Annotated in this window: 50 protein-coding genes (2 of these 50 cut by a window edge); 20 read left to right on the forward strand and 30 right to left on the reverse strand. The window is 60.2% G+C overall.

From position 1 onward, the window contains the following. Together PAQ31011_RS00890 and PAQ31011_RS00895 are read right to left on the reverse strand one after the other, a co-directional pair. A protein-coding gene (locus PAQ31011_RS00890) for an amino acid ABC transporter permease (protein ID WP_150574055.1) crosses the window boundary here: on the reverse strand, positions 1–637 show its 5' portion. It extends 29 nt beyond the left edge of the window; the window shows 637 of its 666 coding nt (coding positions 1–637); the start codon lies at positions 635–637; its stop codon lies off the left edge, out of view. Positions 638–650: 13 nt separating this feature from the next. Then, positions 651–1,514: a transporter substrate-binding domain-containing protein gene (locus PAQ31011_RS00895; RefSeq protein ID WP_150574056.1), complete on the reverse strand. Its 864-nt coding sequence runs from the start codon at positions 1,512–1,514 to the stop codon at positions 651–653. Between the two features lie 233 nt (positions 1,515–1,747). Here PAQ31011_RS00895 and PAQ31011_RS00900 point away from each other — a divergent pair, with 233 nt between their 5' ends. Further along, a complete protein-coding gene (locus PAQ31011_RS00900) occupies positions 1,748–2,647 on the forward strand; it encodes a LysR substrate-binding domain-containing protein (protein ID WP_150574057.1) in 900 nt (299 codons plus the stop codon). 237 nt (positions 2,648–2,884) lie between these two features. Beyond that, complete coding sequence (locus PAQ31011_RS00905) at positions 2,885–3,607, forward strand: SGNH/GDSL hydrolase family protein (protein WP_150574058.1); 723 nt, start codon at positions 2,885–2,887, stop codon at positions 3,605–3,607. A 61-nt stretch (positions 3,608–3,668) separates the two neighbouring features. Here PAQ31011_RS00905 and PAQ31011_RS00910 read toward each other — a convergent pair whose 3' ends face one another. Then, positions 3,669–4,739 (reverse strand): XdhC family protein, encoded by a 1,071-nt coding sequence (locus PAQ31011_RS00910; RefSeq protein WP_150574059.1) that lies wholly within the window; start codon positions 4,737–4,739, stop codon positions 3,669–3,671. 21 nt (positions 4,740–4,760) lie between these two features. Further along, the gene (locus PAQ31011_RS00915) at positions 4,761–6,083 is read right to left on the reverse strand and encodes an MFS transporter (RefSeq protein WP_246179264.1); all 1,323 of its coding nucleotides are present in this window, start codon (positions 6,081–6,083) and stop codon (positions 4,761–4,763) included. Positions 6,084–6,412: 329 nt separating this feature from the next. Here PAQ31011_RS00915 and PAQ31011_RS00920 point away from each other — a divergent pair, with 329 nt between their 5' ends. Continuing rightward, positions 6,413–6,916: a MarR family winged helix-turn-helix transcriptional regulator gene (locus PAQ31011_RS00920; protein WP_150574060.1), complete on the forward strand. Its 504-nt coding sequence runs from the start codon at positions 6,413–6,415 to the stop codon at positions 6,914–6,916. Between the two features lie 73 nt (positions 6,917–6,989). Here the strand turns inward: PAQ31011_RS00920 and PAQ31011_RS00925 are convergent, their stop codons facing one another. The 15 genes from PAQ31011_RS00925 to PAQ31011_RS00995 all read right to left on the reverse strand — a co-directional run bounded on the left by PAQ31011_RS00925 (position 6,990) and on the right by PAQ31011_RS00995 (position 26,043). Further along, positions 6,990–8,576: an MFS transporter gene (locus tag PAQ31011_RS00925; protein ID WP_425495071.1), complete on the reverse strand. Its 1,587-nt coding sequence runs from the start codon at positions 8,574–8,576 to the stop codon at positions 6,990–6,992. A 94-nt stretch (positions 8,577–8,670) separates the two neighbouring features. Next, the gene (locus PAQ31011_RS00930; RefSeq protein ID WP_150574062.1) at positions 8,671–9,303 is read right to left on the reverse strand and encodes an N-carbamoylsarcosine amidohydrolase; all 633 of its coding nucleotides are present in this window, start codon (positions 9,301–9,303) and stop codon (positions 8,671–8,673) included. 1 nt (position 9,304) lies between these two features. After that, positions 9,305–10,345, reverse strand: a complete 1,041-nt coding sequence (locus PAQ31011_RS00935; protein WP_150574063.1) for a 2,5-dihydroxypyridine 5,6-dioxygenase NicX family protein — start codon at positions 10,343–10,345, stop codon at positions 9,305–9,307. A 34-nt stretch (positions 10,346–10,379) separates the two neighbouring features. Then, positions 10,380–11,240 carry an alpha/beta fold hydrolase gene (locus PAQ31011_RS00940; RefSeq protein WP_281349960.1) on the reverse strand — a complete coding sequence of 287 codons (861 nt, stop codon included), beginning with the start codon at positions 11,238–11,240 and terminating at the stop codon, positions 10,380–10,382. A 42-nt stretch (positions 11,241–11,282) separates the two neighbouring features. Continuing rightward, positions 11,283–12,032, reverse strand: a complete 750-nt coding sequence (locus PAQ31011_RS00945; protein WP_150574064.1) for a maleate cis-trans isomerase family protein — start codon at positions 12,030–12,032, stop codon at positions 11,283–11,285. Positions 12,033–12,077: 45 nt separating this feature from the next. Then, positions 12,078–13,043: an amidohydrolase family protein gene (locus PAQ31011_RS00950; RefSeq protein WP_150574065.1), complete on the reverse strand. Its 966-nt coding sequence runs from the start codon at positions 13,041–13,043 to the stop codon at positions 12,078–12,080. Positions 13,044–13,115: 72 nt separating this feature from the next. Continuing rightward, complete coding sequence (locus PAQ31011_RS00955) at positions 13,116–14,321, reverse strand: xanthine dehydrogenase family Fe-S subunit (RefSeq protein ID WP_150574066.1); 1,206 nt, start codon at positions 14,319–14,321, stop codon at positions 13,116–13,118. Between the two features lie 26 nt (positions 14,322–14,347). Next, positions 14,348–15,175 carry an FAD binding domain-containing protein gene (locus PAQ31011_RS00960; protein WP_150574067.1) on the reverse strand — a complete coding sequence of 276 codons (828 nt, stop codon included), beginning with the start codon at positions 15,173–15,175 and terminating at the stop codon, positions 14,348–14,350. Continuing rightward, positions 15,172–17,580: a xanthine dehydrogenase family protein molybdopterin-binding subunit gene (locus PAQ31011_RS00965; protein WP_150574068.1), complete on the reverse strand. Its 2,409-nt coding sequence runs from the start codon at positions 17,578–17,580 to the stop codon at positions 15,172–15,174. The genes PAQ31011_RS00960 and PAQ31011_RS00965 overlap by 4 nt, the downstream gene beginning before the upstream one ends. Before the next feature lie 43 nt (positions 17,581–17,623). Then, a complete protein-coding gene (locus tag PAQ31011_RS00970) occupies positions 17,624–18,136 on the reverse strand; it encodes an aromatic-ring-hydroxylating dioxygenase subunit beta (RefSeq protein WP_150574069.1) in 513 nt (170 codons plus the stop codon). Next, positions 18,137–19,429, reverse strand: coding sequence for an aromatic ring-hydroxylating dioxygenase subunit alpha (locus PAQ31011_RS00975; protein WP_150574070.1), 1,293 nt, complete (start codon positions 19,427–19,429; stop codon positions 18,137–18,139). Between the two features lie 17 nt (positions 19,430–19,446). Further along, complete coding sequence (locus tag PAQ31011_RS00980; protein WP_150574071.1) at positions 19,447–20,670, reverse strand: NAD(P)/FAD-dependent oxidoreductase; 1,224 nt, start codon at positions 20,668–20,670, stop codon at positions 19,447–19,449. Positions 20,671–20,685: 15 nt separating this feature from the next. Beyond that, positions 20,686–20,991 carry a non-heme iron oxygenase ferredoxin subunit gene (locus tag PAQ31011_RS00985; protein WP_150574072.1) on the reverse strand — a complete coding sequence of 102 codons (306 nt, stop codon included), beginning with the start codon at positions 20,989–20,991 and terminating at the stop codon, positions 20,686–20,688. A gap of 123 nt (positions 20,992–21,114) precedes the next feature. Then, positions 21,115–22,560, reverse strand: a complete 1,446-nt coding sequence (locus tag PAQ31011_RS00990; RefSeq protein WP_150574073.1) for a short-chain fatty acid transporter — start codon at positions 22,558–22,560, stop codon at positions 21,115–21,117. A 42-nt stretch (positions 22,561–22,602) separates the two neighbouring features. Further along, entirely contained in the window at positions 22,603–26,043 is a 3,441-nt protein-coding gene (locus tag PAQ31011_RS00995; RefSeq protein WP_150574074.1) for a molybdopterin-dependent oxidoreductase, read from the reverse strand. A 183-nt stretch (positions 26,044–26,226) separates the two neighbouring features. Between PAQ31011_RS00995 and PAQ31011_RS01000 the strand changes: the two genes are divergently transcribed. The 6 genes from PAQ31011_RS01000 to PAQ31011_RS01025 all read left to right on the forward strand — a co-directional run bounded on the left by PAQ31011_RS01000 (position 26,227) and on the right by PAQ31011_RS01025 (position 30,732). Continuing rightward, complete coding sequence (locus PAQ31011_RS01000) at positions 26,227–27,144, forward strand: LysR family transcriptional regulator (protein WP_150574075.1); 918 nt, start codon at positions 26,227–26,229, stop codon at positions 27,142–27,144. Positions 27,145–27,188: 44 nt separating this feature from the next. Further along, positions 27,189–27,848: a TetR/AcrR family transcriptional regulator gene (locus tag PAQ31011_RS01005; protein ID WP_246179266.1), complete on the forward strand. Its 660-nt coding sequence runs from the start codon at positions 27,189–27,191 to the stop codon at positions 27,846–27,848. A 61-nt stretch (positions 27,849–27,909) separates the two neighbouring features. Beyond that, the gene (locus tag PAQ31011_RS01010) at positions 27,910–28,791 is read left to right on the forward strand and encodes a DMT family transporter (protein WP_150574077.1); all 882 of its coding nucleotides are present in this window, start codon (positions 27,910–27,912) and stop codon (positions 28,789–28,791) included. A gap of 45 nt (positions 28,792–28,836) precedes the next feature. Further along, a complete protein-coding gene (locus PAQ31011_RS01015) occupies positions 28,837–29,565 on the forward strand; it encodes an alpha/beta fold hydrolase (protein WP_150574078.1) in 729 nt (242 codons plus the stop codon). Positions 29,566–29,650: 85 nt separating this feature from the next. Then, on the forward strand, positions 29,651–30,229 hold the full coding sequence (locus PAQ31011_RS01020) for a TetR/AcrR family transcriptional regulator (protein ID WP_150574079.1): 579 nt from the start codon (positions 29,651–29,653) through the stop codon (positions 30,227–30,229). 23 nt (positions 30,230–30,252) lie between these two features. Continuing rightward, positions 30,253–30,732 (forward strand): nuclear transport factor 2 family protein, encoded by a 480-nt coding sequence (locus PAQ31011_RS01025; protein WP_150574080.1) that lies wholly within the window; start codon positions 30,253–30,255, stop codon positions 30,730–30,732. A gap of 133 nt (positions 30,733–30,865) precedes the next feature. On the opposite strand, the gene PAQ31011_RS01030 is transcribed toward PAQ31011_RS01025, so the two are convergent. Further along, positions 30,866–31,390, reverse strand: a complete 525-nt coding sequence (locus PAQ31011_RS01030; RefSeq protein WP_150574081.1) for a hypothetical protein — start codon at positions 31,388–31,390, stop codon at positions 30,866–30,868. Positions 31,391–31,464: 74 nt separating this feature from the next. On the opposite strand from PAQ31011_RS01030, the gene PAQ31011_RS01035 reads away from it, so the two are divergent. The 3 genes from PAQ31011_RS01035 (at position 31,465) to PAQ31011_RS01045 (ending at position 34,107) form a co-directional block, all read left to right on the forward strand. Beyond that, a complete protein-coding gene (locus tag PAQ31011_RS01035) occupies positions 31,465–32,274 on the forward strand; it encodes an MBL fold metallo-hydrolase (protein WP_150574082.1) in 810 nt (269 codons plus the stop codon). A 250-nt stretch (positions 32,275–32,524) separates the two neighbouring features. Next, positions 32,525–33,157: a response regulator transcription factor gene (locus tag PAQ31011_RS01040; protein ID WP_150574083.1), complete on the forward strand. Its 633-nt coding sequence runs from the start codon at positions 32,525–32,527 to the stop codon at positions 33,155–33,157. Positions 33,158–33,186: 29 nt separating this feature from the next. After that, positions 33,187–34,107 carry a sensor histidine kinase gene (locus tag PAQ31011_RS01045; protein ID WP_150574084.1) on the forward strand — a complete coding sequence of 307 codons (921 nt, stop codon included), beginning with the start codon at positions 33,187–33,189 and terminating at the stop codon, positions 34,105–34,107. Here the strand turns inward: PAQ31011_RS01045 and PAQ31011_RS01050 are convergent. Together PAQ31011_RS01050 and PAQ31011_RS01055 are read right to left on the reverse strand one after the other, a co-directional pair. Further along, entirely contained in the window at positions 34,091–34,624 is a 534-nt protein-coding gene (locus PAQ31011_RS01050; protein WP_150574085.1) for a hypothetical protein, read from the reverse strand. The two genes, PAQ31011_RS01045 and PAQ31011_RS01050, sit on opposite strands and share 17 nt — an antisense overlap. Positions 34,625–34,628: 4 nt before the next feature. Next, positions 34,629–35,390, reverse strand: coding sequence for a DUF2092 domain-containing protein (locus PAQ31011_RS01055; protein WP_246179268.1), 762 nt, complete (start codon positions 35,388–35,390; stop codon positions 34,629–34,631). Positions 35,391–35,645: 255 nt separating this feature from the next. Here PAQ31011_RS01055 and PAQ31011_RS01060 point away from each other — a divergent pair, with 255 nt between their 5' ends. Then, positions 35,646–36,017, forward strand: coding sequence for a response regulator (locus PAQ31011_RS01060; protein ID WP_174989845.1), 372 nt, complete (start codon positions 35,646–35,648; stop codon positions 36,015–36,017). Between the two features lie 65 nt (positions 36,018–36,082). Here PAQ31011_RS01060 and PAQ31011_RS01065 read toward each other — a convergent pair whose 3' ends face one another. Both PAQ31011_RS01065 and PAQ31011_RS01070 read right to left on the reverse strand, forming a co-directional pair. Continuing rightward, positions 36,083–37,495, reverse strand: coding sequence for a DUF2252 domain-containing protein (locus tag PAQ31011_RS01065; RefSeq protein WP_150574087.1), 1,413 nt, complete (start codon positions 37,493–37,495; stop codon positions 36,083–36,085). Continuing rightward, the gene (locus PAQ31011_RS01070) at positions 37,480–38,994 is read right to left on the reverse strand and encodes a sensor domain-containing diguanylate cyclase (protein WP_150574088.1); all 1,515 of its coding nucleotides are present in this window, start codon (positions 38,992–38,994) and stop codon (positions 37,480–37,482) included. Before PAQ31011_RS01070 ends, PAQ31011_RS01065 begins: the two co-directional genes overlap by 16 nt. Positions 38,995–39,189: 195 nt before the next feature. Between PAQ31011_RS01070 and PAQ31011_RS01075 the strand changes: the two genes are divergently transcribed. Beyond that, entirely contained in the window at positions 39,190–40,206 is a 1,017-nt protein-coding gene (locus PAQ31011_RS01075) for a hypothetical protein (RefSeq protein WP_246179270.1), read from the forward strand. A 26-nt stretch (positions 40,207–40,232) separates the two neighbouring features. Here the strand turns inward: PAQ31011_RS01075 and PAQ31011_RS01080 are convergent, their stop codons facing one another. Continuing rightward, complete coding sequence (locus PAQ31011_RS01080) at positions 40,233–41,447, reverse strand: hypothetical protein (protein ID WP_150574089.1); 1,215 nt, start codon at positions 41,445–41,447, stop codon at positions 40,233–40,235. Positions 41,448–41,574: 127 nt separating this feature from the next. On the opposite strand from PAQ31011_RS01080, the gene PAQ31011_RS01085 reads away from it, so the two are divergent. Together PAQ31011_RS01085 and PAQ31011_RS01090 are read left to right on the forward strand one after the other, a co-directional pair. Beyond that, on the forward strand, positions 41,575–43,254 hold the full coding sequence (locus PAQ31011_RS01085) for a mechanosensitive ion channel family protein (protein ID WP_174989847.1): 1,680 nt from the start codon (positions 41,575–41,577) through the stop codon (positions 43,252–43,254). A gap of 185 nt (positions 43,255–43,439) precedes the next feature. Continuing rightward, positions 43,440–44,027 (forward strand): BPSL1445 family SYLF domain-containing lipoprotein, encoded by a 588-nt coding sequence (locus PAQ31011_RS01090; protein ID WP_150574091.1) that lies wholly within the window; start codon positions 43,440–43,442, stop codon positions 44,025–44,027. 108 nt (positions 44,028–44,135) lie between these two features. Here PAQ31011_RS01090 and PAQ31011_RS01095 read toward each other — a convergent pair whose 3' ends face one another. After that, entirely contained in the window at positions 44,136–45,656 is a 1,521-nt protein-coding gene (locus tag PAQ31011_RS01095) for a DUF1254 domain-containing protein (protein ID WP_150574092.1), read from the reverse strand. A 241-nt stretch (positions 45,657–45,897) separates the two neighbouring features. Here PAQ31011_RS01095 and PAQ31011_RS01100 point away from each other — a divergent pair, with 241 nt between their 5' ends. Beyond that, positions 45,898–47,445 (forward strand): DUF1254 domain-containing protein, encoded by a 1,548-nt coding sequence (locus PAQ31011_RS01100; protein ID WP_150574093.1) that lies wholly within the window; start codon positions 45,898–45,900, stop codon positions 47,443–47,445. Between the two features lie 15 nt (positions 47,446–47,460). On the opposite strand, the gene PAQ31011_RS01105 is transcribed toward PAQ31011_RS01100, so the two are convergent. After that, the gene (locus PAQ31011_RS01105; RefSeq protein ID WP_150574094.1) at positions 47,461–47,718 is read right to left on the reverse strand and encodes a hypothetical protein; all 258 of its coding nucleotides are present in this window, start codon (positions 47,716–47,718) and stop codon (positions 47,461–47,463) included. Between the two features lie 78 nt (positions 47,719–47,796). Further along, the gene (locus tag PAQ31011_RS01110; protein WP_150574095.1) at positions 47,797–48,798 is read right to left on the reverse strand and encodes a GlxA family transcriptional regulator; all 1,002 of its coding nucleotides are present in this window, start codon (positions 48,796–48,798) and stop codon (positions 47,797–47,799) included. A gap of 50 nt (positions 48,799–48,848) precedes the next feature. On the opposite strand from PAQ31011_RS01110, the gene PAQ31011_RS01115 reads away from it, so the two are divergent. Continuing rightward, positions 48,849–49,544, forward strand: a complete 696-nt coding sequence (locus PAQ31011_RS01115) for a DJ-1/PfpI family protein (RefSeq protein ID WP_150574096.1) — start codon at positions 48,849–48,851, stop codon at positions 49,542–49,544. A gap of 76 nt (positions 49,545–49,620) precedes the next feature. Continuing rightward, a complete protein-coding gene (locus PAQ31011_RS01120; RefSeq protein WP_150574097.1) occupies positions 49,621–50,943 on the forward strand; it encodes an MFS transporter in 1,323 nt (440 codons plus the stop codon). Here the strand turns inward: PAQ31011_RS01120 and PAQ31011_RS01125 are convergent. Together PAQ31011_RS01125 and PAQ31011_RS01130 are read right to left on the reverse strand one after the other, a co-directional pair. Beyond that, positions 50,937–55,262: a dual specificity protein phosphatase family protein gene (locus PAQ31011_RS01125; protein ID WP_150574098.1), complete on the reverse strand. Its 4,326-nt coding sequence runs from the start codon at positions 55,260–55,262 to the stop codon at positions 50,937–50,939. The genes PAQ31011_RS01120 and PAQ31011_RS01125 overlap by 7 nt on opposite strands. A gap of 152 nt (positions 55,263–55,414) precedes the next feature. Next, positions 55,415–56,341, reverse strand: a complete 927-nt coding sequence (locus tag PAQ31011_RS01130; RefSeq protein ID WP_150574833.1) for a LysR family transcriptional regulator — start codon at positions 56,339–56,341, stop codon at positions 55,415–55,417. A 129-nt stretch (positions 56,342–56,470) separates the two neighbouring features. Between PAQ31011_RS01130 and PAQ31011_RS01135 the strand changes: the two genes are divergently transcribed. Further along, on the forward strand, positions 56,471–57,183 hold the 5' portion of the coding sequence (locus PAQ31011_RS01135; protein WP_150574099.1) for an SDR family NAD(P)-dependent oxidoreductase. Its footprint extends 4 nt past the window's final position; 713 of the gene's 717 nt are visible here — the first part of the coding sequence; its start codon is at positions 56,471–56,473; its stop codon lies beyond the right edge, outside the window.

A 57,183-nucleotide genomic window follows, 5' to 3' on the forward strand; every position in this document is an offset into this window, starting at 1 on the left:
AGGCGGACAGCCGGTGCGCGAGCAGAGCAAGCACGGCGACCATGCACAGGTACAGCACGAGGATTGCGCCGAACATCTCAAGTGGGCGGAAATCTGTCGCGATGCGGTCGACGGCGACGAACGTCAGTTCCATGAGTCCGATGGCCTGCAAGTACGAGGAGTTCTTGAGCAGCGAGATCGCAGTGTTGAGCATGCCGGGCAGCGCATGACGCAAGGCGATCGGCAATGCGATGAGCGTGAAGTAATGCCACGGACGCAGCGACAGGGCGTGACACGACTCGTACATTCGACGTCCAACGCTTGCCATGCCACCGCGCAGATTCTCGATCTGGTACGCGCCTGCCCACAAGGAGAGGCAAACTACGCCTGAAGTGAACAGCGACAGGCCGAGGCCGATGGCCGGGAGTCCATAAAAGATGAAAAACAGCTGCACCAGAATCGGTGTGTTGCGCATCAATTCCACGTACCCGGTGACGATCTGCGAGAGCACCGGCACGCGAAAGAGGCGAACGGCGCAGCCGGCGATGCCGATCAACGCGGAGCAGACAATGGCAATGACCGACACTTCCAGCGTCATCAGCGCTCCGCGCCAGAGCGCGGGCCATTGCGCAAGCAAGTAGGCGACGTCGAAATCCATGGTCGGCGCCCGCTTACAGCGTTTCCTTCGGACGTCCCTGCTGGAACACCGACAGGTAATAGCTGCGAATCGATTCCGGTACGTTGAGCTTGACCCATTGCACGAATCGGCCTTCGTAGCGCATGCGGGCAATGGTTGCCGACAGGTAGTCGCGCCAGGCGGCTTCGTTCTTGCGCACCCCGATGGCGGCGTCCGAAATCTGGAAGTACTGACCCAGCAGCTTGGCCTGTGGATCCTGCGCGGCGGCGACGACGAGCGTGGCGGCGTCGTGCGTGTAGGCATCCGCGCGCCCCTGACGGAAGGTTTGCATGGCGTCGGCGGCGGTGTTCAGGCGCAGCATTTTCACGTCCGGCATGTGGTCCTCGAACCACTTGGCCTGCACCGAGCCTTTGAGGGCGACGAGGGTCTTTCCCTTGAGGTCTGCGATGGAGTTGATGCCGCTGTCGCGACGAACCACGACGTCGCTCGCGCCCCAGCGATAGGGCTGTGTGAAGTCGATCACGCGGGCACGCTCGGGCGAAACGCCCAGCGTGGCAATCAGCAAATCGACCTTTCGGCCGAGGAGTTGAGGCACGCGATTCTCTGCGGTCACGCAGGTGAAGACGGCCTTGTCCTTGCTGCCGAGCGCCCATTCGGCGATCTGACGCCCCATTTCAACTTCTACACCGGCGAATGCCCCGCTGCCGTCCTGATAGCCATAAGGCGGTTGATCGCAACGCACGCCGATACGCAATTGGTTCTGTGCCTTGATTTCAGCCGGGACCGGAGGCAGGTCGCCCGGCGCGGCACTCGCCTGACGGATGGTCAGGGTTGTCAGGGCGAGCACGGCGGAGGCGGCCGCTAGGGCGGTAACGAACAAACGTGGCAGGCGTGACATCGATGGCTCCTGAAGTTAAGACGGGCGGTTGGAACACCTGAGCGGCCGCACGCCGGGACACGGGAAATGTTTGCCCTACGGCGCACGGACGGGATACGAATGACTGTAGTCGGGTGTGGGCATTCTTAAAAATCACAATAAAATACGGTGCTATACATTTTTGATATGGCCTGTGTCGACGATGAGGATGTCGATAGGGGGCTGACAGGCGATCATGCCGGGGGAGGGGGTCGATGAAATTCAAGCAGGTAGAGGCGTTTCGGGCGGTGATTCAGACCGGGTCCATGACGGCCGCTGCGGAGGCGCTGCATACGTCGCAACCGAACATCAGCCGATTGATCGGGCAGTTGGAGCAGAGCGCCGGTTTTCGTCTGTTCGAGCGGATCAGCGGACGCTTGCAACTGACCGACGAGGGCGCAGAACTGTTTCGCGACGTCGAGCGCGCGTTTGTGAGCTTGAAAAGTCTGGAGGACTCGGCGCAACAGATTCGCCGTTCCGGCACGGGCCGTTTGCGCGTGGGGGCCGTGCCGTCCATTGCGTTGACGCAGATGCCTGAAGCGATCCGGCGGTTCAGGCAAGCGCATCCGGGGGTGGCGGTCTCGCTACTGACAAACGATTCGCCGCGTGTGGCTTATTGGGTCGCATCGCAGTTTTGCGATTTGGGGGTGACGTCGTACGTTAGCCGGGATGTCTCCGGCATCGAAGCGACGAAGATTAGCGAGGTTGCGGGCGTATGCGCGTTCCCTGTGGGGCATCGGTTGAGGGGGGTGGATGTAGTGACGCCTGCCGATCTCGAGTACGAGCCGTTCATCGCACTGTCGTTGGTGGACGGCACTCGCATGAAAATCGACCAGCGCTTTCGTGAGGCCGGTGTGGAGCTAAGGCACAAAGAACTTGAAACGCCATATGAAGCGACGGTGTGTGCCATGGTGGCCAGCGGACTGGGCGTGAGCATCGTAAGCCGTTCGGTCGCCCAGGCATACGTCGGCCGTGGACTTGAGTATCGACCGTTCGCTCCCGATGTGCTGTTCGCCACGCATCTGTTGCGCGCGGAACATGTGCCGCACAGTTTGCTGGCCCAACGCTTTGCTGCCACGCTGCTCGAAGTCGTCGAAGGGACGGCGTTGGGGTGATGGAAACGCCACGCCAACTCAAACTTGAGCTGAAGTTAAAGGTATCCCCCCAGCCTTGCCGATATTTAATATTCGCATAATGTACATTATGTTAAATGATGTGTGCATGGATGTTTGCCTAATCTTCCCTATGTGCCTGAATCGACAGCAGAAAGCCACGGCAACGACATAGTGTGCACCGTGAAAGCATGGGAGATCGGTTAAGATCGGCGTCCCGGTTTCTCACCACACTGTTTGATGCTGAACCTGTACAAGATCACGCTTGGTCCGATTCTCCTGGCGCAGGCCCGATGGCTGAGGCGCACTGCTCTGCGCCTGCCCGAGGCTGCGGGGCCGCGCGAAGGTGTCGAGGGAGACCCGCTTCATTCGGGGGAACCGTTGCGTATCCTCGTGGTGGGCGATTCGTCCGCTGCCGGGGTTGGTGTCGATGCGCAAGCCGACGCGCTCGCCCAGCCGGTCGCCAAGCTGTTAGCCGCCCGTACGGGGCGACGTGTGGCGTGGCAATTGGTGGCGAAATCCGGAATGAACACGAGTGAAGCCCTGGTGATGCTGGCCAACCGCGAATTGCCGCGCGCCGATTATCTGGTGACGGCGCTGGGGACGAACGATGTAACGTCGCAACGCAAACCGTCACAATTCCTCGCTGATTACACTGCGCTGGTGGACACGCTGCGCAAGCGCACCGGGGCTGCCGGACTGGTGGTGACCGGGCTGCCGCCGCTGCACATTCTGCCTGCGGCTCCCCATCCACTGCGCTGGTACCTCGGCCGTTACGCGAAGCGTCTTGACGGGCTCCTGATCGATTGGATCGAACGAGATCCCGCAGCCCGTTACGTATCGCTGGCGTGGGCGGCGAAACCGCAAGACATGGCGCGGGACAAGTATCATCCCGGCCCCGGACAGTACCGCGAATGGGTTGAGTACGTCGTCGGCAAGATTCAATCGCTGATGCCGTCGTAACAAGGACTAAGTCCTGGGCAGACGACGAGTACCTCCCCGGCGCGAACGATCCGGGCGGTAATCAGCATTCGATGGCACTTCCCGGAACCACTGATGGGGGAGCCTGAAGATCACACGAAGACGAAAGAAAATCGGCATCGCGGTGCTCCCCTGCATTCTTGGCATCTTCAACGGACATCGCAGCGGAAAAGCAGACGCCGTTCTTTGCTGCCGTGATTTCCGCAAGAATCGACACTGCAATTTCGGCGGGCGATTTGCTTCCGATGTACAAGCCTGCCGGGCCGCGTAGACGTGCGACTTCATGCGTTGTCAGGTCGAACTGCAACAGTCGCTGCCGTCGCGCTGCGTTGTTTCTTCGTGATCCGAGCGCGCCGATATAAAACGCCGGTGTGCGTAGCGCTTCCATCAGCGCGAGATCGTCCAGCTTCGGATCATGTGTCAACGCAATCACGGCCGCCCGGCTATCCAGGCGCATCGACACCACGACGTCGTCGGGCATTTCACGCGTGAGCGTCACGCCCTCGACGTGCCAATTGTCGGCATATTCTTCGCGCGGATCGCACACGATCACCTGATAATCGAGACCGGTTGCGATCTGGCAAAAGAAGCGCGAAAGCTGCCCTGCCCCAATGACGAGCAAGCGATAACGCGGGCCGTGCACGGTTGTTAAGGTGTCGCCGTCGAAATGGACGCCCTCCTTCACTGGCGCTGCGCAGATCTCCGTGTTGCCGGTGTGCATATCCAGCGTGCGTGCGACGAGCTTTTGTTGTAGCACGGCGCACAGCAACTCCCGAATTCGGCTGCGCTTCGAGACTGGTTCGAGGGCGAGCCGTATCGTCCCGCCGCAGGGCAGCCCGAAGCGGTGAGCTTCGTCTGCGCTGATGCCGTACTCCACAATCTCGGGCGATTCGAGATGAATGCCGTTACGCCGGACGCGGTCAATAAGGTCGTCTTCGATGCATCCCCCGGAGACCGAACCGACTACGCGTCCATCGTCACGAATGCACAACATGGCGCCCTCCGGGCGCGGCGACGACCCCCACGTCTTGATGACCGTGACGAGCAAGGTGCGTCGACTATCGTCGATCCAATCCGCGCATTGCGTCAGCACTTCAATATCTTCGCTATTCATGGTCGTCTCCGCGCCTGACGTTCAATGCTGCACGCCTAACCGTTCGTGATCAGGCGCACGCCAGACCAGCCCGATCAGCAAACCGAGCACACAAAGCGCAGCGATATACCAGGCGGGTGCCATGGTCAGCCCCTGCTTTCCGACGAGAAATGCCGCAATCGCCGGTGCCGTGCCACCGAATACGGCATACGCGGTGTTGTACGACAGTGCAAATCCCGTAAAGCGAACCTCAGCCGGGAAACTCTTGACGATGATGTAGGGCCCGAGGGTAATCGTGCCGATCAGGAATCCGCCGGCGATATAGAGCGGCCACACGAGCTGGCTCGTCGAACCCAGCGACATGTAGAACGCGGCCGTCACCACGAGCATCGCAAGACTGCCCAGCGCATAAGCCCGTCCCCCGCCAATCTTGTCAGCCGCCCATCCCGCGAACGTGCTACCGATAATCAGGCCGAAGATCGACCACGAGTTGTTGGCGAACACCTCCTTCGGTGCCAGATGGAACTGTGTTTGCAGATACGTCGGGGTGTACAGAAAATAGACGACGAAGATGCCCGAGAACACCCACGTCGCAAGCAGGCCAAACACCAGCGCCTTGCGGTGCTGTTTCAACACGATAGCCAGCGGCAGACGGGCGTCGGCCTCACGTTTGGCGCGCATCGCTTCGAACACCGGCGTTTCCTGGAGATAACGACGCAGGTAGACCGAAATCAGACCGAAAACACCGCCGGCGATGAACGGAAGACGCCAGCCCCACGTCTTCAGGCTTTCCGGGTCCATGTTGCCGATGAGAAACTTGGCGCTCAGAGCCCCCAGCAAGATGCCCGTACAAAGTCCCGACATCAGCAGCCCGCAGGCGAGGCCCACGCGATCGCGGCGCACGTGTTCGGCGCAGAAAATCCACGCGCCGGGCACTTCGCCGCCGACCGACAGGCCTTGAAGCACGCGACACAGAAGGAACAGCAGCGGTGCCACGAGTCCGATCATCGCGTAACTCGGCAGCAAACCGATCAACAGCGTCGGGGCGGCCATCAGAAACAGGCTGAGTGCAAACATCTTCTTTCGCCCGATCCGGTCGCCGAAGTGCGCGAAGAAGATGCCGCCAATCGGCCGGACGAGATAACCGGCGGCGAAAATACAGAACACCTCCAGTTGCGCAAGCCACTCAGGTGTTTGCGGTGGGAAGAATACGGTCGCAAGTAACTTCGTGAAGAAGACGGCAACAATGAAGTCGTAATACTCCAGAGCGCCACCAAGCGACGCCAGCATCAGCGTCTTGATATCGCCCATCGACATTGCACGTCCACTTGAGACAGCCTTGATCGGGACTGGGGTAGAGGTCATTCGTTTGCTCCAAACTCTGCGGGTTTACCGGTTTTTGAAAATTCCGCGTGACCTCCTCATCTAATCAGTGCACTGATAGAATGGGGGTCATTCTGGTTTGCATATGGCGGCAGTCGTACCTGCTACGCCACCAAAAAGGGTTACTGAATTATTTGTCAGTATGCTGACAGAATGCTTTTTATCGTGACAAAATCAGGAACGCAATAGGTGTCTTGTCCGGATCAGTAAAAGTCCCTAGCTCGCGCTGCATCATGCAGATTTCGTGCCATATGTGACACCGTTCGGCAAGATGGTTAGACTCTATCAACCCCCTAATTCACTATTTCACAATGAGCACGGCCGCCAAAGAAACCACGAGTACTGAGGGCGTTATCGAAACGGGACATCTCTGGCAACGTCCAGGATTCCTGATCCGCCGACTCAACCAGATTCACATCGCCCTCTTCTTCGAAAGCTGCAAGGACTTTTCCATCACGCCCGTTCAATACGGGTTGCTCACTACGCTTAGCGAACACCCCAATCTCGATCAGACGTCGCTATGCGCGGAGGTCGGTGTCGATCGCACGACGATGGCCGATGTCCTGCGCCGTCTCGAAGAGCGAGGTTTGGTCAAGCGAACACCGAGCGCAAGCGACGGACGCGTCAAGATCGCCAACATCACCGCACGGGGCCGCGCGATCATGCGAGACATGTACGCGAGCATGCGTGAGGCTCAAGTTCAGTTTCTCGCGCCGCTGGAGGAAAAGGATCAGGCCACATTCATCCGGTTAATGATGCAACTGGTGGAAGGCAATAACCAGTACGGTCGCACCTCGCTCAATCACTTCGACTGACACTACGGCAGCAGGCGAGCCGCAGTCTCCCACGGCTCCCCTGCACACCTTATCGATGGTGCTATTCGTCAGGTCACACCGTAATGTCGCGCCGGAACGTCTCGGGAACAAAGAGCACGCCGACGACGAACGATAGCGCGGCAATGGCGATCGGATACCACAGCCCGAAATAGACATTACCGGCCGCCACCGACATGGCGGATACCACGAAGGGCAACATTCCGCCGAACCAGCCCGACCCGAGATGGAACGGGAGCGACAACGACGTATAGCGAATGCGCGCAGGGAACAGTTCGACCATAAACGCCGCCATCGGTCCATAGACCATCGCCAGAAAGAGCAGAAGCACCCACATCAACAACACGACCATCGGGGCGTTGATGGATGCCGGATCGGCGTGCTTCGTCCACCCCATTGCCGTCAGCGCGCTTTCCAGCGCGTGTCGCTCACTCCCCTGCACTTCTACGCGGCCAATGACGGTTCTCACCGGTTCACCGGCTTTCTGGTGGGCCTGGACGTACGACACACCCGACGCCGACAGGAACTCCCTCACGCGATCGCACTCGGTGCGCGCAGAGGAAAACAACGAGAATTGACAATCGCTGGCGTAGATCGTGACGGTCGTATTTTTCTGGAATGCTTCGAGTTGTGGATTCGCGTAGTGGGTCAAGGCCCGGAAAATCGGCTGGGTGGTCAACGCGAGCAAGAGGCACGCGCTCATCATGATCCATTTGCGCCCGATGCGATCCGATAACCAACCGAACAGAACGTAGAACGGGAACACGCAGACGAGTGCAATCGCCAGATACAGATTGACGGCGTTGGGGGCGACCTTCAGCGTGTTCTGCAAGAAGTACATGGCGTAAAAGTGCCCCGTGCCGAAAATCACGCCGACACCCGACGCCGTACTGAACAGCATGATCAGCACGTACTTCAGGTTTCCCCAATTGCCGAAACTCTCGCTGACCGGCGATCTCGACAGGTTGCCTGCGTGCTTCATCTGTTCAAACGTGGGCGACTCCGCCAGCCGGGTGCGCAGATAGACCGACACGATCAACAGCACGGTCGACACCAGGAACGGTATCCGCCATCCCCACGACTGAAAGGCAACCTCGTCTACGAGCGCGCGCGATACGCCCACCACTGCGATCGACGAAAGCAGTCCAAGGGTTGCCGTCGTTTGAAGCGAGCTCGTGTAGAAGCCCCGTTTGGACGGCGGTGAATGCTCGGCGAGATAGGTCGCTGCGCCCCCTGTCTCTCCCCCCAGCGCGAAGCCTTGCAACAACCGCAGACTGACGAGCAGTACCGGCGCAAGCATGCCGATCTGCTCATAGGACGGCAATAGGCCAACGCCAATTGTCGCCACCCCCATCAACACGATGGTGGCCATGAACGTGTACTTCCGCCCGATCCGGTCGCCGAGTCGGCCGAAGAACAGCGCGCCGAGCGGTCTGACGAGAAATCCTGCGCCAAAGGTGGCAAGACTGGCGAGGAAGGCCGTAGTTTCGTTTCCGCTCGGGAAGAACAGCGCACCGAAGACCCCGGCCAGCGCCGCGTAGACATAAAAGTCGTACCACTCCAGCAATGCGCCGAATGACGACGCGAAGATCAACACAAACTGATGGCGCGTCACAATCGCGCGCGATGCGGGGGATGTCATCGTATTCATTGTTGGCCCCAAGGCTACGCCCGTCTGTCAGCCACGCCGAATGCGAACGTCACGTGCCCGGGCATCGGCGCGACCCATGACAACGTTAGCGAGCGGACAGGTCTCCGAGAAGGTTCATTGCGGCATCTCGCGGCAATACGACGGCATATTTCTGCGCCATGTCGAACAGATTCGCCTCGTGTGGTGCAATGGCACGGTCGCCAACGCAGTCACTCAGGACAAAAGGGCGAAATCCGTACTGCATTGCATCCACGACCGATGCCCGCACGCACCCGCTGGTCACCGCACCGGCGACCACCAGTGTTTGTACGCCGCGTTGCGCCAGCCAGGCGGCAAGCGACGTGCCAAAGAACGCAGACGGAACGGTCTTCCTCACGATCAGTTCGCCATCGGCAGGTGCAAGCTCCGGCACGATCGCGCTGTCATGCCCGCGTTCGACCAGCTTGAGCATGCCCGGCACCTTTTCCGTAAAGATGTTGTGATCCGCCCCGTCGTCGGCAAACACAATGCGCGTGTGGGCTACGGGCCATTTTCGTTCCCGCGCGAACGCCAGCAGCGGCACCGTGTTGTCGATGGCCTGCCGAATATTCCCCCCGCCGAATACTTCAGGGTTCGCGAAGCCGTTGACGAAGTCCACGATCAGCAGGCCCACAGGCGCTTTGGGTTGCAACGGGCTTCCGAAGCTCTGGCGTTGATAGGTTTCCAGGTCGTTACTCATTTCAATGGCTTCCTTTGACGACGCAGCCGTTGCGAACCACGGCCTCACCGTCCAGATAGACGTCACAATGGCGCAGTGGGATATCGATATGACAGGTGGTTGTGCGGCTTCCGCCGGCTTCGTTATTCGGGCCGAGGGAGAAAAGGAAGTTGCCCTCGAACGCCCGCGCGTCCATGCCGATGGTTTGCTCTCGATCGTATAGACCGAGTGTCGACCAGTGCGCGCGAGGTTGCAGCCCCCAGCCGATGTGCGAGATGGCATACGCCTGGTCGTCCCTGAACGTCGCCATGTACTCGGACAGCAGTTGCGCATCCACACCCCCTTCGATTCGGGTGGCGAAACCGTTCTCCACCGTCAGCTCGATAGGGTCGTTCACGTAGCTCTTTTGCGGCAGCAGAATGTCGCCGCGGTCGATGACGATGCGACCGTACGCCTGACCGTCGTTCGGGAACGTGAGCGCAAAGCCGCTCGGCCAGTGATCCCACCGTCCCGGCTCGTCCACGAAGCCATACTCGGCGATCGGGTGAAACTCCCCAAGCGGACAATGAAAATCGGTTCCGGCGGCCGACACGATATGCATCTCACGTGCCCTGCCGATTCGGGCCTGTGCAGCCAGCACGCGTTCGCGATCTTCCAGCGTCGGCACGAGCCGTGTCAGGACTTCGGGCGGCTCCACGGCCAGCAGAATCTTGGTGCCCCCTTTCAGAATGTCCAGTTGCTCCGGCGAGAACAGCAACGTCATCAGGTCCAGCACCAGATCGCTTTCCTTCAACGCGGCAATCGCCGCTCGATTGCCGGTGAGCGGGGTCGTGCCCAGGTAAGCCAACGGGTCGCGACTCAGTGCCTTCTCGCCGTTGACAGGCGGGAGGTCGAGCCGGTTGACGACGGCACCGAGCGCTTGCGTCGCGATGAGTGCCGTCGACAAGGTCTGCGCATGGGTATTGGCGCTCGTCAGAATCGTGACGGTTTGGCCTGCCTCAAGGCGAGACAGCTTCAGGACACGCGTCCAGGCGTCCACCATTTGAAAATCACTTACGGGCATGATGCCCTCCCTCGAATTTCGTTCAGACCGTTGTTCAGATCGTTGGCAGCGGCGCACCGAGAAAACTGCCGAATGCCTGATAAAAGCCCGGCTCGTTGTCCCACGGGATCATGTGCCCGGCGTCGGCCACCCTGACATGCACGACCTGAGGCGCTAGTCCCTGGATCTCCTCGACATCGGCATCCAGGACGACGTCGCCTCGCGCGGCGGTCATCAACATCAGGGGAATCGCCAGAGACGGCAGGTTCACGTGAATGTCGTCGGTATGAAAGCCGTCAAAGCTCTCGCGAATGGCGCGTTCGTCGCACGTGTGGAGCCATTCCGCCCGCAACTGCAATTGGGCCTCGGTCCAGGTCGGGCAGAATTCGCGCATCGCTTGCGCGTCCATACCGTGCCTTGCCAACGCCATGGAATCGACGTACCAGGGCAGCTTTGACGGATAGGCGCGACGCCCAGGGCCCGAGACCGGCGGATCGACGGCGACCAGACGGGCAAGCCCCTCGGGTCTATCGGCGGCGGCGCGAACGCCGATGCGTGCCCCCATGGAATGCCCCACCACGCTGTACCGCTTGAGACCAAGGCCGGCGGCGAAGGCGACGAGGTCGGCAGCCTGAGCGTCGAGACTGTAGTCGAGCGTTTCGGATGCCGACGACAGGCCGCGCCCGCGAACATCGAGGACGTAGGTATCGAACGCCTTGCCGAACGTTTCGCCGACGAAGCCCCAGGTGATGGCGGGACTCGTGATCCCCGGCACGATAATCACCGGATCGCGAGTCGCGCGCGCACCATCGTTACCACCGTAGCGAAGGTAGTGCTGGCGTATGCCGTTTGCGTGGACGTTGCCGCCGTAGAGAAATGTGGATCGTTGACTCATCTGTTGCTCCAGTGCTTCCATCCTTCAATCAGCCCGCTCAGTAGGAACAGTCAATGAGCCCGCTCAATAAGCCCCGGACAGCAGCGCGCCGGCACCGGGGACGACAGGCTCCAGATCCAGCGTCTTCAGCATCGCGTAAGTCGTGGCGATTGCTGCCGTGATCACGGGCTTGCCGGTCATCGCTTCGACCTTGGCGACCGCGGGCAGCGACGGCATCTGAACGCACGCGGACAGCACGATGGCATCTGCCTCCTGGTAGCGCAGCGTCTTGACGATGTCAGGCAGACGGCTGGGATCGTGGCGACCGACGTCGAGGTTGTCGGGGATCTCGAGGGCGCGATAGTCGATGACCTCGTAGCCTTCGTTGCGGATGTAATCCACGACCAGTTCCGTCAGCGGCTTCATGTAAGGCGCCACGACGACGATACGTTTCGCGCCGATCACCTTGAGGGCATCGACCAGTGCACCGGCGCTGGTGATCACCGGGGCTGCGCCGCCGTTCTCGGCGGTGTGCTCGGCAAGGCGCTTCTGAGACACACGGTGGTAGCCGTGCCCCATGGCCATGATGGCGACGAGGCACGCGTAGCCCAGCACATCCACGCGCGCGTCGGATAGCTCCACGGCGCAGCGGTCGGACTCGGCGTCCATGGCGGCCAGTTCTTCTTTGACGACCTTCTTCATGCGCATGCGACTGGAGTGAAACGTGAAACGCTCAGGTCGGATGTTCTGCCGGGCAAGCAACATTGCCGGGATCTCTGTCTCCATCGTGGTGTTGGAACTCGGCACAATCTGGCCAATGCGGAAATTTTTCATGGGGCGGCTCCGGGAGCGAAAGTAGATGACGAGGCAGGTGTTGGATTACAGGCGAAAGAGACGCTCGGCGTTACCGTGGCAAACGAGCTTGCGCACGTCTTCGTCGAGCGGCGCTTCTTCGATGAACCGGGCGGCGATTTCGGTGGATTCGTAGGGGTAGTCCACCGAAAACAGCACGGCTTGCGGCCCCATCTCGCCAATGGCACCCGCCAGCGCAGCTGAAGAACACACGCCGGAAGTGGTAATGACGATGTTCGTGCCGATGTAGGCGGACGGCGCCTGCTTCAGTTCGACGCCATGCGAGTAGACGGCGAACCGGCTGTCGAATCGCCACCGCAGGAACGGAATGCCCTCGCCCATATGGCCCAGAATCAGCTTGACGCCCGGGAAACGGTCGAAGACACCACCGAACAGCAACCGCAGCGCGTGACTCGCCGTCTCCACACCCCACCCCCACGTTGCGCCGAGAAGTTCGGGATGGCCTTCCAGTACGCGCGGGTGGGCAAAGGCATCCGTCGGATGCAAGTACAGCGGGACGTCCAGGTCCTGCAGCGTGGCCCAGAAGTCGTCGTAGGCACGGTCGTCGTAATACCTGCCGTGCGTGTGACCGTTGACCAGCGCGCCTTTGAACCCCAGCGTATTCACGGTGCGTGTCAGCTCGCGTGCAGCGACTTTGGCGTCGTGCATCGGCAGCGTGGCGAAGCCGCCGAACCGCGTCGGATGACGTCCGATCTGCTCCGCCAGAAAATCGTTACTCATCTGTGCGAGCGATGTGGCCTGCCCGGCGTCGGTCTCACCCTGCACGCTCGGTCCGGTTTGCGACAGGATCGTGTAGTCGATGCCGGCGCGATCCATTTCCTGGAGGCGCAACCCATCGAAATCGGCGAGCCGCGCGCCAAGATCGCGCAGGACTTCGGGCGCAATATGCTGCGTGAATGCCTTCGAATAGTTCGGGAATCCCGGCGTTGTGAAATGCTCTTCGAGCGCGATCTTGCGAATTCGGTCGTTCATGTACAGCTCCATTTAATCAGTGTACTGATAATGTGTCGGCGATAGCCGTATCGCTATCGCCCTATCCGCTAATCAGTCAGCCTTGCCGAACAGACGGCGGATACGTCCCCAGATCACACTCCACACGAGACTTCCCACGTTGAACTTCGTCTGGTCCGTGGCGGCTTCGGGGGCTGCATTGCCGCCGAGCTGCGCGGTAATACGTGCACCGAAGTCGGCGATCATCCGGCGGACGAAATCCTTGACCAGTCCCGAGCGCGAGAACTGTGCCAAGGGGCCCTGAAGCATGTACTCCAGCGTGACGGCGACGCGCGTCTGGGTGCCGCCGCCTTCCGGTGTGAGCGTGTAGGTGACGTCGCCATTGGCGCGCGAACGGCTGATGTTGTCCTGCCCGGCACCGCGCATGACGGCCCGATGGGCGGTATCGTCGCGATCCAGTCGAGCAGCGCCGGCGAAGTTGGCGGACATCGGCCCGAATTTGATGGCGATCTTGCCCTTGACCGATTCGCCGTCGTGATCGATGAGCTCCGCACCCGGCAAACAAGCCGTCACTGATGGCAGGTCGCCCATGAATGCCCACACCTTCTCGAGCGGGAACGGCACGACGAAGCTGTCGTCGATGGCCGTCCAGCCCTTGCGTTGGGTTTCCGTGGCCGGTTCGTTGCGCGCCGCCGCGACGGCGACCGTTGCGGCAGGCGTCACTGCATCGCCCGCGTTGGCCGCATTGGCAGTGAACGTCTGGAAAGCCGCCGGCGTCGACACGACCTGTTCTCGCCGGGTCTCGGGCGCCACATCACGCGCCGCAATCGGGTTGTCTCGCAGGTCCTGCAGGACGGCCTGGATCGACGCCACAATGCCCATGTATCCAGTGCAGCGGCAAAGATTGCCAGAGAGTTCCAGACGAATGCGCGCCTCGTCCGCATCGGGAAAGCGAAGAATGATGTCCCGTGCGGTGATCAGCATGCCGGGCGTGCAATAACCACATTGAAGGCCGTGATGAATCGAGAACGAGTGGCGGATGCGGCGCATCAGCTCGTCGTTGTCGAAACCTTCGATCGTGCGTACTTGCTGTTGCTCGCAAGCCAGCGCAAACGTGATGCACGACCGAACGGGCATATCGTCGACGAGCACGGTGCATGCACCGCACACGCCGTGCTCGCAGCCCAGGTGCGTGCCGGTCAGGTGCTGGGTCTCGCGCAGAAAATCGCCCAGATGCACGCGAGGCTCGACCTCTGTGCGTACGGCACGATCGTTGATGGTGAGTTCGATGACTGACATGGGGGTTCGCTATTCTATGGATCTTGCTAATTGCCGAGGGCTTGCGCCAGGCAGCGATTGAGCGCTGCGGTATGCATCTTTCTGTCGATACCATCGGCATTGGGCATGGCACCGGCAACGGCAGATTCGAGCGCCTGTTGCGTCGCAGCGCTGGGGCCTTTTTGCGCGATGCTGGCGGCTAACTCGTTCAATGCGACGGGGGGACCGTCCAACGCCCCCAGAACGACGCGCGCCAGACCGCTTGGCGCGTCGAACACGGCCGCGGCACTCGCGTGCGCAAACTCGCCGGTTTTCCGACAGAGCTTGTGATATCCCCAATGCATCGAGGCCGACAGCTTAGGCAACAGCACGGCGGTCACGATCTCCCCGTCATCCAGCAGCGTAGTGAAAGCCCCCTGCATGAAATCGGCAGCCCGGACGATACGGGTTGCGCCGGCACGGGACAATTCCAGCCGGGCATCGAGCGCGGACAATGCGAGTGGCCAGTCGGCAGCGGGATCGGCATGCGCGAGACTTCCCCCAATCGTTCCACGGTTGCGGATCGCCCGGTAAGCGATTCCGCCCGCGACATACTGAAGATACGCGTGCCTGAGCAGCGGAAACTTGCCGTCTTCGATTTCGGCATGCGTGACGGCAGCCCCGACGCGAATCGCATCGTTCGTCTCCACCACACCGCGCAGTTCGTCCAGACGAGACAGGTCGATGATTCTTGCGGGTCTCGCAAGACGCAGATTGAGCATGGGCCCCATCGACTGACTGCCCGAAATCGGCTTGGTACCGCCGTCTGCCTGCAGCTCGGCCAGTGCCTCCGACAGATTTGCTTTCCTCACATAGTCAAAGCGGGCCGCTTTCATTCGACCTCCTCGTGTTGCAAGGCCTGTTTGGCCGGCACGCCCTTTTGGGCTTTCGCGGCTTCGATGGCGGACAGCAGACGTCTCGGCGTCAATGGCGTTTCCGACACGGTGGCACCCAACGGACGCAATGCATCGTTGACCGCATTGAATAGTGCCGCAGGTGGCGCAATGGCACCGCCCTCCCCCACGCCTTTCGCGCCGAACTCCGTGTACGGCGACGGCGTTTCCATGTGAATAATTTTCAGACGAGGCAACTCGGTCGGGCCGGGCAGCATGTAGTCGGCCAGCGTGGACGTCAGCGGCTGCGCGTTCTCGTCGTACAGCGTCTCCTCGAACAGCGCGGTACCAATCCCTTGTGCCGTGCCACCGATGGTTTGACCTTCCACGACCATCGGATTGATCATCCGGCCGCAGTCTTCCACGATGACGTAGTCGAGAATCTCCACATGACCGGTTTCGGTATCGACGGCGACGGCCGCCGCGTGGGTGGCGTAGCTGAACGCTCCGGTATCCACCTTCGGTTTGAATCCCTGAGTCGCTTCCAGTCCCGCAAGATCGACGCCTTTGGGCAGACGCTCCGGGCGCAGGTACCAGGCCATCGCAACGTCCGTCAGCGGGATTCGTCCCTTTGCACCGACCACTTCTCCGTGCTCGAAGCGTACGGCGCTTTCATCTTCCTGCAAGAGATGAGCGCCGATTTTGACGATGCGCGGCACCAGTTCCCGGCACGTTGCGGCGACTGCACCACCGGCCATCACGATGCTGCGCGATGCATAGGTGCCGGTCGAGAACGGCGTGAGCGCCGTATCGCCGTGAACGACCTTGATCTTGGCGACGGGCACGCCGAGGATCTCATTGGCAATTTGCGCCAGCGTCGTCTCCATGCCTTGACCGTGCGAGTGGATACCGGCACGCACTTCGAGCCCGCCGTCGGCCGTCACGCGCACCGTGGCCAGATCGTATCCGGGCACGATGGGCAAACCCCACGACGCGAACACGGCCGTGCCGTGCGCCGATTGCTCGGTGAAGGTTGCAAAGCCAATGCCGACCAGCCGGCCGTCCTTTTCCCCCTGCTTCTGGCGCTCGCGCCATTGCGCCACATCCAGTTGATCGACGGCGCGCTTCAGGCTCTCCTGGAAATCGCCGCTGTCGTAGTGCTTCTTCACGACGTTGGTATAGGGCATGTCCTGCCCGCGCACGAGGTTGTCGTAGCGAACTTCCCACGCCTCGCGGCCGACGGCACGGGCAATCGCGTCCATCGTCAGCTCGATAGCGAAGCACACGCCCGTGCGCGCCACGCCACGATACGGCAGGAACCCCGGTTTGTTGGTCGCGGCACACTGCGTTTGGCAGCGATACCCTCGGAAGTCATACGGCCCCGGAAGATTGCCGAGTGCCTGTCCGGTTTCGAGGCCAATCGTGAACGGCCAGGCGGAATAGGCACCGCCGTCGATCAGGAGCTGCGCGTCGAGCGCCAATAGCCGACCTGTCGTGTCGGCGTACGCCGTCAGTTCGTAGTGATGCTGGCGGGTATTGGCACCCGCAATCAGGTGTTCGCGACGGTCTTCGATGAAGCGAAAGGGTTTCTTGTACGTTAACGCAAGCCATGCGATGCACAGCTCTTCCTGCTGCAAGACACACTTGTAGCCGAACGCACCGCCCACGTCGGGGGAGATCACACGCACCTGCGCGTGGTCGATGCCCAGACACTGCGCGAGCACCGTGCGAATCATGTGCGGCACTTGCGTCGACGTAATCACGACAAGCTGCGAATGAGGGTGGTCCCAATAGGCGAGAACAGCCTTACCTTCCATCGGCACCATGCATTGACGCGCCAGATCGACCTTCTGCTTGACGACGACCGGCGCGCCTTCGGCATGGGCGGCAAAGTCGACGTCGGCCGTCAGATCCAGAAACAGATTGTTGTCCCAGTGGTCGTGGACCCGGACGTCGGTTCGATCACGCGCTGTGAACGCGTTGGCGAATGCCGGGAGTTCCTCCAGATCGAGCGCCACTTCCTCCGCGATATCCTCCGCCTCGGCGCGCGTCGGGGCGAAGCACATCGCGACCGGCTCGCCGACGAAGCGGACCTTTTCCGAAGCCAGCGGCGGATGCGACGACGACTTGTAGGTAGGCAGACTGGAATCCGCCACGATATCGGTGGCGCTCGTCATATCGCCACGCACGATCACCTGGCGCTCATACTGCTGCGGCTTGCCGATATGCGAAATGCGCGCATGGGCAACGGGGCTGCGCAGAAACGCCACTTCCTGAAGGTCGGGGAAAACGTAGTCCGCGACAAAACGCCCTTTCCCATGAAGATGCCGCTCATCCTCACGCCGACGGACACGCGCGCCAACGCCGCCGTTCTCGACTGGCGATTCGTAGTGGTCTGTGTGGCTCATTGCGTCTTCTCTCTCATGAACTTCCTGTGCATCGCGCTCCGGGTCATACCGGGTATGCGAGATCGTTGGCGATCATCGCGGTGTCGTAGACGGCCTGGCGCTCCTTGAGCAGCAAGATATTGCCATTACGCGCGAAGCGATCAAAAAGGCGACCCGCCTGATGCAGCGTCGTCGCACCCTCGACGAGGGTCTGAAGCAACATATAGTTGCTTTGCGCGACGATCTCCTCGTCATCCGCGCTCAGAATGCGAACGTTCGAGACGAAGTGCAGCATGCTGCGTGGTGCGAACATTTGCGTGCGGGAAATCGCCACCGCCCGGTCGTGCAGCATGTCTCTGCCTTCCGCATACACGAGGCCCACGGGCAAACCACAGGTGGCGTTCTCCAGTTCCGTCACGCGGTAAATGCAATTCTCCGTAAAGAACTCCGGCCAACGCTCGATGTCTCCGCCGTCGACGACAGCGCAGTATTCCGCGTGAAAATCCTCAACGGCAGCGCGAGCGATCAGGGCTGCGTCGTGCGCGACGTGCTTCTTTTCGAAACCTGGCAGTAGCATTCAGAACCCCATGACTTCGCGATAGTGTTTGTACATTGACCGGATGGCCGCTTCGGAAATGAGGTTGTCCGCTGTGCCGATCTTGTCCGCGTCGAGCTTGATGACGCTACGGTCCGTCACCGACCGGCGCACGCCCTCCTGGACGAACTTCATCGCTTCGTTGTCCTCCAGCCCGAGGAAACCCGACGGTCCCATCAGGTTGCCCTGACGCAGGCGGTGACGCACCATGTCCTCGGAATCGTCTTCGTAGCCGAACATGGTCCACAGCATGATCATGCTGTTCGGGCCGTTAGGCACGATGTGCCGGATGCCCAGCGTATTCATTTCGCGTTGCACGATCAGATTCGGCCAGATCGTCTGCATCGTGACCGACCACTCCGAATCGAACTCCTTGACGAATTCCAGGAAGCGCTCGTCGCGCAGCATCATCCCTTCATGGAACGAGCGCATCTCCTTTTTCTTGTCTTCATCGACGCTCGCGTAAAGCGAATCGCTCTTCGCCGACGCCATCGTGCCGTGAATGCCGTATTTGCTGTCGGCGATCATCGCCGAGCGGTTGCCTGCCACGAGCAAGCCGAAAACGACCAGGAACGAGTGCAGAAGGGTCGCGTGGTACGGGTCCTTGAGATTCTCGTGGTACATCTTCCAGTTGCACGGCAACTCGTTCTTGTAGAAGCCGAGAATGCGCAGCTTTTTGCCGTTGAATACGGCATCGAAATCCCGAAGAATCTCCGGCGTAAGGTACTCCGCCAGCGGCTCCATGTCGTGGACGAACGACGCGAAGACCACGCCGTTACGCGTGGCGACCGCGAGCTTGCGCAGGCCGTGATCTTCGGCACGGAAGTCTTTCGGCATCCCGCCGAGCTTGTTTACACCCCGACGAAAGGGCACGCCTTGCAGATTGCCCTTCAGATCGTATGACCACTGGTGATAGGGGCAAACGAATTCCGTGTTGTTGCCGCGACTATGTCGGCAGAATTCGGCACCGCGATGCGCGCATCGATTCTCGAAGACATGGATCGAGCCGTCCTCTGCGCGCGATACGACCACCGGCGTCGGGCCTACGTACGAGCGCTTGTAATCGCCGGTGTTCGGAACTTCGGCCTCAAGCGCCACGAAGTTCCACGTGCGGCCATGGAAGATTCGGTCGACTTCGCGGGCATACACCGATTCGCTCGTGTAGACCCAGTCAGGAATGGCGTGCAGCCCCTCTTCCGGCCAGGTCAGGTTTTCGATAGGTTGATTCTTGATCGGCGGCGTCGGGCCGCTGATCACGGTTTCGCAGGCGTACACAGATATCTCCGGATAAATCAGACCATTGACCGTTCGAGCTGGCGAAGCTTCAGGCTCATATCGGCGAGCCGGTCGGGGTCGATGGGAATGGATTGTTCGATGAGGCGTTGCAGTGCACGAATTTCGCCGCCCTGATTCACGGCAAGCGCGTACACGATCACGCCATTTCTTAGCCCGATGAGGACCAGCTTGTCGGCATGGGTTTCACGCATCACCCATTGATCCACGGTCTCGTCGTGCAACCCGATCATCTGGACGTTCCAGTCGTACTGGTCGGTCCAGAACCGTGGGGTGGGCCGGTATGCCGATGTGTCGCCGAGCATGCTCCTGGCGGCGGCAATCGCTTGATCCTGTGCGTTCTGCCACGATTCGAGACGAATTCGTCCGTCGCCTGGTCCAAAGGGAAAATTCGCGCAATCGCCGGCGGCAAACACGTTCGGCGCGGACGTCCGGCAGCACTCGTCGACGACGATGCCGTTGTTCACCTCGATTCCCGAGGCACGCGCAACATCGTCGTTGGGTGTCTGGCCCACGGCAAGCACACAGAAGTCGAACGTTTCCGTATGGGTACCCGCGTTCACCGTGATGCCGTCGTCGCGCTGTACTACCGAAATCGGGCCGGTCTCGAGCTTCAACTTCACACCGAACGCCAGATGCTTGGCCGCAAGGCGTTGCGAGAACGCGGCCGGCATGGCCTTGCCGAGCAACCTCGGTGCCATCTCGAACACGGTGACATCAAGACCTCGTGCGCGGGCGCTTGCGGCAAATTCAAGCCCCAGAAAGCCCCCGCCGATGACTGCAACGGAGCGCGAGCGTTTGAGCATCTTGCGCAAACGCAGAGCATCCGACAGTGTTCGGAGCGACAACACCCGTTCGCCTTGTGCAATGTCGGACAGCGCACGTGCACGGCCGCCGGTGGCGATGAGGCACTTGTCGTAATGAATCTGCGCACCGCTGGCCAGATAGGCAATCTGCAGGACCGTGTCCAGACGCGTGACCCGATCCTCCAGTTGTTCAATAGCGGCGTGCTGATAAAACACCGCTTCGTGCAGCCAGCCGTTGAAACAAGTCTCGTCGCTCGGTGCAGTCAGCACCTCCTTGGACAGCGGCGGACGTTCGTAGGGCGGGCACGATTCGTCGCCGACGATCACGACCCGGCCGGTCACGCCTTGATTACGAAGCGTCTCGGCCGCGCGACCGCCGGCCTGACCGCCTCCAATGATTAGATAGGTGTGTTCCATCGCGTCTTCCGCCCGTCAGATGTCGACCAGGATGGCGTTGCCATCCACCTGAACCGGAAACACACGAATCGGCTGGGTCACGGGCGAGCACATGGCCGCCCCGGTCCGAATATCGAACCGCCCCTGATGCAACGGACACTCGATGCAGCCGTCTTCCATATAGCCGTCGCTGAGCAACGCATATTGATGGGTGCAAACGTTTTGCGTCGCGTACACGCTTCCATCGAGCAAGTACAAGGCGATCTTCTCTTCGCCTAACGTCACTGGGAGCGGTTCATCCTCGACCAGATCAGTGAGATTCGCTACAAACTGCAGCGGCATGGCCTTTCTCCTAAAACTCATCAGTATGCTGATGGAATGACTTTACGGATGACGCTGAGTGCCGTCAACTGTTTCAGAATCGACGTTTACCCGTATCTCGGGATGCGCTCGGACGGAGGTGAATCACGGCATCACCGGAGGGTGGTAGTCGAGCGTAGACGCCAACGCCCACAGCATGAAGATCACCACTGGGAAGTGGACGATCAACTGGGTGAAGGTGAAGCCCACGATATCCCGGGCGCGTAACCCGAGCACACCCAGCAGGGGCAGCATCCAGAACGGGTTAATCAAGTTCGGCAAGGCTTCCGCGGCGTTGTAGACGGTGACCGCCCAACCCAGGTGGACATGGAGGGTTTTGGCGGCTTCGATGACGTACGGTGCCTCAATGATCCATTTGCCCCCGCCCGAGGGAACGAAGAAACCCAATACGGCCGAATGGATTCCCATGACTGCCGGAAATGACGAGTGCGACGAGATCGCCACGAAAAACTGTGCGATATGCTCCGACAGCGCGACACCCGTCGGTGCAGCGGCTTTCGTCAGGATGAAAGCGATGCCCCCATAAAGCGGGAATTGGATCAGCACCCCGGCCGTCGATGGAACCGACTTGGCCACGGCATTCAGGAACCGGCGGGGACGCCAGTTGAGCAGCATCCCGAGCATCAGAAACACGAAATTGTAGGTATTGAGATTGGAGATGGCGAGGACGGGGTTCTTTGTCGAGAACTCGTACCAGATCCAGATTGCGCCGAGCATCACCACGAGGACAGTGATCAACGGACTGTATTCCAGCCAATCTCCCGGACGCGTCGGTGCCTTCAGGTCAAGGTCGTCGTCAGCAACGTCAACGCCCAGATCCGCCGCAGTTCGGGCGCGCTCGCCCGTCGGTGCTGAGAAGAACGCGATCGCCACGGAAACAACGGTCAGTACCACAACAACTAACAGTGACTGCGGCAGAAAAATAGTTTCGGCGAAAGGGATCACACCCGTGATGGCCAGCAAAGCTTTCGGAAGGCTCTCGGGATTAGCCTGCAATTGCGCTGCGGACGAGCTGAGTCCCAGCGCCCACGTTGCGCCCAACCCCAGGTAGGCCGCGGCCCCTGCCGCCCGGTAGTCCATGCGAATGTCTGTCCGACGCGCGAGGACACGAACCAGCAACCCGCTGAAAATTAGGCTGATCGCCCAGTTGAATAGCGACGTCGATATGCTGATGAAAGCGACAAAGGCGACTGCGGAACGAGGGCCTGACGGTAGTCGAGCGATCCGAGTCATGATTTTTGCTGCCGGCGGAGATACCGCCACGACATATCCTGAAATCGCACCGATAGCCATTTGCAGCGTGAACGGGATCAGTGTCCAGAAGCCGTCTCCGAACGCTCTTCCGACGCTTTGAACCGGTGCCCCAATGGATAGGGCTCCGGCTGCGACAACAATGACGGCAATCGCCGCAAAGATATAAGCATCCGGAAACCACTTTTCCGACCATCGCGTCATGCCTGCCGCAATGTTTTCCAACATGCCGCCTGCGGCCTGCTCGTTTGCAAGTCCGGTTTGAGATAGTTGTTTCATTGTCCCCTCTCCTCACCCATTTAAAAAAAATGAAGTCTCAATTCACGCTTCAATTTCAATTTCGCTAGCCGGGATCGCCTGGCACGCGAAACACATGTTTGGCTCGTCGGGCCCGTGCCCCGACATGTGGGCGACTTTGCCCGCGACCACTCGAACGGCACAGCTTTCGCATTGACCGACGCGACAGCCACTCGGCATCGGAATACCCAGGCCTTCTGCAAAAGAAAGCAGACTGCCTTTATCCGCTGTCCACTCGGCCTTTAAATTCGAGGAAGTGAACTTGACAAGAAACCGCTGGGACGCGTCCATTCGAGGTGTGGACGGCGATCGGAACACTTCTTTGAAAATATCGAACGGAGGCACCCCGCGCTCGATCAAGCCCGCTGAAATGGCGTCCATCATTGGCTCCGGGCCGCAGAAGTAGAATCTCGCGCGTCGATTTATCAGTTCGTCGTCGACGACATTCGCGGTCAAATACCCGTTCATCTCGTAGTCGAGACCGAACCGCTCGTTTTCTGGACGGTTGTAGCAATTCACCACACGCAATGTGGGGAGCTCTCGTGAAAGCTCAGAAATTCGATCTCGGAAAGCGTGTGTTGCGCTGTTCAGATTCGCGTAGAAGAGCACCATCTCCGGTGCGTTGGGCAGGCCCCTGACCGATTCGAGATATGACATGAAGGGTGTGATCCCGATGCCGCCGGCGAACATCACCACGGGTTGCCTGGACGACTTCGGCAACGTAAAAGTCCCGCTCGGTGCACCTAGCGCGACGGTGTGCCCGACATCGAGCGATCGATGAATGTAGCTAGACATCAGCCCCTCGAACGTCGCGCCATTTGACGTCGTGCCACGCTGGTGGCGCACCGAAATGCTGTATGTGCGGCGATCGTTCACGATGGACGGGCCGACCAGCGAGTAAGCGCGGGTCGCCCCGCTATCGCCCAGCGACGGTACGCGAACACTCAGGTGTTGTCCGGGTAAAAAGTCCGGCAATGGCCCGCGATTGGCGGCCGCGAACGTCACCGTCCGCACGCCCGCGGCTTCTTCGACGACGGAGACAACCACAAAGTCGCGAACGCCTTGCCAGACTCGCCGCGCAGGGTCGATGGATTTGTCGAGCGTGATGTCGCAGGGAATACAACGAAGTGGCGAGGAACCACTGATCGGATCGAGCGCACGGCCGGAAACGAGATTGCTGAAATTGCTGTTGCGCGTCCCGCTCACCGGCAGCGCATCCCGGCCGATCTCGTCGCAGGATTGCCACCAGCCGTATTCGGCAATGATGACGTCCTTGGCCTGGTCGGCGACAACACGAGCACGGAAGCGGGAGACGCCGGCGGTCGTGCGCAGCACCACCCAGTCGTCTTCCTTTATTCCCTTTTCTCGCGCGAGTTCTGCACTCACTTCGACCATCGGATACGGTGCCCGTTTGCGCAGGCTGGCGAGGCTCCGATGCTGGCTGTGGCAGTAGTATCCGTTCTTCATCGACGTCAGAATGTGCGGATACTCGCCATGATCGTCCGCGCAGTCATTCCCGTGCTGTGGCGGCACGTATTCAGGAAGCGCGGGATAGCCGTTGCGTAGTAGTTTCTCCGAGTAAAGCTCGACGCGTGCCGTTTCGGTTTGAAAGCCCTTAAACCCCTCTGGGGTTTGCGATGTGTAATTCCGTTCTTTCTGGACGATGGGCTTATAGATGCCCTCGGGGTGCTTTCGCAGGGTGGCGACATCGAGTCCCAGCGGCGACAGCATGTGATTCCAGCCCGCCTCAATGCTGCCGCCGAAGAACTGTTCACCCATGCCCAGACGTACAGCCAGATCAAAAACGATGTCGTAGTCAGCACGACTTTCCCCTCGCGGGGACACCATGCGCTGACGCAGCTGCACCAGCTCCACGGCCTTTTCATTGATTTCAAAGCCAATACGAAGTCCTTCACGCTCCCATGGTGTGTTGACCGGTAGCAATATGTCGGCATAGCGCGAACTCGGCGTCTCAAAGAGGTCGCAATGCACATGGAAATCCAGCGAACAGAGGGCTTCGTGGGCGTCACCGGCATCGGCCTGTGACGTCACCATATTCGTGCCGAACGCGATAAGCGCGCTCACCTTGTACGGTCGTGCCTGCGTAATCGCCTGATAGACATCCCGTGCAGTCACCCAGCCTTGTGCCGCGGGGCCTATCGGTCGATCGGCAAGACCCAGCGCCTTGGCACGTTGGTCGGGAGCGAGCAACGCATACGAACTCACCGGATTGATCGGTTGTTGCGCGAATTGCCGATTTGACCCTGAGGTGTCGAACGCGCCCGTCAATGCGTACAGCGTCGCTATCGCTCGCTCGGTCTGTGTCGCATTGGTGTGCTGGGCGACACCTGACCATGCGTGGTAAGCGATGCGCAAGCCAGGTGCCAGCATTTTCGCTACTGCAACGACATCTTCGGCCCGCACGCCGGTAATGGATTCAACATGCGCTGCGCAATACGGGTCGACGGCATTCGTGTATAGCTCGAAGGACGGGACGCAATCGATGGTCGTGGGCTGACCTTTAGCGTCCTGAACGCGAATCGAATAGGTCCCAGCGACGGCGTAGTCGTCGGTACCAAAATCAACCACTGCGCCAACGAGTTCTACACGTTCGCGCCTGGTATTCCAGATCGCGTGTCGGTTTTGACGTGCATCGGCATCGAAGTCGCGCTCGCGAAGGAACTTGCCGGAGTCTTTCCGCACCAGCAGTGGGCCGTTTGTCCATTGCCGGATGAACGCTTCGTCGACATTCCCCGAACGGATCATTTCGTGCGCGATGCCCATCGCCAGTGCACCGTCGGTGCCGGGGCGGACGCGCATCCAGACGTCCGCCTCTTTCGCGAGCGCGGTTGGGCGGGGATCGACGACAATGAGCTTCGCGCCGCGCTTACGCCCCTTCCCTATCGCGTCCGCCTGAGCAAGCCACGTATTGGACGGGTTCGTTCCCCACAAGACGATGATGTCGGCGTTCGCGTAGTCCGCCGTCGGCATTGCGCAGCCAAACGTGAACATGTGCGCGAAGTCTTTATGCCAATTGCAGATCTCGGTGGCATAGCAAATGTTGGGGCTGCCGTAGGTCCAGACAAAGCGCTCGACCCAATCGATGCTGTCGCTCATCGGCGTACCACTGGGTGTCGTGACTCCGAAGACAACAGATTCGGCCCCTCCTTCGCTTTTAAACTTCGCGAGTTTCGTTGCGATTTCGCTCAGCGCCTCATCCCAGCTAATTCGCTTCCAGCCGGGATCGGCGGCCCCTTTGGGATGGGTGCGACGAACCGGATGCAGGAGCCGATGCGGGCTATGTACTAACTCGGGGGCGGCTTTCCCCTTCATGCACATCGCATTGCCAGTGGGATGCGTATTGTCGGGGCGCACCTTGACGAGCATGTCCCCCTTTACGGTATTGACGGTTCCACAGCGAGAACGGCAAAGCGTGCAGTACCCCTTTTTCTCCTGGCATTCCATCTCGTGCTTGTCTCCATTTATTGGAGATGATCCTAGGGGCACAAAAATCCGATGCCAAATTCATATTTGAGATGGGGAGATATATAATTTTTCAATGGATCGGCAGTCAGACACAGGTGGTTTAAAGCGCTTCGACCGGTGATATGATCGCGACTCTTTTCCATTGCACGATGGAGCGACACCGTGAGCATGCACATCACGCTTCGGCAGATCGAGTACTTCATCTCGGTCGCTGACACAGGGCAGATATCGCGCTCGTCCAACCTATGCGGCGTCTCTCAGTCGTCGATGACGATTGCACTGCAAAATCTCGAACAGGCTATCGGCGTCTCCCTGCTCATACGCCATCCCAAGGGCGTTCGATTGACCGACGCAGGCGAGCGCTTTCTGCGTCACGTGCAACAAGCCACAGTGTCGATCGAAGAGGCGTTCGCTGCGGCGCAAGAGGAACCCACACAGGTATCCGGTCACGTACGAATCGGCATGACCGACACCATTTCGGCGTACCTGCTTCCTTCGCTGCGCTCGACCATGAACCAGCGGTTCGCGAACCTCGACATCGAAATCATCGAAGGGGATCGCGAAAACGTTGAGCATGGCCTGATGAACGGCGAGCTCGATATCGCACTCCTTCTTGTCTCCAATATCGCACCGGCAGACGAACTCAAGTTCGAGGTAATCATTCGGTCTACGAGACGTCTATGGACGCCGCCAGGGCACCCGTTGCAGGACGCGCAGAGCGTCACGCTTGAAGACGTGGCGAAAGAAAACTATCTGCTACTGGACATGGACGGACATGTGCAGACGGTGGAGAAGTATTGGCGCAAATACGGCGTGAAACCCCGCATCAAAATGCAGAGCAAATCGATCGAGGCGGTCCGCAGTCTGGTTGCGCTCAATGAGGGCGTTACGATCCTGTCGGACCTCGTATACCGCCCGTGGTCACTTGAGGGAAAGCGGATCAGCCGTCGAGATTTAAGCGTCGAAATTCCCCCGATGGACGTGGGGGCCGTGTGGAACCGAGACCGCCCGCTCAGCGTTCAGGCGCGGGCTCTGCTCGATATCCTTCGCTCGTCCTGGAAGCGCTTCTCGCCAGAATAGGAACACCGTATAGCCAGTGCATCAGCCAAGACAGATCCGATTGCTTGACAATTAAAAACCAAATGGTCTATAAATTCGGCATGACTACTGTCAACACCATCAGCCAACGTCAGCGAGGACGTCCTCGCGAGTTCGACCTCGATCAGGCGGTCGAGCACGCCATGCAGACCTTTTGGACCCGGGGCTATCAAGGCACGTCCCTACCGGATTTGCTGGATGCGACCCAGTTGTCGCGTGGAAGTCTTTACGCGGCCTTCGGCGACAAACACGGACTGTTTCTGCAAGCACTCGATCGATACATCGAACAGGCGCTCGCGCGTCTGGACGATGAACTTGCCTCGGGCGACAGCGCGCTCGCGGGACTGAAAGCGTGTATGGAGGGGTATGTCGCACGCACCGACGGCGCGGCAGGTAAACGCGGTTGCCTGGTGGTCGCGACAGCCATGGAGCTGGCCGCAGACGATCCGGAAGTGTCAGTGCGGATCGCCCATTTTTTCGACGGAATGAAGGCCAGACTGGTCAAGACACTCAAGCGCGCACAGAAGGAAGCCGACGTGGCGAAGCATGTGGACCCTGTGGCATCGGCACATGTGCTCGTATGTTTTCTCGAGGGCCTTCGAGTCGTTCAAAAGACCGGATTCACTTCCGGCAGCAACAGCGCTGCTGTCCACGCGCTCGTTGATGGCCTGACGTCGCGACGTTGAACACGAACTGCATGCTTCTCATTTTTTTCGCTTATTTTTAGACTAATTGGTTTATATATCGATGAAACCGATCCATGTCGCGGCCGCCCTTCTGGTTCCTTTGATTTGGGGCATTCAATACGTCGTCATCAAAGCCGGATTGACGGTGCTTCCGCCGTTGTTCTTTGCCGGTCTGCGATTCGCCGTCATTTCTGCAGTGCTCATTCCGTTCGTCGGGCGCATGCGACGCGCAGAGATCGGCCCCATTTTTCTGATTGCGAGCTTTATGGGCGGGGTGAACTTTGCCTGCGCGTTCATTGGACTGACCCGCTCGCCTGCCGGCATCGCCGGCATTGCCAACCAGTTGTGGACACCTCTCACATTGGTGCTCGCGTGGCCGATGCTGGGTGAAAGGCCATCAGGTCGCGTTGTGCTCGGCGTTGCCATTGCATTGTGCGGTGTGGCACTCGCCATCGTCGATCCGCGATTGGCCGTTCCGTTCTTTCCAACATTGCTGCTGATCGGATCCGCCATGGGTCTGGCCACGGGCAACGTACTTGCGAAGAAGCTCGGCCCATTCGACCCCATCAAACTATTTGCCTGGATGTCGTTTTTTACCGCATTGCAGTTGCTCGGTCTCTCGATGCTGGTCGAGCATGGGCAGATCGCGGCATTGCACGCCGCTTCGCGCGTCGAGTGGGGAGCGTTCGCCTTTACGGTCGTGTTCGGCGGCATCGTCGCGTTCACCCTCTGGTTTTGGCTGATTGCGCGCTTCTCCATGGCTCGCGTTGCTCCCTATGCGCTGACTCAATCGCTTTTCGCCGTCGTCGCGGGGGCCGCATTCCGGCGCGAACCGATCACACCCGTGCTGATTGCGGGGGCCGTCGTCTGCATTTCGGGCGTCGCACTAAGTCAGTGGCCGGGGACATTGCGGACGCGGACTGTTGAAACCGCAGCGAAGTAACGCGTCAGGACAATTTATTCGTAGTCGACAAGGAAATACATAAGCATGGCAACGTTCGTTTTGGTTCATGGGGCTTTTCAGGGAAGCTGGGTCTACGCGAGAGTCGCGCGCATGCTGCGCGAAGCAGGCCACCACGTCATCACGCCGACATTGACGGGGCTAGGTGAGCGCAGTCATCTTGCCGACCGGGCAATCAACCTGGACACGCACATTCAAGACGTGGTGAATGTCTTCGAGTACGAGGGCGTCACCGATGCCATTCTGTGCGGACATTCCTACGGCGGACTGGTGATTACGGGTGTCGCGCACGAGATCGGCGAACGAATCCGCACACTCTTTTATCTCGATGCCTATGCGCCTGCCGAGGGACAGTCGCTCGTCGACATCACCGGCCCAGAAACGGCGTTGGCTTTCCTTGCGCAGGCGGGACAGCATGGGGGCATGATTCCCGCGATCCCCGCAGCGCTATTCAACGTGAATGATGCTGATGCAGCGTGGGTCGACCGAATGTCCGGGCCGCAGCCGCTCGCCACGTTTGTTCAGGGAGTGCGCGGAGGCGTCGATTCGGTGCCGGTTGCGAATCGCACCTACGTTTTCGCGAGCCGGAATGGCGGGGACTGGTTTGTGGAGACGCATGCGCGCCTCAAGCGCGATGCTAGCTGGCGTGTCCACGAAATTGCATGTGGACACGCTGTCATGCTTGATCGCCCGGCAGAATTGGCGACGCTGCTTTTGGCGGAAGCGACGCAGCGGGATTTTTTCCTCAATCGTTGACGGTCGATGCGCTCCCCGAAATCTCTTTGACTTAGGAGAATGATCGTTCTATACTCCGGAGAACGATCATTCTCCGCGTCTCGCAATGCCCCACTCTTCCCAACCCGCCGATCTCTCTGCCCCCCAACTCGCGCTGCTCGACTCAACCGAGCGACTCGTCTACGCAGGGGGTATTCATGCCACCGGCATCGATGCCATCGTCAAGGAATCGGGCGTGGTCCGAAAGACGCTTTACCGTCACTATCCGACGAAGGAAGCGTTGGTGGAAGCTGCGCTCCTGCGGCGCGACGAGCGTTGGATGCAATGGTTCGTCGCGGCGACATCGAAGAGCGACGATCCTCTTGATCGCCTGCAATCGTGCTTCGACGCCCTTCGTACGTGGTTTGCCTCCGAGGGCTTCCACGGTTGCGCGTTCCTGAACGCGGCCGGTGAGATTGGTGACCCGGCCAACAGCATTCGGTTGGTATCGAAACTGCATAAACAACGGCTTCTCGACTACCTGAGAGAACTCACTACCGCGAGCGGATTGCCTCAGCCAGATGCGCTTGCCGACGAGCTGTTGATCCTGATTGACGGCGCGATCTCGGTCGCGCTTGTTTTCGGCGGAACCGAAGCCGCCGACACTGCCGCGCGTGTTGCGCGTCGACTTCTTGCCGTGTCTTAACCTAACCCGTGAGGTAACCCAACGTGTCATCCACCAACGAAAGCCGTCCGCCGCTTCCGCCGTTCACGCGTGAGACCGCGATTCAGAAAATCCGCCTTGCCGAGGACGGATGGAACAGCCGAGATGCTGCCAAGGTCGCTCTCGCGTACACCGTCGATACGAAATGGCGCAACCGCGCTGAATTCGTGAACAACCGTGCCGAAGCGCAGGCCTTCCTCGCTCGCAAGTGGGTCAAGGAGCTCGACTATCGACTGATCAAGGAACTGTGGGCATTCACCGACAACCGTATCGCAGTGCGTTACGCCTACGAATGGCGGGATGATTCCGGCAACTGGTTCCGCTCGTACGGTAACGAGAACTGGGAGTTCGGCCCGGACGGCCTGATGTCGACTCGCCATTCTTGTATTAATGACCTGCCGATCAAGGAATCCGAGCGCAAGTTCCACTGGCCGCTTGGGCGGCGGCCGGACGATCATCCGGGGCTATCCGATCTCGGCCTCTGAGTGCGTGCGTGATCGCAACCGAGCACGCCGCACCGACAGCGCCGTGCTCGGTTGGCGGCACCCCACATCAGGCCGCCGTCATGTCCTCGAACGTCGGCGCGTCTTATGCAAGGTGTCGTCCCCTAGTACTCAGTCATATCGAGTTGCAGCGAGGAAGCGCGTTGTACTTTTGGAAAAACAGCCATATGGCGGCGCGCTCTAAAAACTTGATATAGACGCTTGCTTTTTCAGCACCGGCCGGACTCACGCCCATAATTGCCACGTACAGATCGTCAGGTGGCTGCTCGCACACGCGTTTGTCCAAGAATTCGTCAGAGAATTTCGATCCTCCGCTGTGGGCTGGAAATCGTCCGAATGCCGTACGACCAAACTGATATAGCCGCTTCGCAATATCCTGGCCCGTCGTTTCCCCGATATAAACGATCTCCTTCGCGGTGACCGACGCCGGTGACGAAGGTGGACTGTCGAAGCGTGCAAGGACGTAGATGCCAGGGAGTCGACAATCGTCAAGCGACTTGTAATCCTTGAATTTCACCCACGGGGAAAGCTTGAAATCATATTGCATGTGATTGTTTCTGAGGTTTGCGTCTGAACATAAGGGTGGCAGCGAACGCCCTATTATCTTCTGGACAGGCACAATTTCGGTGAATTTGACCATCACAATTCCGGTTTGCATGAGGGCGGGCGAGAGGCAATAATTGGACGCTCTCCTTTTGCGTGCAGACGAAACCGATGAAGCTCAAATCTCAGGGAAAGAACTACGCGTCGTTCGATTTTGGTGAGCTGCAGGTCATTGCGCTTCGCGACGGATACGTCGACATGCCGCCGACTCGCCTGCGCACTGCCTCGGGCGCCCTTCTCAGCACGTCACCCATTGGCCTGAAGCTTGTCGACGGACAACTGCGCTTGTCGGTCAATGCATTTCTGATTATCGACAAAGACGCCTCAGTTTTGGTGGACACCGGCGCGTCGAATACCTGGCACGACACGATGGGCGCGCTTCTGGATGCTCTGAAGGAGGCCGGTGTGGATCGAAGCGCCGTGTCGCACGTAGCGTTGACCCACACCCATGAAGATCATGTCAACGGGCTCGTCGCCCCCGACGGCTCGGAGGCCTTTCCGAGGCTAAAGCAGGTGTTCGTCGCCGAGGAGGAAATATCCGTCTTCACCGGACGGCTTGCGCCGCTGCGCAGCCGCGTTTGTGTCGTTGAAGATGGCGCTCGCATTACAGATCGCATTTCGGCAGTCCGTGCAGTCGGCCATTCCCCCGGTCACACCGCCTACGAAGCGACAAGCAGCGCAGGCCGATTGCTGGCTTGGGGCGATCTTATTCACGTGCCCTCCGTCCAGTTTTTTTATCCGGAGATCGCCTGGGAATACGACGACGACCAGAGCAAGGCGGTGGCATCGCGGAAATCACTGCTCCAGCGTCAGACGCAACCGAATCTATACGTGGCCGGGGCGCATCTGGATTTTCCCGGCATTGGACGTGTCTCCGAACGCGATGGGGCGTTCGCGTTTCACGCCGTTGCTGCGTCATGAGTTACAAGGAAAAAGCCGACATCACCCACAAATCGATTTTGACTTTACGAATTTATTGGAAGATGCTATCAATTGCTAAAAGATTGAATTTCAAGAAAATTTAAATTAATTAGTGAAAGGTAATATAAATACTATTTTAAGTAATTAATTCGGTAATTGCTATTACTCGCGTAAGCATTATTCGTACAAAAACGTAGGGGCAGATCTACTCCGGGGGCAATCTATTTTCTGTATGCGAGGCGGAGAATCCATGAATGCTGATCGTGAATCGGTAGTGCATATCGTCGACGATGACGCTTCTATGCGGGCTGCATTAGCCCGGCTGTTGTGCGCTTCGGGATATGAGGCAAGGGAGTACGCGTCTGCGGGGGACTTTCTCGTCAGCGAGCCCGATGACCGTCCCGGGTGCGTACTCATCGACCTTGAGTTGGGCGGGCCAAGCGGACTCGACTTGCAGCGTACCTTGCGCCGCCAGGCATCGGCATTGCCGGTCGTTTTCATGAGCGGGTACGGCGATGTGGCCCGGTCGGTTGAAGCGATGAAGGCTGGCGCGGTCGACTTTCTCATTAAGCCTTTCGGTCGCGATGCCCTTGTCGGTGCAGTGGAGACGGCGATCAGCCTTGTGCGTCGACCGGCTGCTGCACCTACACATGACGTGAAATCCGTACTCAGCGACCGGGAAGAAGTCGTACTTCAGGGGGTCTTCAAAGGCCTTCGCAACAAACAAATCGCGGCCGAGCTGGGGTTGTGCGAGCGAACCGTCAAAACGTGTCGCGCCGAACTGATGCGTAAGTTCGGTGCGAACTCACTCGCCGAACTGCTCAGGAACGCTGGCAAACGTACCGGGGCTGAAACGGCCCTGCCCTCTGCTCAAATGTCGTGAGCCGCACCGTTGCGGGAGCCGCCCGGGGCGTGGTGTCGCTGGCGGTTGTCGCTCTATGCAGCTTCGTCGTTCAAGACGCGCTGAGTGCAGAACCGCCGAAGGTAGCGCTGCTTCGCGAGTACTGGCAGGAAGTTGCCGTGGTGATTTTCGTGTTTGGCGCGCAGACTGTCACGATCCTGGCCTTGCTTCAGCAACGCCGCGCGCGGCGTCGTGCCGAACTCGACGCAGCCAAACGTCGTGCCGACCTCACTCGCGCCTCGCGTATCGCAACGGTGGGCGAGCTGAGCGCGTCCATCGCCCATGAAGTCGGACAGCCGCTAGGCGCCATTCTGAGCAACGTTGATGCGGCAGATCTCATGATGCAAAGCGGCGACCCAAGCGACGCCGAAATTCGGGAGATTCTGAGCGATGTGAGGCGCGATGCCCTGCGCGCACATGACGTGATCGTGCGCTTGCGTGCGCTGCTGCAAAAGCAGGCGATTACGTATGCCCCGGTTGCCTTCGACGCCGTTCTGGAACGCGCGACATCCCTTGTGCACCCGGAAGCGCGTCGCCGGGGCATCGTGCTGCACACAGTCTTTGCCACACGCGAGGCCCGGGTGCTTGCCGACCAGGTGCAGGTGCAGCAGGTCTTGCTCAATCTCTGCATTAACGCCATGGACGCCATGGAGAACGCTGAGCAGAAGGATCGCGAATTAACCGTTGAAACACGCCTCCTCGATGATGGCGTCGAACTTGTCGTTGCAGATCGTGGCGTCGGTATCGGAAATGGAGACGTCGAGCCATTGTTTGAGGCGTTCTATACAACCAAAGAGCGCGGCACGGGGCTCGGCCTGTCCATCGTGCGCTCGATCGCCGATGCGCATCGCGGCAGCATCTCGGCCCGCCCCCGGCCGGGTGGCGGAGCCGAGTTCGTCCTCTGGTTGCCGCACATCAATATGGCGCGTTGACGACGATGAACTGCGTGCCCTGCGGTTGATACCACGTGTTACCGCATTGCTGATAAATCATGCCGCGATAGTTCACGGGCACGCAGTTCGCCGGGACCGAATGCACCACTGATCCGACGACAGCAGCGGTCACGCCAACAGCCGCAGTGACGGCCGCGGCCGTTGCGACCGGATGGTAATCGTCATCCCATCCGCCGTGATAGTAGCCACCGCCATGATTGTCGACATTCACGTTCACATTGCGATTGACGTTGACGTTGTTGTTATTGACGTTGTTCACGCTGGTATTGCGAACGTTGCGGGTGCGGGCGTCGGCTTGCCGGTTGCCTGCATTTCCGGCATTCGGGCGTTGTGCGGCGTTCTGGCCAACCTTGCCACCGCCGCCAGCGTGCTCTCGCGCGTGCCCCGCACCGCCGCCACGGCCAGCAGCCTCCGAGGGCGACAGTGGCGCAAGAATAGCTGTTAGCGCCGTTGCAACGACACACAGGCGAACGAAGGGGGAGCGTCGTGTTGTCATGATGTCACCCCTTGTTGGCAGGTAATTGAACGGCTTCGATCCGCTTGGCGCCTGCCGGCGGCCGGAATTCGAAGGTCGACGGTTTGATGGAGAAGCCGGGTTGCCAGGTCAGGATCGAGACCGATTGCGGGCGCGCCTCGTCGTCCGTACGGGTCACCACGACCTTGCGCGGCAATGGTTTGCTACCGCTGGTGATCCATATCTGCCAGTCGATCCCGGCCTGCCGGAATGCGTAGTGATCGCACAGATCGTTACCGACGTAGTCCTGTCCCGCGAACATGGCCGAATCGAATTTCTGATGCTGGGCGTCGGGCGTCCCCCACGAAAAGAGATCGGCGAGCGGAAGTTCCACGCCGTATCGTGCGCGTAGCGCCTCGACCAACTGGGCCAACGTGCCGTCGAACGGCACTGACGCGTAGTACTTCTGCTGCGGTGAGTACAACGTGGCCTGTTTCCCGTCGTAAATGATCTCGCGTTCGGTGCGCGCACTCTTCATGACGGCGCGCAGCCGATGCGGCCGATCGACTTCGAGTGTGGCGTTCGCGCTGTGCTGAAGCTTTTGCCCGTCCGCTAGCACACGTTCCCCGGTCAGATCCGTGAACACGCGAAAGCGCTGGAGCGATTGCAGGTACGTTCCCATCGTGTGCAGCGCCTGAAGCGCATCGGGATCGACGCTGCTTGCCGACGCGGCCGGCGCGCTTGCGGGGGCTGTCTGCTGTGCCCATGCCACCGTTACCGTCGATGCTGCACCTGTCGTGAGGAGCATCAAGATTGCCAACGCCTGTCGTCTCATCGTCATGCCTCGATTAGGGGAGATACAGTGGCGGGGAAATGCAGAAGGTTGGCGAATGCCGATGCGAAGACGCTCGGCAGACACTCTGAATCAATGTAGCGTGCAGAACCGGCGAAGCAAAGACGGTTGCCCCAAATTGCCCGATGGGGAATCGGCGTTGCCCCAAGTCCCGATGGCGGTTGTCTCGTATTCCAAAGAAAAATGCCGTTATATGGATACGAACGCCTCATGACCACGCCAAGGAAGCTCATCGCGATTCTGGAGGACGACACAGGTATGCGTCGCGCTGTCGAGCGCCTGCTGACGATCTCCGGATACCGTACGCGAGCCTTCACGAGTGCGGGGGACGACGGCGTTGCCGAGTGCCTTCGCACGGCCTACTGCGTGGTCGCCGACGTGAACCTTCCCGGGCTCTCAGGACCGGCGTTTTATCGGGCGTTGCCCTCGCCTCGCCCGCCGGTCGTATTCGTCACGGCGTACGACAACGAAGCAGCGCGCGCTGAGATTCGGCACTCGGGAGGCCGTGAGCTACTGACTAAACCGTTCCTTCGCAACGACCTGCTGTCTGCCATCGAGCGCGCCACGCGCTCGCGGCCGTAACAAACGCCACGCGCACGGCGGTCCGGTGTGTCGGTTCACGCCAGACCCGCCCTCCAAGTGACGCGCTATACGCGGAAGTCGGCAGCCATGTCCTCGTCGCTACGCGCTGCAAGCTTTCCCGAACGGCATGCCTTGATGAAGGCCTCGTAGTCTTTCTGGTTCTGCGTCGCATAGGCGAGCGCGTAGTCGGTCATCGCGTCGGCGAGGCGCTTCCCGTCGCCGATGTACGCGGATATTTCTACGGCCAGGCCCCCTGATTTGGCGTGCGCCCGGGCCAGCGCCCATCCGCATATTCGGGCGTAACCCTGGAGAATCGTGTCGTTCATGCGCTCGACTTCCGCAGAGACCTTCATGTCGCGCAGTTGGCGGAAGTAGAAGTGACGTCCGTTCGGACCGGTCGTCCAGCCAAGAAATGCGTCGCTGGCGGCTTGAAGCAACCGCTGCCCGGCAACTACGCGAAGTCCCTGATGGTGCACCTTGCCGGTGGGGAAGTAGCGTGCAATGACCGATTCGCGGGCTTCCTTCACTTGCAGGAACAACGGCTTGCCGTGTGCGTCGACGAACAGCATCACGAGACAGAAGGTCCCGACGCTGCCCACGCCGACGACCTTAAAGGCGATGTCCTGAAGCTGAAATTGATCGATCAGCGCACGCCGGTCGACCGGGAGAGTGCCGACGTATTCGTTGAACGCCTGCGCCAGCTTGCCCTTCCAGGCTTGCGTGTTCGACCACGCGTGCGCGTTGCCCAGCAACGAGTTCGGGCCCGCCGGATGAAACAGCGCAGGCGGCGCGTCCTGAATCACCCAGCGGCCATCCTCAAAGACCGCAATCTTCTCGAGCATGGCTTCGTGCGATCGTCCAGCCGCCTTTTCCGCGGTCTTGCGGATCAGACGCCGTCCCTCGCTGGTGACTGCCGCTTCCGTCATGCGATCGAACGTCACGATCTCGTGCCACAGATCGAGTGCGCTGTAGCCTGCATATTCCTGCATCCGCTTACCGTACTCGATCACGGCGGACGTCACGATGTCGCGAATCGTGCCGCGATCGACGCTCATGTGCTCGCCAGCGATGGCAAAGCTCGCCGCAAGGCGCTTCAGATCCCACTCCCACGGCCCCGGCGCGACCTCGTCAAAGTCGTTCAGATCGAACACAAGCTGGCGCTCCGGTGTGGCGAAACCGCCGAAGTTCATGAGATGAGCGTCGCCGCAGATGGGGAATGTGAACCCCGTGGTCGTCGTTCGCGCCAGATCGTGCGCCTGAAGGACCGCGCTGCCGCGATAGAACGTGAAGGGCGAGACGGACATGCGACCGTACCGCAGCGGCACCAGCGCGTCGACGCGGCCCGCGCTGTTCTGGCGCAACAGCGCCACGGGATCGCGGTCGACGTTGCCGATGTCCGACTGCTTCGAACGGGGCGCGCGCTCACGCGCCAGCTTTCCAGCGGCCTTGCGTTGATCAAGCGTCAAATCGCTGGGCATGGGGCACCTCCTGAGGTTGCGTGAATGCAGACGCGGTCGCGACCGCTGCTCTTGGCTGTGTACAGAGCGTCGTCCGCCGCTTGTAGCAGCGCTTCGGGCGTGCCGGTTGGCATCACCCCGGTGGCAGCGACGCCGATGCTCACCGTCATATGGCCGTGCGGCGTGCCCTCGTGGGCAATAGCGGCGAGGCGCACAGCGCCGCGCACACGCTCGGCGACATCGCGTGCGCCGTTGGCGTCGGTGTTGGGGAGCACCACCATGAACTCCTCACCGCCGTAGCGCCCCGCGAAGTCGCCTGGCCGCCGGATCGTGTGTCCGATGGCGTGGCTCACGGCGACCAGCGCGTCGTCGCCCGCCGGGTGGCCGTAGCGGTCGTTGAACGTCTTGAAATGGTCGACGTCGATGAAGAGCAGTGCGAGGGGCGCATGCTCACGCACGGAGCGACGCCATTCCCGGTCGTAGGTTTCGTCCAGCGTGCGTCGATTAGCCAGGCCCGTTAGCGGATCGGTGCTCGCCATTCGGTGCAACTCGGCCTCGGCGGCGTAGCGCCGCTTACGCTGCTTCCTGAGCAGGACAGCGAGAATCAGACAACCCGCGCCGAGTGTTGCGGTCAGCCCGCCTACCCACATCGCCCGTTCTCGCCAGGCGGCGTAGATCTCGCTTCTCGGCGCGCGAATCTCGATCTGCATGGGCAAATCCGGAAGGGGTTGGCGGACGTAGAGAAATTCACCATCTGCGCCCGAGTCGTCAGCGGCGGGCGCCTTGGCAGAGACGACCATGAGCGGCACATCGCTTGCGACGGTGGTCCCGGCGGCTGTCGACGCGACGAGTACCACGCCGTCATTGCGCATTAACGAGACGACGCCTTTTGCCCCCGGTGCGAGTCCCGCGAATTGCCGTGAGAAATAGCGGGCGTCGAGCGTCACAATGCCAACCCCGGCGAACGCTCCGTCGTCGCGTCGGATGCTGTGCGTCATCAACAGACCGCTGCCCGCGCTTGCCGGGCATAACGCTGCCGATGTCGAGATCGAAAGTGCGTCGCTGTTACTTTGCCTGTGCGCGTTGACGATCAACTGGGCGAAGCGAAGATCAAGGCAGCCGATCGAGGGCAGCGCCTCATAAACGACCTCCCCAGCCTCACTCATGATCACAGCCTGCACGTCGGTCAGCGATGTCGCGTTCGCCGGATCACCAAACTGCGCCATACAGTTCGAGACCTGTGCGCTCGGGTCGCCATGACCCGCCGCACCGAGTGCGTCGAGTGCGTGCGCACAGGTCGCGACGTCATCGCCCACCGTGCGAGCGGCTAGCATCGCCACGCGCAGATTCGCATCGCGCGCATCGTCGCGAACTGCTAAACGGCCTTCATAAAGCAACGTCGCCCGCACGCCGATCACGATGACCACGGCAAGGATCACTGCCAGCGCCGTCAGGCCGAGCGCACCAAACCAGCGACCGGTGTTCTGTGATGGAGGGGGTGGAGTATTGGGCGAATTCATGTTCCCGTGCGCACCATGACCAATGCGCTCTCATTCTTTTCGTAATCGCCGCACCGGGCTATCGGGTGTGAGGGCAAGCCGGTTGCCCGTTGGGGCAACGCGGTTGCCCCCGGCACCGATGGTCTGTTGGAGAGACAGCCGCGACAATGGCCCACGATGGCGAGTGCGCCGCAACATCAACAACGCGAGTGGAGCATGACGGCAAGTCCACACACGAGCAGGCGCAGTGACGGGCATGCGGCACGACGCCGGTTTCGTCGGCCGCTTGCCGCGTGGCTCACGTCGCTCGCGAGCCTGTCCTGCCTGACGGCGATCGCCCCGTGCGCGTTCGCCCAATCGGCACCGTTGCGTGTCGGCACTGACGTCCGCAGCCACGCGAATAGCGTGCTGGCCATCATGAGCTACACGACGGTGCCCGACGTCACCACGAGTTCGCTGTCAATCAACAACGGCTCGACTGGCAATCCGGGCTTCTGGCAGACCCAATTGGGCGGCGGCTTCACGCTCAGTCGCTCGTTTCCGCTCTACCTCGAAGGCACCCTTGCCTATAGCCGGTACGATCCGACGTTCGTGGCCTCGGACGGCTCGGAATCGCGCGCACTCCCGGTCCGCTGGAACACACTCAGCACGACCATCGGTGTGGGATGGGACATTCGTCTGGCCGATGAACTGGTGCTTCGCCCCATTCTGAACGGCAGTCTGGGACGTGTCGCCAGCGATCTGAGAGTCGGTGAGACGCTGCTGAACCGCGCGACCGATCTCGATACGCAATTCCTTAAGAATGGCGCATTGAACGCGTACGGCCTCGGCGGTTCGCTGATGCTCGACTTCGAGCACTATCGCGAGGCCTACGAAATCGATGTCGAACTTCGCCTGACGAATATCCATCTGCGCAGCTTCGGCAGTTCGTCCGCAGGCGTGCAAGGCAGCGCCAACGCACAGCAATTCAGCCTCTGGTCGCGGTGGCGCGCACCGACCGGCCTGCGCGCGCTCGACCGACCGGTGCGCTATGTGCTTGAAGCGGCCTACTCGCAGTACTTCGGGGATAGCGCCGGGGTGTTGGGCTTCAACAATCTGACGTCGCTGGGTGTCGGGCTGGAGCTCGACAGCAGCAAATATCCGGTGGTCGTCACCCGCGCGCGTCTCATGGCTCGCTATGTCTTCGGCCACAATGTGCAAGGGGTCTCGTTCGGTTTCGCCATGAGCTTCTGAGCGGCCGCCGCGCTACCCTTTCCCCCTCAGATCAGCGCTTTGGCAACCTTGCCGAGTACGGCGGTGAGTGGTAATTGCAGGGCTGCCACATAGAGCATCGGCACGGCAGCCGGTACCACAATCGCTACGATGGACATCTTGCTCAACGGGACGGACCGCATATGCGCCACGGCGTCGTAAATGGCGTGGATATCCGCGACGGGGCCCAGCTCGGGGGCGTCGAGAATCTCGGGATTGCCGATGTCGCGATGCAAGATCCAGCGTTCGTGGACAAGGCGATCATGATGCGCGACAAGACTCCCGTATTCGAAGATCGCGCGTCGCTTGAGCCTGCCCAAGGGCATGGCGAGCGGCAGTAGTGGCAGGAGGAAGATGACCGAGATCAACGCGGCGGTGGCGATCAGCAGCGTCTTCATCTGCATAGCGCTCGCGCCGTGATAGACCACTTCGTGCGCGAACGATGCAGCGATGACGGCCGAAATGGCAAACGCCACCGGGCTGAAGATGAACGCCATGCGCTCCACGAAACTCAGGCCGCCGACTCGGTCGGGGTGGGACGGCACCAGCGCGAGCGGCAGTTTGCCAATCCGGAAAAGCAGAATGAACAGCAGGCACGCGCGCCAGAGCCACGCAAGCAGCATCACAACGAAGAGCGGCCGGATGACGAGCACGAACCACCAGCCGCCGAAACTGATATCGGCGATGTGCGTGCCGTGGTTCATCCAGACGACATCTTCCGCGTCGCCCAATAGCGCGCGGGTCGTCGACCATGCGAGCGTCGCTCCCAGCATGAGCACCCACGGCAGTGCACGGTCGCGGAGCAGCGACATGCGTGCGAGTTGCCGTCGGAAGTCGGGAAGCGTTTCATCGGTGATGAGGCCGGAATCGACGAAATACTTCAGGAGCGGAGGCATCAGATTCTGCGCCACGCCTTCGGCCACGACCATCAGCGGAATCGCGATCAGACAGCGCACATGGATACCGAAATGCGCCACGAGTGTGTCGTCGCCGGTGCCATTAAAGGCTCTGCCGGTGAGGATTGCCCATAGGGCTAGCGGTAGCCACGTCACAGCAGCGAAGATCACCGCGCGTCGCACGATCCCCATGCCTGCGGCAGGAATGAGGAAGACCCTGCGCTGGAGATGAAACCCCAGATCGCCTCGCACCAGCGACAAATCGACCTCCGGCAGATCGGATGCTCCGGAGGAGTTCGGGGCTGCGTGGCGAACGCCATTCTCCATGAGTGTCTCCTTGCCGCGCGTTCAGGCACACGTGGACAGGCTCGTAGTCTTTCGCCGAATGCCTCCCCGCGCCATCGGGGTTTCGGGCAACCAATTTGCCCCCCGGGGCATCGCGCGACACGACGCGATGCCCTCGTCACGCCGCACAGCGTTCTCCCTGCTCGCAGGCTTCTGGGTGTCGCTCATCGTGTGTCTGATGATGCTATCGGGCGTGCCGACCGCGTTTGCACAGACTTCGCAGCCGGTTGCGGCCCCCGATGCACCTGCCGCCGACCTTCGCTACATGGATCGTCCCATCACGACGTTCCGTGCATCGCTCACCGGTGCCACGCCGCAGCAGCGCGCCGATCGCTCCTACGCAGCGCTGGACGCGCTGCCCGAGAGCATTCTGCGCTTGCCGACGCAGGCGGTTCAGGGCTCGCTGGGACAGAATCGCGGCGTGGTCTTCCGCCGCGGTGACCGCATTCTCTTCGCCTTGCTGGAGGGCGACGTCGACGAAGCCGACAATCGACCGTTCGACGTCATTGCACGCGAAACTCAGACGCGGCTGGACGCAGCGCTAGCGGCCCGGCAGGCACAACTGCATTGGCCCAACATCATTCGCGGCATCCTGCTGTCGCTGCTCGCGACGGCCGTGCTGGCAATATTGGTGTGGACGGCGGGCCGACTGCAAAACCGTCTGCAAACACGCCTTCAGTACGCCGTCGAGGCGCATTTGCTTCGTCGCACTTCGAAGACATTCGACTGGACCGGTTCGGCGTTCCATCTGGTGCGGCAGATCGTTCAGCTGCTTTTTCTGTTTTTCGTCGCCGCGCTCATTTACGTCTATCTCATCTACGTGTTGGAACGGTTCCCTGTATCGGAACCCATGGGCGAGCGTCTGAGCGACTTCCTCTGGAATCTGCTCAACACCTTTGCACTGGGCATCGTCAACGCGATTCCGGGGCTCATCGCGATTGCCGTGATCTTTCTTCTCACGCGTGCCCTGCACAATCTCATCAACAACGTTTTTGCAGCGATCCAGCAACGTCATCTCAACGTGCCCGGTCTGCATCCGGACACGGCGGACGCCTCGCGCCGCATCGTGGCCATCGTCGTATGGGCTTTGGCACTGACCTTCGCCTACCCGTATTTTCCGGGGGCGCAGAGCGATGTGTTCAAAGGACTGAGCGTGTTGCTCGGTCTCATGGTGTCGCTGGGCTCGGCGGGCATCGTCAATCAGTTGATGAGCGGCATTGTCGTCACGTACAGCCGGGCATTTCAGGCGGGCGACATGGTGCAGATCGGCGATACGGCGGGTGTGGTGGTGAGCGTGGACACCCTGTCGGTGAAGCTGACGAACGTGAGGCAGGAAGAGGTCACGATTCCGAACGCGGTTGTCGTGGGGGCCATCGTGCACAACTTTTCAAGTCGCGATGGCAAGGCACCCGCATTGGTGGTCACGTCGGTGACGATCGGATACGACACCCCCTGGCGACAGGTGCAAGCCATGCTGTGCCTCGCGGCGGCACGGACCCACAGCATCGCGCAGTCGCCGCAGCCGTTCGTGTTGCAGCGCTCGCTGTCGGACTTCTATATCGAGTACGACCTGCATGTCGCCCCCGTCAATCCGGCGCAACGTCTTCTGATGCTGAGTGAGCTGCACAGCCAGATCGTCGACGTCTTCAATGAATTCGGCGTGCAGATCATGTCGCCCCACTTCGAAGAGCAGCCGGAAGCGCCGGTGATTATTCCTCCGGAGGGCTGGACGCCATCCCCCGCGAAGCCTGCGTCGGACTCGGGCAAGACGAACGGTACCGAGGTTTGACGGGCACCAGCGCATACGAACTGCCCTTTGGGGCAATCGAGGCTGCCCGAAATACCGATGGCGATGTCGTGTCACAGAACTGACACTGCAACGCAGACGCCTGCGCAGGCCTATGCCGACATAGAAGACGGGCGTCGTGCGCCCACCTATTGGTGAGCGACCCAATCCACTTTGCGGAGTCAGTCATGCAAACACGTCGTCACTTCGTAGGCGCTTCCGTCGTCGCTGCCGCCCTGGTCGTGGCTCTCTCAGGATGCTCCACAACCGGTAGCGCGCCGGCCACACCCGAAGCCAATGCCTCACGCAAGCAGTCCATCGATGCGGCCGCCGAAGGCACGCTCTCGCGACTGTTCTCCACCGTGCCCGGTTCGCGGGAGCTCGTGAGTAAAGCACGTGGCGTGCTGGTATTTCCTACGGTCATTCAGGCGGGGGTTATCGTCGGCGGGCAACACGGCGACGGTGTCCTGCGTGTCGGGACAACCTCGTCGGGCTATTACAGCATTTCGTCCGCCTCGGTGGGCGCGCAATTGGGGATGCAGTCGAAGTCGATGGTCTATCTGTTCATGACGCAGGAGGCGTTCGACAAATTCCGTAATGCCAACGGTTGGTCTGTGGGTGCGGATGCTTCCGTGGCGGTCGTGAAACTCGGGGCGAACGGTCAGGTCGACACGACAACGACCACCCATCCGGTTGAAGTGTTCGTGATGACCAACAGTGGCCTGATGGGCGACCTTTCGCTATCGGGGACCAAGATCACACGGCTGGATATCTAAGGGTTTGGCACCCGCTTCCAGTGCGTTAGCTGGGGCGGGCGTCTTCCGATTGCGGCAGTCACAACTGGGCCAGCCTGCGCCCAGTGTGAATGCCACATTGCCTTTCCGTCACCGCGTTTTCACGATGTCATCCGGTTTCCAGGTTTGGTCGAAAAAGGCCTGCTGCGGCGAGTAGAGCCGGAAGATGACGAAATAGCCCTTGCCCGGAACTGTCCGAAGCCAGTTTTTCTCTTTTCCGGCCGGTGCCGACGGACCGAAGTAGAGATCGAGAGACCCGTCCGCGTTCTGCACGGGCTTGTCCATCTGATTTAACGACGGGAAAGGTTGACCGTTGGCGAGGCCCGATGCCGTGCTGGCGTCGTACACGGTGGCCGACCAGAAGTTTTTCGCGGGAATGTTGGGCGGGAGGTGCAGCGAGTAGTTGTTGCCGCCATCGAGGAAGTTACCGTCTTTGTCGCGGAACGTGACCGGATACTTGGCGCCGGCGTCGACAAGATTGACGACCATGCCCGGACTCGCGGAATACGCGGCGGTAAAGAACCCTATGCGTTGCTCGAGATTCGTAAATGCGCCACCCGCCTGGAACGACGTATTCTCGCCAGCGAACACGTTGATCCACTGCCTGTCCGGATAGTATTGACTGCCTGGTTCCTTTGGCGCGATATCGACCATGATGACCTTGCTCATCTTGAACCCGGTTTGGGCTGCCTGATCGAGGAGTGCTCTTTGATCCTTCGACGGATTAAAGGGCTTGCCCTTCTCTATACCGATCGTATGCAAGAAGCCTCGCATGTCGAGATCGCTCGGATCGACAGCTTCGCTCTCCACCATGCGTGACAGCATTTCGAAGTAGGTCACGTCTCTGGGGAAGAGCAGATTGGCTGGCTTCTCATTGGCGTTCGGAAACTGCATCGGCTTTGCGGCAGATTTCTGCCCGACGGGATAGATGCGAGTTGCCTCGATCTGCGCATTCGGCTTGGAAAGATCTTTGGGGTCGCTGAAGAAGGCACGCCAGAACAGGAAGACGTTATTGGTTCGGGAGCGATAGACGAAAGCGCCCTTCGGAACGCCTTTGGGTTCGCCCTTGAAGTCTGGCGGCAGCAGCACGTACGTGCCGCCCTTGCCTTTGTCAGGTCCGGCAAAGCCAACGTCGCCGGTCCACGTATGACCGCCAATCGTCGGTCCGATGAGCGGACGCTGGAAGAAGTCGTCAAAGATGCCCTGAACGCCTGCGGGCACTTCCACGACTAGTGGGCCGTCCTTGTGCAAATCGAGATATCCCATTGCGTAGACGACATCCGAATTAGGCGTCGTGACTTGGGTCGTCGCCTTGATTCGCTCCTTCCACACGGGCAACACGTTGTAGCCCGCACCGAAGGTTTTCTCCGAGCCTTCTTTCATTGCCCACATGTTCACTGCGGGCAATGCCCACAGATAGACCTGCGTGGCGCGCTGAAAAATCAATTCATTGCGCATCGCCTGCGATGTGCTCGCCGTTGGGTAGTCCTTTTCGAACGCCGAGGTTGCCAGCGACTGATAGTGAGAATCCGGCGTTTGGGCGTGGGCGAGAAATGACGCGAACAACGCGACACTTGCGAATGCGGCGCGGCGCATGGCGAATTGGCGCATTTGGATACCCCTTGAAATGAAAGGTCGACGGGCGACGAATTAACGCGGGTCGCTAGCAATCTAACGAGATGCCATCCACATGAAAAGCCGATTGCCCCAAATTGCACCACAGGGCAATACGGTTGCCCCAAGTACCTATCGCTAGGCCGGCGCACGTGAGTGAAACTGGGCCGGTTGCGCATTGCCCACCTTTTTCGATGGGCAGCAGCAATCGTCGAGTACCCGATAACGCGAGGATGCTATGGCTGAAAGCGAAAAGGTTAACGCTGTCCGCAGGCTGCTTACCGTGGCCGGCGGTGCCGCCCCCTTGATGTATGCCTCAACGTTGAGCACGCCAGCGGTTGCCGCAACGGCGGACGCTAAAGCGAATACCTCTCAGGGGTCCTCCAAAGGTCAGACGACGGGTGCGCTCGCCACAACGCTTCCGCCGCCCGGTCTGAATATGCATGCGGGCTACGCGCAAGCGATTGCGCGGATGGCCTACGTATGGGGCTGGCCGATGGTCAACATGCTCAACCGCTTTGATCGCATCACGCAAGCACCCTACCCCGGTCTGCTCAACGGCGTGTTGCCTGCGGCCCCACGCGGACAGCTAGCCATGTTGCATGACTACATCGACCCGGCTGAGACGTTCGTTACCTGTCCCAATCAGGATGTGGTCTACGGACTCGGATTCTTTTCGCTCGATGAGGAGCCAGTGGTGCTTCAAGTCCCGGACTTCGGAGATCGCTTCTGGGTCTATGCGCTATACGATGCCCGCACGAACCAATTCGGTCATGTCGGTAAGCCATATAAATCCCGCGCCGGTTTTTACTTGCTGGCGGGGCCGAACTGGAAAGGGAGCAAACCCGCAGGGATTACAGAAGTGGTTCGTTGCCCGACGGCACTCGCCAATGTCATTCCTCGCGTCTTCATGAACGACACAGCGCAGGATCGTCAGGCGATCCAGCCCTTGATCAATCAGGTGGTCGCCTATCCGTTGAAACGGTTCACGGGAAAGATGCAAACGATTGCCTGGCGCGATGCCCCCAACATCATGCCGCCGGCACAAGCAAATGCAGATTCCGCCGAAGCAGGCGAAACCAAATGGGTGGTTCCGGAAAAATTCTTCGATCAGTTCCCGACGGTGTTGGCAACCGTTGCTCCCATGCCCGGAGAAGAAGCGCTTTACGCGCAGTTCCGCTCGTTGATGGAAGTCGCAGGCAGGGACCAGGACATCAAGAAATTACTCACCCAAATCGCGATCGATACCGAGCGCGATGCCATCGCACCATTCTTCGAGTGGAAGCACAACGGCCTGCCAGCGGGCAATGGGTGGAACCGCTCGACAAACAACGCACAAACCGGCTTCGATTACTTCGATCGCACCGGCACAGCGAAGTCGAACATGTTCGACAATCGGCCCACCGAGACACAATACTTCTACACCGACTTTGATCAGAGTGGTGCCCAGCTAAACGGTGCCAACAGCTACGAGATCGTATTCGCCAAAGGTGAAGAGCCTCCCGTCAACGGGTTCTGGTCGCTCACGCTTTACAACGAGAAGCACTTGTTCTATCCGAACGATCTCAAACGGTATTCGCTTGGGACGAAGAACAACACGCTCAAGCGCAACGCAGATGGCTCGTTGTCCTTGTATGCGGGTGCCAAGTCGCCCGGTGGCGATAAGGTCGCCAACTGGCTACCTGCACCGAATGGCAAATTCTCTTTGTACATCCGAGCGTATTGGGGGAAACAAGCTATTCTCGACGGCTCCTGGAAGCCGCCATTGATTCGGAAATTGAGCTGAGTGTCGTGTCTTCCGTCACATCAGCTCGCGATACCACGCCGAAAGCGCGTCGCTACCCGCGACGCCTTTTCGCCACATGCATGCCGTCAATGCGTCCTCAAACTCCTCGGTGCCCTCCTCGAACTTCTCATGGATGGCGTCGTCCGTCAGGTCGTCCCGCAGCACGTCAATGGCGGCTTGGACTGCCTGCCGGGCGCGCTGCGGAAGTTGCGGCAGCAACTCCGTCAACGCGCTGATTTCAGCTTGTACTTCGCCATCGCTCTTTTTGGGCATGGTGCATTCCTATCTAAAAAATACGCAATATAGCAATCACTTTTCCGAACATCGGGGGGGATGCGTTCCTGCCCGCCCTCACCCCTCGATTCCAAAATGACTCCGAAACGCCGCAGGCGGCAATCCGAACTTCCGTTGGAAAGCCCGGCGCATTTGCTCTTCCGACGTGAATCCACATCGGTCAGCGATCAGTGAAATGCCGCTGGTTGTCGTTTCAAGCATCAATCTGGCTCGCGAAAGCCGTACGTCCTGTACGGCAGCGTACGGTGAACATCCCATGGCCAGCTTGAAACGTCGCTGAAACGTTTGCGGCGTCTGGCCCATTTCCGCAGCCAGTTCATCCACACTCCACCGCTTATTCGGGCTGACGGAAACCTTGGTCATCAGCGCTGAAAACGCCTGTGCGCCGGTGCTTTCCTGCATCAACAGAGTTTCGCTGAATTGCGCCTGATCGCCCGGGCGTCTCAGATAAACCACTAATTTCTTTGCGATCGATGCCGCAACGCCGTAGCCGCAGTCACTTTCAACAAGTGCGAGCGCGAGATCGATGCCTGCCGTGACCCCCGCCGAGGTCCAGACATTGCCGTCGTTGACGAAGATCGGTGTCGTTTCGACGGCGATTCGGGGATAAGCGGCCTGAAGTGCATCGCACCGCCCCCAATGGGTCGTCGCGCGACGCCCGTCCAGCACGCCAGCGGCCGCCAGCAGAAAGGCACCGGTACACACCGAGCAGAGCCGCCGGACGGTGGGTTGTGCAAGGGAAAGCGCGTCGGTGATGGCAACGTCGGTGCAGGCCTTATCGACACCGGGACCGCCCGGCACGATGACCGTATCCGCTCGCGCGAGGCGCTCTAGCCCTTCGTCCACCAGAATATCCGGGCCTGCGCTGGCATGCACCCGGCCGGGTGTCGCCGTAATCGTCGTCAGTACGTATGGCGGTTGGAGAACGTCGCGATTCGCCAGTGCGAAGACCTGCATCGGACCGACCAGATCGAGTGGCTGATACCCGTCATAGACAAGAAAAACGACGTTGCGCGGTGGCGGTGACGGAAAAGGCGGGGTATTTGAGATTTTTTCCATTCCTCGCTACCTAGAATCGGATCGTTCACTTTCGACGAGAGACCGATGTTATGACGAATGCGCAACTTCGTGTGGGTGTGGTGATGTTTGCGGGCATGACCCAGCTCGATATGACGGGGCCTTTGGAAGTCCTGAGCGCCGTGCCCGGCTGGACGGTGGATCTCGTCGCCCCGACGATGTCGCCGGTGCTCTGCGGCAAAGGGTTTGCGTTCACGCCGACGATCGATTTCGAGAACGCCCCCCAGTACGACCTGCTCGTCGTGCCCGGTGGCCCTGGCGTAGACGACGCCATGCTCGACCCGGCCATCGTCGCGTTCGTGCGGACGCAGGCCGCCCACAGCAGTTACGTGTTCGGTATTTGTACCGGCTCTCTGCTCCTCGCCGCCGCCGGATGTCTGACCGGCCGCCGCGCCAGCTGTCATTGGCAAGCCGTCGAATTCCTGACGCACTTCGGCGTGATCCCCAGCCGCGATCGAATGACGATCGACGGTCGCTTCTTTACCTCGGGCGGCGTGACGGCCGGCATCGACATGGCGCTCAAAGTCGTCGGTGAACTGGCGGGCGTTGAGGTCGCACAGGGCATTCAACTGCTCATCGAATACGACCCGGAGCCGCCGTTTCAGGCGGGCGTCCCCGAGACAGCCCCCGCTGCCGTCGTCGAGCGACTCAAAGCGTCCACCACGACGCGCCGGGAGCGTCGATTGCAAGCCGTTTTGATCGCATCGAAAGCTGTGGGGATGGCGTAACGGCAAGGCTCGATTTGTTGGCAGATAACGACAAGCGCATCGAAGCGCATACGACACGGCAGACAGGAAGCGTCAAATGAAAGCAAATGACATGGTGTTAGACGATCAGACGTTGACGCGCGGCGCGGCGGACGTGTCCGAAAAGCCGGTCGACTGGCGGACGATTCTCCTGGCAAGCGTGGGTGGTGGACTGGAGTTCTACGACTTCATCGTGTACGGAATCTTCGCCCCTTATGTGGCGAAGTCCTTCTTCCCGACGGGCAACGGGGCGACGTCGATGATCGCCACGTTTGCCGCGTTCGCCGTGGGCTACCTCGCGCGCCCGCTCGGCGGCGTCGTGCTTGGCCACATCGGAGACAGGTTCGGACGTCGGCTGGCCTTCCAGCTTTCGCTCGTGCTGATGACCGTCACCACGGCAGGCATGGCACTCATGCCGTCCTATCAGTCGATTGGCGTGACGGCGAGCATCGCGTTCGTCCTATTAAGGTTTCTACAGGGGGCGTGTATCGGCGGCGAGTTGCCCGGCGCGATTGCCTACGTCGTCGAGTCGGCCCCCAGGAAAAGCGGATTGGCTTGCGGTGTCATGTTTGCTTGCGTGAACTCGGGGAGCCTGCTGGCCGCGATTGTCAGCATCGGCTTGCATGCGTGGCTCACGGACGCGGAGATGCTGGCCTATGGATGGCGGGCGGCATTCCTCGTGGGCGGTGGACTCGGGGCGGCGGGTGCGCTGATGCGCAGCGGACTTAAGGAGACGGCACTCTTCCTGTCGATCAAACAGCAAAAGCGTACGAAGCTTCCGGCAGTCGAAGTCTTGCAGCGTCACTGGTTTCAGGTCATCGCCACCATTGGCATCGTCGGGCTCAATCAGGCGCTCATTGCGCTGCTGAGCGTCGCGATGGTCCCTTATCTGACGCAGGTTGCGATGTATTCGGCTGACGTGGCAAGCAAACTCGTGATGTTCTCCATCGCCATTCTGTCGGTCTTTATCGTGATCGTGGGTTATCTCAGCGACTTCGTCGGAAAGCCGACGCTCTACCTGATCGGGGCTGTGATGATCGCGGTGGGCGGGTATCCGTTCTACGTGTCGGTGGGGAGCGGTGTCATCAATCCCTATCTGCTCTTTGGTGCCGCGGCACTGATCGTATCGCTGATTGCCGGGACGTTCGGTTCGTTTGCCGCCGACCTGTTTCCGACGAATCTACGGTTCAGCGGGCTCGCAATTTCCTACAACGCGGCTGCCGCACTGCTCGGGGGATTTACGCCGCTCGTGACTTCGTTGCTGACCGGCCTCACGCGAGACCACGCTGCCCCCGGCATTTTTATCGCTGCGGTGTCGGTCATCGGTGTGATTTCGGTCGTCGCGATTCTTATAGCGAAGCGCCGCATAAGTCGCTATTGAAACTGAATCCAGCGGTTGCCGTCGCCCGCTTCATTGCGGAAGACCCGGTCCGCGACAGCATGATTGGGTACGCCCCATCCGAAATGGATCAGTCGCTGATTGATGATGTAAAGCGTATTGCCCCCGCCCGCGTTGACGATTTCTGCAGAGTAAGTAGGCGTGCCGGCCACCAACTCGGATTCCACACGGCCCGTGGTATCGATCAGGACAACGCGTCGCCCGGTGCCGTTAAGCTCTGTCAGAATTCGAGGCACCGCCTGCGCGTTCAGAAAACCGTTGCCTTCTACGCCTACGCCTCGATAACCGCCGCCGACCTGACGTTCTCCCCGGATCAGTGTGCCGATCCGGGCCACTTCTTCATGCGACGGGTTTTGCCCCATCGCGCCGGCAATCGAGTAGATCAGGCAGTTGTTGCCGCGTCCCGATGCGTCGTGCAGCGCCATGTATTGGTTCAGCCCGACGGTGTTGCCAGGCCCCACCGGGGACAGCGGGCTGACCTCCGTGGAAAGACTGGCGAGAATCGCCTCCTGCATACCCGGCCACTCCGGTTCGACGCCGGTCGTGCCGCTGGTTTTTTCCGATTTTTCCGACGATTTACCGGTGCCCTTGACGGTGCTGCTGTTCGTCGTCTGTACGTCCGACGACTGTGGGTAAAGCGTGCTGGCCACCGTCAAATGGCCAAGCTTGAGCAGATACGCCTCCCAATTGAGCAAAGCGCCGATGTCGGGCTCCGCCCATGGCCGTCTCGACATGACGAATCGTGCCGCGCGCATGGCATCGAAGCGTAGTGCCTTCATGATGTAGGCGCTCAGGACCGTGGCGCTGCGGTTCTTGCCTTCGACACAGTGCACCAGCAGACCCTTGCGATGCTCGTCGGCGATCCAATTCGATGTCCACTCGAAAAGGCCGTTGCTGTAGCCTGTGACGTTCACCTCGGCGGGCGTCACGCCTTCGGCATAGTCGAACTTGAACTGGCAGCAATTCAAAGCCGCTTTCACGTGCTTCTTCTGCCAATCCTTGTCGACGGCAGACTGCCATCCGGAGAGATACACGCCAGGCAACACCTCGGAGTGGTCACGTGCCGAGACCACTTTGGTGACGAAGTCGCGCCATGCGGGAGAGTCTTCCGGCAAATCTTTCACCACGCTCATCATCTCGGAGATCGTCCAGGCGTTCATCTGCCCGGGCATGCTCTTCGCGTTGACGTCGGCCCACGTCATGCCGAACTGCACGGCCAGACCCAGACGCCTGAGCACTTCGATCTCGCGACGGTCCGGCGCACCTGGCGGTGCCTTTGCGAGATAGTCGTCCTTACCGGCCTCCCATTGGGTGCCCGCCTCGTTGTCCTCGCTCGGCTTCCATTTGGCCGGATCGACACGCTCCTTGCCCGGCGCCCCGTCGATCTGATGGCCTCCGCTCGAATGCAGCGTCTCGAATGCAAGCACGGAGGACAGCCGAACGTCGTCGGCCATTTGATCTTCGTGTTCGGACCGTCCGGTATTGCTATGCAGCGACGGGAGCACGATGCACTGAAGTGCCGCACTCCAACTGAGCACAGCTTCCAGCGAATTGGCCTGCGTTTCATTATCGGCATGCGAGTTTTCGCGCCCGACGATGATGTGATCGTTTTTGTTCGGAATGAATTCCTTCATCTTCAGACGGTTCGCCAATTCCCCATGAGAGAGGATGTCGTCGAGTGGCAGTCGCGCCTGAACGCATGTGGCGACAACAGCGGCAGGGGCGTAGACGCGCAGCAGCCGATCCGTATCCTTCTTCAGATACCCCTGAGCCACGCCAATCGTCGGCGCGAAATAGATGCCGCGCCAGGGATCCGTTTTATCTCGTTTCTCGAAATTTTCGTCGAAGCCGGTGTTGAGGATGCTGTCGAATGCTTTCGAATCCGTCCCGTGATAGCCAATGAACACGTAGCCATTGCTCAACACGGTGTGGTGCGCTTCTGCCAGCTTTTGCTCGGGCGTTCCTGTGGTTGCCGAACGCAGCGCGGCGTATACCTGGCCTCCGGTCTTGCCAGCCAGGGCGTTGCCCAATTGGAGCGCTCTTCGGGTCCGGCCATAAAGCGCCGACGACTTCTGTTTGTCTGCACCGAATAGCTCGGCTGTATGCTGGATTTCCTGGAGACTGTGCGCGCCGATCGGCAAAAGATAGCCGATCGCTGCGTGCTTCACGCTCTCCAGTGGCACATTCTGAATACCCAGCAGTTCAAAGGTCTCGAACAATTCATAGGTGTGCGTCGACGGGCCGGATTTCACTGGGAAGCCAGCACGCAACGTATTGTCCACCCACGACAACTCGGTGCGTTGCGGTGTGACAGTTGTGTGGCCGATGCCGAACTCAGGCACATTCTCATCGTCCCAGAGCGCCTGTTCGCGGGGACTAAAGTCAATGCCGAGCTCGCCTATCGTTTGCGTATTTCGCGTGACGGGCTTGCGCTCTTTGGTCAGGGACACTTCTTTGAGCTTTTGCAGCCCTTCGAAATCCTTGTTGGCTTCCCCTTTTTCGACCAACTCGAGCAGCTTGGGATTGAAGTTGCACGCCTTCGCTACCTTAAGCGCCGCCTCCTTGTTCTTGCCCAGCAGCAGTTCCTCGAAGATATGCCGGAAGTTGAGGATGTGGGTCAGTTTTTCCTGAAGCGTGCCGTTGGCAACAGCCTCGCGCACGGTCTCAGGGACCACGCCGACAGCCCCTGACGTTTCTCTGTTGTCAGTGCCGATCCGGGCGTACAGGTTGGTCTCGGGACTTGTCTCCTCGTGGTACATATCGATGAAACGGGTGACCTGATTCGCCATGGCTTGTGCCGCCGACAGGCTGGTTTCGTGCTTGGCCGCTTTCTTACCGATTTCCTGCTCGATTTCCTCCGACTTCTCTATATGCGCTTCCATCGAGGTCGGGCGCGCGTTGCGGCGGCGAATCTGCTCCGCTTCCTCAAGACGTCGGGCTTTGGCTTCTTCTTCGCGCTGCTTGAGAAGCGCAGCTCTCTTCGCCTGTGCCTCGTTCGACAGCATCGTTGCGTAAAGCTCGGTCATGCTGCCGAATTTGACGCGATCCCCTCGATACTTGAGAAGCCCATCGCGATACTTCACGTTTCGATCATTCTGCAGCGCAGTGATCAACTCCGGGTCGGTGTACCAAGAGGTCCCTACCATCGTCCTTTTGGTATGTCCGACTTTGCCTTGCATGCTCTCATTGATGTCGTATAGCGCACTTCCCAGCGTTGTCCGGTTATACGAAGTGCCGGGTGGGAGCATCGCAATAATGTCCCCCAATCGGTCACCGTAGGTCTGGCACATCGGATCCTTTGCGAGCAACGCTGTCAGTGCTTGCGGCGAATACCATGCCTCTGCAGCCCCCGAGTTGCCTTTTGCGGTGCCAAACTGGTTGATGAATCCGATGCCACGACTCGCTTTGGCCTGGTACTCATCGTGTCGCCGATGCCGCGCCGCTTCCGCCTCCATCCCCTGATCGGACATGCCGGTCGCCGCCTCGATGGCGTCGCCCCACTCGTTGTATTCGAAGACTTGCTTCGACGCTGCCATTGCCTTGAGCCTGAGCCAGGTCGGGATTTCCAGTTGAGGCCCGCCCTCTTTCATGTAACGCTTGCGCAGCGACTGAAAATGGCGGTATTTGAGGACGGTGAATTGGGGAACGGTCGACCGGGTGATGCGCAGCACGCGCTGAATCGGCGCGTTGGCCGTGGCCGTCAACAGCCGAGGCGGATTCGCCTCGGCTGACGGTCGGGACTTCGCAGCCAATTGCACTGCCTGATCACCCATCGCATCGGCCTCTTGCTCGAGTGCGGGGTCGTCGTTTATCGCCGTATCCCCGGACTGCATCGTCGGGACGACACGCCCCTGCTTCTGCTGAACCACGTGCCAGGCTTCGTGAGGCAAATGGTGTTCTTGTCCTGCGCCGAGAAAAATGCGATGTCCCTGAGCGTATGCGTGGGCGTCGTACTGGCCCGGTTGCGATGAGTTTCGATGCACTTCGACACCATCCATCGACACACCGGAGAGTGCTTCGATACCCGCCTTCAATTGCCGTGGCAATCCGTTGCCGTTCTCTGCTGCCGGGGAACCGGCATCCGATGCCGAAGCGGCAACCGTGTCACCGGATGATTCTGCGAGGGGGGGCTCCGGCGACGAACCGCGATCGATCACGGCTGTCATGGCCTTGTGCTGGCGGGTTCTCGGACTGACGTCGATGAGGTGAGCCAGCGCAGATTGAGACTGTCCTCGCGGGCTACTGTCGGCGATCGCGCCAATTTTTCGCTGCACGGTTGCGGCGGGACGCTGATCGATCATTGCCTGCGCCGACTCGCTATGCCGACCGTCTGACGTGACGTCGGCCTCAGCCGTATGTTCCGGAACCTGGGGAGCGAACTCCTGCATGTTGGCGGGGCGGCATGGCCGCGAGGCAATGGACGGCGAATCTTAGCACGCAGTCCGACGTGCGCTTAACCGGGATAAAGTTCGCCACAAACCGCAAGCACTTGGGCGCGGAGCCAGCACTGCGCGGGGTCGTGATCGAGACGTGGGTGCCAGATGGCCGACACGTTGAACGCCGGTGTTTCGATTGGCAGGACAAATGATTGCAGGCCCTGTTCTGCCGCGTAGTTTGGTAAATGCGAATTGCCCAGACAGGATTGAGGAACGACGGCAAGCAGATCCGATTGCCGCACCAGTTGCATCGCACTTGTGTAGGACGGTACGACGATGGGCAGCGCCCTCCTTTGCCCATCTAATTCCAATGCCGCGTCGATCGGATTTTCCGCGTCACCCGTGCGCGAAACCATCACATGGCCATACGCCAGCCATCGCTCGATGGCGATCTGCTTCTTGCGCAGCAACGGATGCCCTTTGCGGCACACGCCGACATACCGGTCGCGAAAGAGCCGACGCGCACGCACCTCCGGTGCCGACACTTTGACAACGCCAATTTCCAGATCGATCAACCCCTCCCGCAGCGGCTGGGCATTCCAGTCCGGCTTGGGGGCGAAGCGCAATTGCACACCCGGCGCCGCGCGATGAATCTGTTCCACCAGCGCCGCGCCCAGCAAGTCGATGAACCCTTCGCCCGCTCGCAAAGTGAAGCGTTGTTCGAGCGTCGCCGGATCAAATCGGTATTCGGCCTGACTCAGCACCGCTTCGGCTTCGCGGGCCAGTGCCGGGATGCGCTGGCTCAGGCGCTCCGCGTAGGGCGTCAGCACGAGTGTTCGCCCTGCCTGTAGCAACAGACGATCACCGGTTGTCGTGCGCAAGCGGGTGAGCGTCCGGCTCATGGCGGACACGCTGACTTTCATGCGCTCGGCGGCTTTCGTAACGCTACGTTCGCTCAGCAGGGCATCCAGCGCCGTCAGAAGATTGAGGTCGATTCGTGACATTCGCTCAGGATAATCCAAATGCTGTGATGCATGGCGTTTGACGCAAACCATGATTGCAGGTGAGGCGTCTTGTGCAACCCGAGGGTGCGCTGGAGAATTCAGCAGGTCAACCAGTCAAGGGAGAACACCATGCAAACATCCATCAACCCTGTGCCCACCATTTTGCTCGTTGGCGCATCGCGCGGCCTCGGGCATGCGATGGCCGTCGAATTCGTCAAGCGCGGCTGGCGCGTTATGGGGACCGTACGGGCCGGCAGCCATGGCACACGACTTCACGATCTGGCCGCCGCGCACCCGGATCAAGTCGACATCGAGACACTCGATATCACGCGCCCGGAGCAGATCGCGGCCTTGCGGGAGCGGCTCGGTCGCCGGAGATTCGACATTCTCTTCGTCAATGCGGGAACGACGAACCCCGATCCGACGCAGACCATCGGTGAAGTCTCGACCGACGACTTCGTGGACCTCATGATCACCAATGCGCTCAGTCCGATGCGGGTCGTGGAAAGCTTATGTGGCCTCGTGCCCACGGATGGCCTCATCGGCATCATGTCGTCGGGGCAAGGCAGTATCGCGGATAACGAATCCGGCCAGCGCGAACTCTATCGCGGCAGTAAGGCTGCGCTGAACCAGTTCATGCGCAGCTTTGCGGCACGTCAGGCAACGAACACACAGCGCGCCATGCTACTGATCGCGCCGGGCTGGGTGCGTACCGAGTTGGGGGGCCCCGAGGGACGCCTGTCGATTGAAGAAAGTGTCCCCGGCGTCGTGGACGTGCTTTTGGCGAAGCGCGGCCGGCCGGGGCTGGAGTATCGGGATTACCGGGGGCAGACGGTTCGCTG

This window comes from Pandoraea aquatica (genome assembly GCF_902459565.1).
Lineage (GTDB): Bacteria > Pseudomonadota > Gammaproteobacteria > Burkholderiales > Burkholderiaceae > Pandoraea > Pandoraea aquatica.

What these genes read in the sequence shown, in the direction of transcription:
- PAQ31011_RS00895 (WP_150574056.1), bottom strand. Translation starts at nt 1,514, where the DNA reads ATGTCACGCCTGCCACGTTTGTTCGTTACCGCCCTAGCGGCCGCCTCC.
- PAQ31011_RS00900 (WP_150574057.1), top strand. Translation starts at nt 1,748, where the DNA reads ATGAAATTCAAGCAGGTAGAGGCGTTTCGGGCGGTGATTCAGACCGGG.
- PAQ31011_RS00905 (WP_150574058.1), top strand. Translation starts at nt 2,885, where the DNA reads ATGCTGAACCTGTACAAGATCACGCTTGGTCCGATTCTCCTGGCGCAG.
- PAQ31011_RS00910 (WP_150574059.1), bottom strand. Translation starts at nt 4,739, where the DNA reads ATGAATAGCGAAGATATTGAAGTGCTGACGCAATGCGCGGATTGGATC.
- PAQ31011_RS00915 (WP_246179264.1), bottom strand. Translation starts at nt 6,083, where the DNA reads ATGACCTCTACCCCAGTCCCGATCAAGGCTGTCTCAAGTGGACGTGCA.
- PAQ31011_RS00920 (WP_150574060.1), top strand. Translation starts at nt 6,413, where the DNA reads ATGAGCACGGCCGCCAAAGAAACCACGAGTACTGAGGGCGTTATCGAA.
- PAQ31011_RS00925 (WP_425495071.1), bottom strand. Translation starts at nt 8,576, where the DNA reads ATGACATCCCCCGCATCGCGCGCGATTGTGACGCGCCATCAGTTTGTG.
- PAQ31011_RS00930 (WP_150574062.1), bottom strand. Translation starts at nt 9,303, where the DNA reads ATGAGTAACGACCTGGAAACCTATCAACGCCAGAGCTTCGGAAGCCCG.
- PAQ31011_RS00935 (WP_150574063.1), bottom strand. Translation starts at nt 10,345, where the DNA reads ATGCCCGTAAGTGATTTTCAAATGGTGGACGCCTGGACGCGTGTCCTG.
- PAQ31011_RS00940 (WP_281349960.1), bottom strand. Translation starts at nt 11,240, where the DNA reads ATGGAAGCACTGGAGCAACAGATGAGTCAACGATCCACATTTCTCTAC.
- PAQ31011_RS00945 (WP_150574064.1), bottom strand. Translation starts at nt 12,032, where the DNA reads ATGAAAAATTTCCGCATTGGCCAGATTGTGCCGAGTTCCAACACCACG.
- PAQ31011_RS00950 (WP_150574065.1), bottom strand. Translation starts at nt 13,043, where the DNA reads ATGAACGACCGAATTCGCAAGATCGCGCTCGAAGAGCATTTCACAACG.
- PAQ31011_RS00955 (WP_150574066.1), bottom strand. Translation starts at nt 14,321, where the DNA reads ATGTCAGTCATCGAACTCACCATCAACGATCGTGCCGTACGCACAGAG.
- PAQ31011_RS00960 (WP_150574067.1), bottom strand. Translation starts at nt 15,175, where the DNA reads ATGAAAGCGGCCCGCTTTGACTATGTGAGGAAAGCAAATCTGTCGGAG.
- PAQ31011_RS00965 (WP_150574068.1), bottom strand. Translation starts at nt 17,580, where the DNA reads ATGAGCCACACAGACCACTACGAATCGCCAGTCGAGAACGGCGGCGTT.
- PAQ31011_RS00970 (WP_150574069.1), bottom strand. Translation starts at nt 18,136, where the DNA reads ATGCTACTGCCAGGTTTCGAAAAGAAGCACGTCGCGCACGACGCAGCC.
- PAQ31011_RS00980 (WP_150574071.1), bottom strand. Translation starts at nt 20,670, where the DNA reads ATGGAACACACCTATCTAATCATTGGAGGCGGTCAGGCCGGCGGTCGC.
- PAQ31011_RS00985 (WP_150574072.1), bottom strand. Translation starts at nt 20,991, where the DNA reads ATGCCGCTGCAGTTTGTAGCGAATCTCACTGATCTGGTCGAGGATGAA.
- PAQ31011_RS00990 (WP_150574073.1), bottom strand. Translation starts at nt 22,560, where the DNA reads ATGAAACAACTATCTCAAACCGGACTTGCAAACGAGCAGGCCGCAGGC.
- PAQ31011_RS00995 (WP_150574074.1), bottom strand. Translation starts at nt 26,043, where the DNA reads ATGGAATGCCAGGAGAAAAAGGGGTACTGCACGCTTTGCCGTTCTCGC.
- PAQ31011_RS01010 (WP_150574077.1), top strand. Translation starts at nt 27,910, where the DNA reads ATGAAACCGATCCATGTCGCGGCCGCCCTTCTGGTTCCTTTGATTTGG.
- PAQ31011_RS01015 (WP_150574078.1), top strand. Translation starts at nt 28,837, where the DNA reads ATGGCAACGTTCGTTTTGGTTCATGGGGCTTTTCAGGGAAGCTGGGTC.
- PAQ31011_RS01020 (WP_150574079.1), top strand. Translation starts at nt 29,651, where the DNA reads ATGCCCCACTCTTCCCAACCCGCCGATCTCTCTGCCCCCCAACTCGCG.
- PAQ31011_RS01030 (WP_150574081.1), bottom strand. Translation starts at nt 31,390, where the DNA reads ATGGTCAAATTCACCGAAATTGTGCCTGTCCAGAAGATAATAGGGCGT.
- PAQ31011_RS01035 (WP_150574082.1), top strand. Translation starts at nt 31,465, where the DNA reads ATGAAGCTCAAATCTCAGGGAAAGAACTACGCGTCGTTCGATTTTGGT.
- PAQ31011_RS01040 (WP_150574083.1), top strand. Translation starts at nt 32,525, where the DNA reads ATGAATGCTGATCGTGAATCGGTAGTGCATATCGTCGACGATGACGCT.
- PAQ31011_RS01050 (WP_150574085.1), bottom strand. Translation starts at nt 34,624, where the DNA reads ATGACAACACGACGCTCCCCCTTCGTTCGCCTGTGTGTCGTTGCAACG.
- PAQ31011_RS01055 (WP_246179268.1), bottom strand. Translation starts at nt 35,390, where the DNA reads ATGCTCCTCACGACAGGTGCAGCATCGACGGTAACGGTGGCATGGGCA.
- PAQ31011_RS01060 (WP_174989845.1), top strand. Translation starts at nt 35,646, where the DNA reads ATGACCACGCCAAGGAAGCTCATCGCGATTCTGGAGGACGACACAGGT.
- PAQ31011_RS01065 (WP_150574087.1), bottom strand. Translation starts at nt 37,495, where the DNA reads ATGCCCAGCGATTTGACGCTTGATCAACGCAAGGCCGCTGGAAAGCTG.
- PAQ31011_RS01070 (WP_150574088.1), bottom strand. Translation starts at nt 38,994, where the DNA reads ATGAATTCGCCCAATACTCCACCCCCTCCATCACAGAACACCGGTCGC.
- PAQ31011_RS01075 (WP_246179270.1), top strand. Translation starts at nt 39,190, where the DNA reads ATGACGGCAAGTCCACACACGAGCAGGCGCAGTGACGGGCATGCGGCA.
- PAQ31011_RS01080 (WP_150574089.1), bottom strand. Translation starts at nt 41,447, where the DNA reads ATGGAGAATGGCGTTCGCCACGCAGCCCCGAACTCCTCCGGAGCATCC.
- PAQ31011_RS01085 (WP_174989847.1), top strand. Translation starts at nt 41,575, where the DNA reads ATGCCCTCGTCACGCCGCACAGCGTTCTCCCTGCTCGCAGGCTTCTGG.
- PAQ31011_RS01090 (WP_150574091.1), top strand. Translation starts at nt 43,440, where the DNA reads ATGCAAACACGTCGTCACTTCGTAGGCGCTTCCGTCGTCGCTGCCGCC.
- PAQ31011_RS01095 (WP_150574092.1), bottom strand. Translation starts at nt 45,656, where the DNA reads ATGCGCCAATTCGCCATGCGCCGCGCCGCATTCGCAAGTGTCGCGTTG.
- PAQ31011_RS01100 (WP_150574093.1), top strand. Translation starts at nt 45,898, where the DNA reads ATGGCTGAAAGCGAAAAGGTTAACGCTGTCCGCAGGCTGCTTACCGTG.
- PAQ31011_RS01105 (WP_150574094.1), bottom strand. Translation starts at nt 47,718, where the DNA reads ATGCCCAAAAAGAGCGATGGCGAAGTACAAGCTGAAATCAGCGCGTTG.
- PAQ31011_RS01110 (WP_150574095.1), bottom strand. Translation starts at nt 48,798, where the DNA reads ATGGAAAAAATCTCAAATACCCCGCCTTTTCCGTCACCGCCACCGCGC.
- PAQ31011_RS01115 (WP_150574096.1), top strand. Translation starts at nt 48,849, where the DNA reads ATGACGAATGCGCAACTTCGTGTGGGTGTGGTGATGTTTGCGGGCATG.
- PAQ31011_RS01120 (WP_150574097.1), top strand. Translation starts at nt 49,621, where the DNA reads ATGAAAGCAAATGACATGGTGTTAGACGATCAGACGTTGACGCGCGGC.
- PAQ31011_RS01125 (WP_150574098.1), bottom strand. Translation starts at nt 55,262, where the DNA reads ATGATCGATCAGCGTCCCGCCGCAACCGTGCAGCGAAAAATTGGCGCG.
- PAQ31011_RS01130 (WP_150574833.1), bottom strand. Translation starts at nt 56,341, where the DNA reads ATGTCACGAATCGACCTCAATCTTCTGACGGCGCTGGATGCCCTGCTG.